The sequence below is a fragment of the Methylocella sp. genome (assembly GCA_037200525.1).
Classification (GTDB): domain Bacteria; phylum Pseudomonadota; class Alphaproteobacteria; order Rhizobiales; family Beijerinckiaceae; genus Methylocapsa.
Genome location: JBBCGG010000001.1, coordinates 3,436,494 through 3,492,455, shown reverse-complemented (window position 1 = coordinate 3,492,455; position 55,962 = coordinate 3,436,494). Strand labels below are relative to the sequence as shown.

59 protein-coding genes and 4 pseudogenes (2 of these 63 running past the window's edge) are annotated in these 55,962 nt (G+C 59.1%); 48 read left to right on the top strand and 15 right to left on the bottom strand.

Going from position 1 to position 55,962, the window contains the following annotated elements:
• The 3 genes from WDN46_17205 to WDN46_17195 form a co-directional block, all read right to left on the bottom strand.
• Positions 1-43: the start of a nucleotide disphospho-sugar-binding domain-containing protein gene (locus tag WDN46_17205; protein MEJ0095086.1), read on the bottom strand. It extends 626 nt beyond the left edge of the window; only the first 43 of its 669 coding nucleotides appear in the window; it begins with the start codon at positions 41-43; its stop codon lies beyond the left edge, outside the window.
• A gap of 38 nt (positions 44-81) precedes the next feature.
• On the bottom strand, positions 82-645 hold the full coding sequence (locus WDN46_17200; protein ID MEJ0095085.1) for a hypothetical protein: 564 nt from the start codon (positions 643-645) through the stop codon (positions 82-84).
• A 251-nt stretch (positions 646-896) separates the two neighbouring features.
• Positions 897-1,661: a response regulator gene (locus WDN46_17195; GenBank protein MEJ0095084.1), complete on the bottom strand. Its 765-nt coding sequence runs from the start codon at positions 1,659-1,661 to the stop codon at positions 897-899.
• 333 nt (positions 1,662-1,994) lie between these two features.
• Here WDN46_17195 and WDN46_17190 point away from each other — a divergent pair, with 333 nt between their 5' ends.
• Positions 1,995-2,936, top strand: a complete 942-nt coding sequence (locus tag WDN46_17190; protein MEJ0095083.1) for a LysR family transcriptional regulator — start codon at positions 1,995-1,997, stop codon at positions 2,934-2,936.
• Positions 2,937-3,082: 146 nt separating this feature from the next.
• Here WDN46_17190 and WDN46_17185 read toward each other — a convergent pair whose 3' ends face one another.
• From WDN46_17185 to WDN46_17155, 7 genes and pseudogenes are all read right to left on the bottom strand, one after another.
• The gene (locus WDN46_17185; GenBank protein ID MEJ0095082.1) at positions 3,083-3,628 is read right to left on the bottom strand and encodes a hypothetical protein; all 546 of its coding nucleotides are present in this window, start codon (positions 3,626-3,628) and stop codon (positions 3,083-3,085) included.
• A gap of 264 nt (positions 3,629-3,892) precedes the next feature.
• Entirely contained in the window at positions 3,893-4,279 is a 387-nt protein-coding gene (locus tag WDN46_17180; GenBank protein MEJ0095081.1) for a response regulator, read from the bottom strand.
• Positions 4,279-4,926 carry a response regulator gene (locus WDN46_17175; protein ID MEJ0095080.1) on the bottom strand — a complete coding sequence of 216 codons (648 nt, stop codon included), beginning with the start codon at positions 4,924-4,926 and terminating at the stop codon, positions 4,279-4,281. The genes WDN46_17180 and WDN46_17175 overlap by 1 nt, the downstream gene beginning before the upstream one ends.
• Entirely contained in the window at positions 4,923-6,674 is a 1,752-nt protein-coding gene (locus tag WDN46_17170) for a PAS domain-containing protein (protein MEJ0095079.1), read from the bottom strand. The genes WDN46_17175 and WDN46_17170 overlap by 4 nt, the downstream gene beginning before the upstream one ends.
• A gap of 603 nt (positions 6,675-7,277) precedes the next feature.
• Positions 7,278-7,906: pseudogene (locus WDN46_17165) on the bottom strand (NAD(P)H-dependent oxidoreductase).
• A gap of 253 nt (positions 7,907-8,159) precedes the next feature.
• Positions 8,160-8,555 (bottom strand): hypothetical protein, encoded by a 396-nt coding sequence (locus WDN46_17160; protein MEJ0095078.1) that lies wholly within the window; start codon positions 8,553-8,555, stop codon positions 8,160-8,162.
• Between the two features lie 327 nt (positions 8,556-8,882).
• Positions 8,883-9,333: pseudogene (locus tag WDN46_17155) on the bottom strand (alpha/beta hydrolase).
• A 106-nt stretch (positions 9,334-9,439) separates the two neighbouring features.
• Here WDN46_17155 and WDN46_17150 point away from each other — a divergent pair.
• The 3 genes from WDN46_17150 to WDN46_17140 all read left to right on the top strand — a co-directional run bounded on the left by WDN46_17150 (position 9,440) and on the right by WDN46_17140 (position 13,389).
• Positions 9,440-9,709 carry a hypothetical protein gene (locus WDN46_17150; protein ID MEJ0095077.1) on the top strand — a complete coding sequence of 90 codons (270 nt, stop codon included), beginning with the start codon at positions 9,440-9,442 and terminating at the stop codon, positions 9,707-9,709.
• Between the two features lie 511 nt (positions 9,710-10,220).
• Positions 10,221-11,867: an alkaline phosphatase family protein gene (locus tag WDN46_17145; GenBank protein MEJ0095076.1), complete on the top strand. Its 1,647-nt coding sequence runs from the start codon at positions 10,221-10,223 to the stop codon at positions 11,865-11,867.
• A gap of 106 nt (positions 11,868-11,973) precedes the next feature.
• Positions 11,974-13,389, top strand: coding sequence for a cytochrome c peroxidase (locus WDN46_17140; protein MEJ0095075.1), 1,416 nt, complete (start codon positions 11,974-11,976; stop codon positions 13,387-13,389).
• Positions 13,390-13,586: 197 nt separating this feature from the next.
• On the opposite strand, the gene WDN46_17135 is transcribed toward WDN46_17140, so the two are convergent.
• Together WDN46_17135 and WDN46_17130 are read right to left on the bottom strand one after the other, a co-directional pair.
• The gene (locus WDN46_17135; GenBank protein ID MEJ0095074.1) at positions 13,587-14,222 is read right to left on the bottom strand and encodes a response regulator transcription factor; all 636 of its coding nucleotides are present in this window, start codon (positions 14,220-14,222) and stop codon (positions 13,587-13,589) included.
• Positions 14,219-15,625, bottom strand: coding sequence for an ATP-binding protein (locus WDN46_17130; GenBank protein ID MEJ0095073.1), 1,407 nt, complete (start codon positions 15,623-15,625; stop codon positions 14,219-14,221). Before WDN46_17130 ends, WDN46_17135 begins: the two co-directional genes overlap by 4 nt.
• A 617-nt stretch (positions 15,626-16,242) precedes the next feature.
• On the opposite strand from WDN46_17130, the gene WDN46_17125 reads away from it, so the two are divergent.
• The 13 genes from WDN46_17125 (at position 16,243) to lipA (ending at position 34,060) form a co-directional block, all read left to right on the top strand.
• On the top strand, positions 16,243-17,802 hold the full coding sequence (locus tag WDN46_17125) for a tetratricopeptide repeat protein (GenBank protein ID MEJ0095072.1): 1,560 nt from the start codon (positions 16,243-16,245) through the stop codon (positions 17,800-17,802).
• 26 nt (positions 17,803-17,828) lie between these two features.
• Positions 17,829-18,586 (top strand): IS5 family transposase gene (locus tag WDN46_17120; GenBank protein ID MEJ0095071.1). Its coding sequence is split into 2 segments (ribosomal slippage): positions 17,829-18,168 and positions 18,168-18,586, totalling 759 coding nucleotides; the frame shifts between segments, so codons are not numbered across the junction.
• An 864-nt stretch (positions 18,587-19,450) separates the two neighbouring features.
• Positions 19,451-19,855, top strand: coding sequence for a FixH family protein (locus WDN46_17115; protein ID MEJ0095070.1), 405 nt, complete (start codon positions 19,451-19,453; stop codon positions 19,853-19,855).
• On the top strand, positions 19,852-21,156 hold the full coding sequence (locus WDN46_17110; GenBank protein MEJ0095069.1) for a TolC family protein: 1,305 nt from the start codon (positions 19,852-19,854) through the stop codon (positions 21,154-21,156). The genes WDN46_17115 and WDN46_17110 overlap by 4 nt, the downstream gene beginning before the upstream one ends.
• The gene (locus tag WDN46_17105) at positions 21,153-22,607 is read left to right on the top strand and encodes an efflux RND transporter periplasmic adaptor subunit (GenBank protein MEJ0095068.1); all 1,455 of its coding nucleotides are present in this window, start codon (positions 21,153-21,155) and stop codon (positions 22,605-22,607) included. The genes WDN46_17110 and WDN46_17105 overlap by 4 nt, the downstream gene beginning before the upstream one ends.
• Positions 22,604-25,777, top strand: coding sequence for an efflux RND transporter permease subunit (locus WDN46_17100; GenBank protein ID MEJ0095067.1), 3,174 nt, complete (start codon positions 22,604-22,606; stop codon positions 25,775-25,777). Before WDN46_17105 ends, WDN46_17100 begins: the two co-directional genes overlap by 4 nt.
• A gap of 145 nt (positions 25,778-25,922) precedes the next feature.
• Positions 25,923-27,149, top strand: coding sequence for an anion transporter (locus WDN46_17095; GenBank protein MEJ0095066.1), 1,227 nt, complete (start codon positions 25,923-25,925; stop codon positions 27,147-27,149).
• The gene (locus WDN46_17090; GenBank protein ID MEJ0095065.1) at positions 27,131-27,520 is read left to right on the top strand and encodes a septum formation initiator family protein; all 390 of its coding nucleotides are present in this window, start codon (positions 27,131-27,133) and stop codon (positions 27,518-27,520) included. The genes WDN46_17095 and WDN46_17090 overlap by 19 nt, the downstream gene beginning before the upstream one ends.
• Positions 27,521-27,669: 149 nt before the next feature.
• Entirely contained in the window at positions 27,670-28,704 is a 1,035-nt protein-coding gene (gene pdhA, locus WDN46_17085) for a pyruvate dehydrogenase (acetyl-transferring) E1 component subunit alpha (GenBank protein MEJ0095064.1), read from the top strand.
• Positions 28,705-28,745: 41 nt separating this feature from the next.
• Positions 28,746-30,143: a pyruvate dehydrogenase complex E1 component subunit beta gene (locus WDN46_17080; GenBank protein ID MEJ0095063.1), complete on the top strand. Its 1,398-nt coding sequence runs from the start codon at positions 28,746-28,748 to the stop codon at positions 30,141-30,143.
• A 55-nt stretch (positions 30,144-30,198) separates the two neighbouring features.
• Complete coding sequence (locus tag WDN46_17075; GenBank protein ID MEJ0095062.1) at positions 30,199-31,521, top strand: pyruvate dehydrogenase complex dihydrolipoamide acetyltransferase; 1,323 nt, start codon at positions 30,199-30,201, stop codon at positions 31,519-31,521.
• Between the two features lie 54 nt (positions 31,522-31,575).
• A complete protein-coding gene (gene lpdA, locus WDN46_17070; protein MEJ0095061.1) occupies positions 31,576-33,018 on the top strand; it encodes a dihydrolipoyl dehydrogenase in 1,443 nt (480 codons plus the stop codon).
• A 73-nt stretch (positions 33,019-33,091) separates the two neighbouring features.
• Positions 33,092-34,060 carry a lipoyl synthase gene (lipA, locus tag WDN46_17065; GenBank protein ID MEJ0095060.1) on the top strand — a complete coding sequence of 323 codons (969 nt, stop codon included), beginning with the start codon at positions 33,092-33,094 and terminating at the stop codon, positions 34,058-34,060.
• Between the two features lie 213 nt (positions 34,061-34,273).
• Here the strand turns inward: lipA and WDN46_17060 are convergent, their stop codons facing one another.
• A complete protein-coding gene (locus tag WDN46_17060; protein MEJ0095059.1) occupies positions 34,274-34,498 on the bottom strand; it encodes a hypothetical protein in 225 nt (74 codons plus the stop codon).
• Between the two features lie 300 nt (positions 34,499-34,798).
• Between WDN46_17060 and WDN46_17055 the strand changes: the two genes are divergently transcribed.
• Positions 34,799-36,061, top strand: coding sequence for an FAD-dependent oxidoreductase (locus tag WDN46_17055; protein MEJ0095058.1), 1,263 nt, complete (start codon positions 34,799-34,801; stop codon positions 36,059-36,061).
• A gap of 130 nt (positions 36,062-36,191) precedes the next feature.
• Here the strand turns inward: WDN46_17055 and WDN46_17050 are convergent.
• Both WDN46_17050 and WDN46_17045 read right to left on the bottom strand, forming a co-directional pair.
• A pseudogene (locus WDN46_17050) lies at positions 36,192-36,692 on the bottom strand (adenylate/guanylate cyclase domain-containing protein).
• A 129-nt stretch (positions 36,693-36,821) separates the two neighbouring features.
• A pseudogene (locus WDN46_17045) lies at positions 36,822-37,034 on the bottom strand (response regulator).
• Positions 37,035-37,251: 217 nt separating this feature from the next.
• On the opposite strand from WDN46_17045, the gene WDN46_17040 reads away from it, so the two are divergent.
• The 30 genes from WDN46_17040 to secY all read left to right on the top strand — a co-directional run.
• Positions 37,252-37,500 (top strand): twin-arginine translocase TatA/TatE family subunit, encoded by a 249-nt coding sequence (locus tag WDN46_17040; GenBank protein ID MEJ0095057.1) that lies wholly within the window; start codon positions 37,252-37,254, stop codon positions 37,498-37,500.
• 37 nt (positions 37,501-37,537) lie between these two features.
• On the top strand, positions 37,538-38,197 hold the full coding sequence (locus WDN46_17035) for a twin-arginine translocase TatA/TatE family subunit (protein ID MEJ0095056.1): 660 nt from the start codon (positions 37,538-37,540) through the stop codon (positions 38,195-38,197).
• Between the two features lie 112 nt (positions 38,198-38,309).
• The gene (gene tatC / locus WDN46_17030) at positions 38,310-39,086 is read left to right on the top strand and encodes a twin-arginine translocase subunit TatC (protein ID MEJ0095055.1); all 777 of its coding nucleotides are present in this window, start codon (positions 38,310-38,312) and stop codon (positions 39,084-39,086) included.
• A 57-nt stretch (positions 39,087-39,143) separates the two neighbouring features.
• Entirely contained in the window at positions 39,144-40,529 is a 1,386-nt protein-coding gene (gene serS, locus WDN46_17025; GenBank protein MEJ0095054.1) for a serine--tRNA ligase, read from the top strand.
• A 381-nt stretch (positions 40,530-40,910) separates the two neighbouring features.
• Positions 40,911-41,282, top strand: coding sequence for a 30S ribosomal protein S12 (gene rpsL / locus WDN46_17020; GenBank protein ID MEJ0095053.1), 372 nt, complete (start codon positions 40,911-40,913; stop codon positions 41,280-41,282).
• Between the two features lie 78 nt (positions 41,283-41,360).
• Positions 41,361-41,831: a 30S ribosomal protein S7 gene (gene rpsG, locus WDN46_17015; protein MEJ0095052.1), complete on the top strand. Its 471-nt coding sequence runs from the start codon at positions 41,361-41,363 to the stop codon at positions 41,829-41,831.
• 38 nt (positions 41,832-41,869) lie between these two features.
• Positions 41,870-43,945 (top strand): elongation factor G, encoded by a 2,076-nt coding sequence (fusA, locus tag WDN46_17010; GenBank protein ID MEJ0095051.1) that lies wholly within the window; start codon positions 41,870-41,872, stop codon positions 43,943-43,945.
• A gap of 39 nt (positions 43,946-43,984) precedes the next feature.
• Positions 43,985-45,175, top strand: a complete 1,191-nt coding sequence (tuf, locus tag WDN46_17005; protein MEJ0095050.1) for an elongation factor Tu — start codon at positions 43,985-43,987, stop codon at positions 45,173-45,175.
• A gap of 129 nt (positions 45,176-45,304) precedes the next feature.
• A complete protein-coding gene (gene rpsJ / locus WDN46_17000; protein MEJ0095049.1) occupies positions 45,305-45,613 on the top strand; it encodes a 30S ribosomal protein S10 in 309 nt (102 codons plus the stop codon).
• Between the two features lie 73 nt (positions 45,614-45,686).
• Positions 45,687-46,412, top strand: a complete 726-nt coding sequence (gene rplC, locus WDN46_16995; protein ID MEJ0095048.1) for a 50S ribosomal protein L3 — start codon at positions 45,687-45,689, stop codon at positions 46,410-46,412.
• A complete protein-coding gene (gene rplD / locus WDN46_16990; GenBank protein ID MEJ0095047.1) occupies positions 46,409-47,029 on the top strand; it encodes a 50S ribosomal protein L4 in 621 nt (206 codons plus the stop codon). Before rplC ends, rplD begins: the two co-directional genes overlap by 4 nt.
• Entirely contained in the window at positions 47,026-47,337 is a 312-nt protein-coding gene (locus WDN46_16985) for a 50S ribosomal protein L23 (protein ID MEJ0095046.1), read from the top strand. Before rplD ends, WDN46_16985 begins: the two co-directional genes overlap by 4 nt.
• Positions 47,338-47,357: 20 nt before the next feature.
• Positions 47,358-48,197, top strand: a complete 840-nt coding sequence (rplB, locus tag WDN46_16980; protein MEJ0095045.1) for a 50S ribosomal protein L2 — start codon at positions 47,358-47,360, stop codon at positions 48,195-48,197.
• Between the two features lie 2 nt (positions 48,198-48,199).
• Positions 48,200-48,478, top strand: a complete 279-nt coding sequence (gene rpsS, locus WDN46_16975) for a 30S ribosomal protein S19 (protein ID MEJ0095044.1) — start codon at positions 48,200-48,202, stop codon at positions 48,476-48,478.
• 2 nt (positions 48,479-48,480) lie between these two features.
• Positions 48,481-48,870: a 50S ribosomal protein L22 gene (rplV, locus tag WDN46_16970; GenBank protein ID MEJ0095043.1), complete on the top strand. Its 390-nt coding sequence runs from the start codon at positions 48,481-48,483 to the stop codon at positions 48,868-48,870.
• Positions 48,871-48,879: 9 nt separating this feature from the next.
• Positions 48,880-49,599, top strand: coding sequence for a 30S ribosomal protein S3 (rpsC, locus tag WDN46_16965; GenBank protein ID MEJ0095042.1), 720 nt, complete (start codon positions 48,880-48,882; stop codon positions 49,597-49,599).
• Positions 49,600-49,631: 32 nt separating this feature from the next.
• Positions 49,632-50,045, top strand: a complete 414-nt coding sequence (gene rplP, locus WDN46_16960; protein MEJ0095041.1) for a 50S ribosomal protein L16 — start codon at positions 49,632-49,634, stop codon at positions 50,043-50,045.
• A 13-nt stretch (positions 50,046-50,058) separates the two neighbouring features.
• A complete protein-coding gene (gene rpmC, locus WDN46_16955) occupies positions 50,059-50,271 on the top strand; it encodes a 50S ribosomal protein L29 (protein ID MEJ0095040.1) in 213 nt (70 codons plus the stop codon).
• Positions 50,272-50,311: 40 nt separating this feature from the next.
• Positions 50,312-50,557, top strand: coding sequence for a 30S ribosomal protein S17 (gene rpsQ / locus WDN46_16950; GenBank protein MEJ0095039.1), 246 nt, complete (start codon positions 50,312-50,314; stop codon positions 50,555-50,557).
• Between the two features lie 98 nt (positions 50,558-50,655).
• Entirely contained in the window at positions 50,656-51,024 is a 369-nt protein-coding gene (gene rplN, locus WDN46_16945; GenBank protein ID MEJ0095038.1) for a 50S ribosomal protein L14, read from the top strand.
• Positions 51,024-51,341, top strand: a complete 318-nt coding sequence (gene rplX / locus WDN46_16940; GenBank protein ID MEJ0095037.1) for a 50S ribosomal protein L24 — start codon at positions 51,024-51,026, stop codon at positions 51,339-51,341. Before rplN ends, rplX begins: the two co-directional genes overlap by 1 nt.
• Positions 51,334-52,047: a 50S ribosomal protein L5 gene (gene rplE, locus WDN46_16935; GenBank protein MEJ0095036.1), complete on the top strand. Its 714-nt coding sequence runs from the start codon at positions 51,334-51,336 to the stop codon at positions 52,045-52,047. The genes rplX and rplE overlap by 8 nt, the downstream gene beginning before the upstream one ends.
• A gap of 41 nt (positions 52,048-52,088) precedes the next feature.
• Positions 52,089-52,394 carry a 30S ribosomal protein S14 gene (gene rpsN, locus WDN46_16930; protein MEJ0095035.1) on the top strand — a complete coding sequence of 102 codons (306 nt, stop codon included), beginning with the start codon at positions 52,089-52,091 and terminating at the stop codon, positions 52,392-52,394.
• 12 nt (positions 52,395-52,406) lie between these two features.
• Positions 52,407-52,805, top strand: coding sequence for a 30S ribosomal protein S8 (gene rpsH / locus WDN46_16925; protein MEJ0095034.1), 399 nt, complete (start codon positions 52,407-52,409; stop codon positions 52,803-52,805).
• A gap of 24 nt (positions 52,806-52,829) precedes the next feature.
• Positions 52,830-53,363 (top strand): 50S ribosomal protein L6, encoded by a 534-nt coding sequence (gene rplF, locus WDN46_16920; protein MEJ0095033.1) that lies wholly within the window; start codon positions 52,830-52,832, stop codon positions 53,361-53,363.
• 27 nt (positions 53,364-53,390) lie between these two features.
• The gene (gene rplR / locus WDN46_16915) at positions 53,391-53,753 is read left to right on the top strand and encodes a 50S ribosomal protein L18 (GenBank protein ID MEJ0095032.1); all 363 of its coding nucleotides are present in this window, start codon (positions 53,391-53,393) and stop codon (positions 53,751-53,753) included.
• A gap of 51 nt (positions 53,754-53,804) precedes the next feature.
• On the top strand, positions 53,805-54,377 hold the full coding sequence (gene rpsE, locus WDN46_16910; GenBank protein ID MEJ0095031.1) for a 30S ribosomal protein S5: 573 nt from the start codon (positions 53,805-53,807) through the stop codon (positions 54,375-54,377).
• A 12-nt stretch (positions 54,378-54,389) separates the two neighbouring features.
• Positions 54,390-54,584 (top strand): 50S ribosomal protein L30, encoded by a 195-nt coding sequence (rpmD, locus tag WDN46_16905; protein ID MEJ0095030.1) that lies wholly within the window; start codon positions 54,390-54,392, stop codon positions 54,582-54,584.
• A gap of 26 nt (positions 54,585-54,610) precedes the next feature.
• Complete coding sequence (gene rplO, locus WDN46_16900) at positions 54,611-55,093, top strand: 50S ribosomal protein L15 (protein ID MEJ0095029.1); 483 nt, start codon at positions 54,611-54,613, stop codon at positions 55,091-55,093.
• Positions 55,094-55,353: 260 nt separating this feature from the next.
• Positions 55,354-55,962 carry the beginning of a preprotein translocase subunit SecY gene (gene secY, locus WDN46_16895; protein MEJ0095028.1) on the top strand. Its footprint extends 720 nt past the window's final position, so 609 of the gene's 1,329 nt are visible here — the first part of the coding sequence; the start codon lies at positions 55,354-55,356; its stop codon lies off the right edge, out of view.

The following is a 55,962-nucleotide window of genomic DNA, read 5'->3' as shown; positions in this document are numbered from 1 at the left end:
AAAATGCGTCCGGAAGAGCTTCGATGGCGTCGAGAATGTCCATCGACAAGGGTTTGACGCCGAGGGCCGCCAGGCGCTCATTTAGATAATGCCTGGTGGGGTCAAAGACAGCGTCTTTATGTCTTTAAAGAGTGCAGCGTATTCCTTGCGCTCGGCTTCGCTGGTTGCAGGCGGCAAGCCAGCGCCGGCCGGCGCTCCATCGTCGCGATGCCAAAACAGAAGCGTGGTGCCGCAAAGGACTATGGGCGGACGCTCCGACCGCGGTCCAAGCAACATTGGCAGAGCCCCGAGAAACAGACTGTCCCCGATGATGACGTCGGCCGGAAAATCGCGCAGAACCTGTTTCAACCCCTCGTGCTGAGCCGGGATCGGGTCGATGAACATGCGTTCAATGTAAAAGCGCGACATCTCCGGTCCCGGCGATAGGATCTTGAGTTCGGGAAACGCTGCTGTGATATCGCGCAGATCGATGTCCGCTTTGCCAGGAAAGGGGTGGAACGCCGCGCCCATTCCTTCTATGCGGTCGCGCAAGACGTTGGCGGATAAACCTACGACCTCGTGACCTTCCTCGATCAAGTTGCGACCGATCGCGAGCAATGGATTGAGGTGGCCCATCAAAGGCACCGAGGTAATGAGAACTTTCATGAGGTCCTGTCGCTCTGATTGTTGAAAAAGCGCAGTGATCACCATGGCGCGTCCCGGTGTCGGCATAATTTCAATGCGATGCAAAGTTATTGCGTCTGTAACCTAGGACACGACGAACCTCGCGACCTTTGTCAGATCATGCGAACCTTCGTTGTGGAATTGCTCGGGATAATGGCCTTGTCCGGGTCCTTCACTTTCCGCAGCTTGCTCGAATTGCTAAACGTCCTGCCATGAAACGGCAGGTTCCTTTTTTAGAGACGCTTAACCTCCAGAGCAAACGCATAGCCGAATCCGTGATGTGTCTGGATGATCCGCGGCGCGTCCGGATCGGTCTCCAATTTCCGCCGCAGACGCAGGACTTGCACATCGATGCTTCGACCGGCGATGTCCTCATGCCGGCGAGTCGTTTGAATAAGGTACTCGCGAGAGAGCGTCCGCTGCGGCGCCTCAACGAACGCAATCAGGAGCGCGCGCTCGTTCTTCGTCAGAGTGATCGCAATTTCACTGGAGTTAGTTAGACGACCAAAGCGTCGATTGAACTGCCACCCACCAAATGTGTAAATGCCTAGATCCGAATCTCGCCGAGGCGCGATGCACGTAGTTTCCCGTCGCCGCAATACTGCCCGGATGCGCGCCAGCAGCTCTCGGAGGCTGAAAGGTTTGGTGACGTAATCATCGGCGCCGAGTTCCAATCCGACCACCCGGTCGGTCTCTTCGCACCGATCGCCAGTGACAATGATCACCGGGACGTCTGAGCGCGACCGGATCTCTCGCAGCACGTCCAGCCCGTCGTCTCGGCCAAGCCGCAGATCGAGGATTACGAGGCCGGGCTCATTCTTTGTAAGAAGACCGATGGCGTCTCGCGCTCCGAATGCGGAGAAAGCGTGTAGATTTTCTCCGTCGAGATAGTTGACCATCATTTGCTGCATGGAGCGATCGTCGTCGACAATCAGGATGCGCGTCAGTTGAGCGGCGGCATTGTTGATGCCTCCATGGAGGTCCACTTCCTTATTCATGCTACGCCGCTTAAAGAGTTGATGACGCCTTTCAGGCATCGGTGGCCTACCGAATCGGCGACCTGGCTCGAACTGCCAATTTGCGAGGCCAGAAGCGCGATCGCCGCACCATCTCCATTAGTCGATAAGGCCCTGTCGAAGCGGCCGGCGATCTGGCGGTCGGCTAATAGGTCTCAACGAGGCGCGGCACAACGCAGAATATCTTTGGAGAAGATCCTCGCATCGGAACTTCAGAAGCCCTATAAAAGAAAGCCAATAGTGACTATCGGGCGGCATTGTTAGGTTGATGTCCCACCTGGAGATAGCGAGATTAAATTTCGGGGCAGGCGCAACATGGATATCCGTGACCTCGACCTCAATCTGCTGGTTGTCCTCGACACATTATTCGAGGAGGGCACGCTAACGCGCACCGCGCAGCGGCTGCGATTAAGCCAGCCGACGATGAGCGCGTCTCTGTCGAAACTACGTCTCGCTCTTGGCGACGAGCTCTTTGTGCGCGCCAATGGCGTGATGCAGCCGACGGCCCGCGCGCAGTTGCTGAGGCCCGCCGTGTCTTCGGTGCTCAAAACGATTCGTCTGGATATCCTGTCTCAGGCCGCTTTCGATCCGGTAAGCGAGACCGGCGCGTTGACGTTAAGCCTATCTGATATCGGCGAACTCGAATTCCTACCCAAGCTGCTTGAACGGTTTGCCCGCGAGGCGCCGCATGCGGCATTGCGTGCCGTGGTCAGACGGCCGCACGAACTGTCGTTGGCCATGGATCTCGGTGAAGTCGACCTCGCGATAGGCTACTTTCCGGATCTCGTTTCGTCATCGTTCAAGCAGCAGTCTCTGTTCAAACACCGCTCGGCCTGTCTGGTGCGCCGGAATCATCCAACCATTGGTCCCGACATGAGCCTTTCCGACTACCTGGGCGCGCAGCATATAGCGATCGCTCAAGAGGGTCGGTTCCGAGACGTGGTTGAGCTCGGGCTATCGGCCGAAGGATTGCAACGGAGCATCGCTCTGCAGATCTCACATTTCGTCACCGTTCCCTTTATCGTGGCTCAGTCGGACCTTGTGGCGACGATCCCCCGGCCGCTCGCGGTGCAATTCGCGAGCATCTGCGATCTCATCATCGCGGAGCCTCCCTTCAGCATCCCTCCGATCGAGGTCAAACAGCTGTGGCACAAACGATTTGACGGGCATCCGCGGCTGCGCTGGCTCCGGCAGCTTGTCGCGGAGATCAGCCAAAATCGACCGTCCTTAGGCAAGGAGGTTGCTGTCGATTGCTAGGGCCGCTACTGCAATCTCTATCGAGCTCCGCCAATTATCGACATCGAGACGCGTCGCTTCGTCTTGAAGCGCTAGAAGAGCCTCTATCGGGCAATGCCTCCGATATCTTCGGATGTCCCGACGGCGTAGGCCGTCCGATGCGGCATTTATATCTTGCTTGAATCCTCAAATAACCGGCGCGCCTTTTCGGCGTCGTAAGGTTCCTCTCGCAGTGTCTCGGGGTTCCACTCGCTCCGCTCCTGGTTAAGGAGATCCCCGCCATAGATATGGATTGCCCCAGTCAGGCGCGGGATCGGATTGGTCACGGAGTGAATGATGTCGGAGCCCAACTTAGTGCAATCGCCGCGGCTGAGCGAGCGCGCGCCTGCTGCCTCGATCGCGCGATCCGAATCCAGCGGCAAACGACGCCAGAAGATATTGTCCTCGCGCCCCGAATAGATTCCAATCACCGCCCACATGCGGTGTTCGTGCGGCATGATCGTCATGCATGGCCCCCAGACTAGGTTCAGGATAGTCAGGCCGGGCGACGCGTGGAGGAGGTTAATGCCCGCCCGCTGTGGTTCTCCCAGCGCCGCAACTATATCTTCGGGGCGGCTCACCGCGCGGGCGACGACTTCAGATACCGCTCTGTGGCTGGGGTCCTGGGCCACGGCGTCTTGGCAATCGGCGAAAAATCGGTCGAGATCGAGCATTGGAGGCTCCACGTGAGGACCGTCGGAACTCACGGCGCATCTCTGCGTTTTTTGCAGCAGAATTCCGACAGCTTCGCCCACAATGGCGCCGCGGCATTACCGCAGCATTCCAAATGTCTGCGAATGAGTTACATCCGCAACGCCCCGAACCAAGAACTCTGAAATACTCGCGCGTCGCGGAATTCGATGGCTCGACCTAAGTCTGACGAAAGCTGTTGCAACCATCGCCGATGTAGCAGAGGCAGGTAAGATCATCCGCCATGATCACTTGCCATGTGAGGAAGCTAGGAGAGCCTGAGTGACCGCGGCAAGCAATGCCGGACCATCGAAGGGCTTTCGAAAGAAGCCTTGATGGCCTTGGGCGGCAGCGCGCTTTTGGGTTGCGGCTTCGTGGCGGGCCGTAATGAAAATGACAGGCAAGTCAGGCCGCACATCTCGCGCCAATCGATGCAGCTCGAAGCCGTTGATGAGCGGCATTCCGATATCGGCGATCAGGCAATCGATCTCGGGCAGAATGTCGCCTTCGAGGAGAGACTGAGCGGAGGAAAACGGGCAAACCGAATGTCCCGCCGACTCCAAGAGATCCTGGATCGACTCGAGAACTCGAACGTCATCGTCAACAACGGCGATTTTGGACTTATGAGAAGCCATCATGTCGGAATTGTTCCTGCACGCCGAGAATGAATTATTGGTATTTCTAGCTTTTCAGCAATTCTTACGAGGTCGGCCAGCGACGCTGCCTCCATCTTTTGCATGACCTTGCTGCGATGGATCTGAAGCGTCACTTCGCTGATTCCAAGTTCGGCGGCGGCCTGCTTGTTGAGCAGGCCACTAGCAACTAACGGCAGAACTTGGCGTTCTCGCGGCGTCAGGCAGGAAAGGCGTCGCTGCAGCTTGACCAACTCCGCCCTCTCCAAGCGGGAGACGCGATCCTGACCCACCGCCGCGTTAATCGCCTCAATCAACTCCGACTCGCTGAATGGCTTTGCTAGAAAATCGACAGCCCCGCCCTTGATCGCTCGCACCGACGACGGAATGTCGCCATGTCCAGTAATGAACACGATGGGAGGATGATCTCCATCGGCAATTTGCTCCTGAAACTCCAGGCCGTTGATGTCCGGCAGCTTCACGTCCAGAACCAAGCAGGCGGGCTGGTCAGGCCTCGGAAAGGCGATATACTCCGCCGCAGACCCAAACCCGAGAGCGCGCAAACCCAAAGACGTCAGGAGTTCGCAGAGCGCTTCGCGTATCCGATGATCATCATCCACGATGAACACGATAGGCTCTTCCGTGGTCATTGCAGCTCACTCGAATAGGCAGGAAGAGTAAACGTGAGCGTCGCCCCGCGGGGTTCGTTTTTGGTCGCCCGCAGGCGACCGTCGTGCGCCTCGATGATCGAACGGCAGATCGCCAGGCCCATGCCCATGCCGTTTTCTTTCGTGGTGAAGAACGGCTCGAAGATTCGCTCAACGTCCTCCACTCCGCCGCCGTGATCCCGAACCTCGATTAGCACCTCGTTCATCTCGCCCCGTCGCGATCGGATCAATAGAGACTTTGGATAGTCGGCGCTCGACTCCATTGCGTCGACTCCATTCCGAGTGAGGTTAACAAGAACTTGTTGCATCTGCACGCGGTCGGCCAAAGTCGACGGCAAGTTCGCATCCAAGTCAGTTTCGATGCTGATGTTTTTCTTTGTGACGTCATCGCTGATTAGCTTGCACACTTCGGCGATCACGTCGTTCAGGTTGATGGAGACTCTCGTTGAGGCAGTCTGCTTGAACAGAGCGCGGATTCTGCTCACCACCGCGGCTGCGCCGTTCGCGTCGCGAATGATCCGTTCGACTGTAACTTGCGCCCGTTGCAGATTAGGAGGTTCGCTCGACAGCCAGCGTTGGCAGGCATGACTGTTAGCGATCACGGCAGCCAGCGGTTGATTGACCTCATGTGCGATCGAGGCAGATAACTCCGCGAGGCTTGCGGCTTGCGACGCGCGCGACAGTTTGTCCTGCGTCGCGCGAAGCGCGTCCTGCATTTGGGTTTCGTCTTCAATATCGACGCACACGCCATACCACTGCGCGATATCGCCATCGTCATTGCGCAACGGCTCAACACGTAAATCGACCCAACGGTACGCGCCATCGATCCGGCGAAGGCGATGCCTCATGCTAAGCGCTGCTCCAGTTTGGACGGACCGAGACCACAGTCGCTCTAGGTCAGCAAGTTCATCCGGATGGACAATAGCTTGCCTCGCGCGGGATCCTAGGCTTCCGCCTTGCAAATGCTCGAGACTGTTCAATGTGATGCCGGTAAAATCGACCATGCGCTTGTTCAAATAGGATGGCTCTCCGTCGGGGGTCGCGCACCAGACGAGAGCAGGAATGGCGTCGATGAGCAGACGGAACTGTCGTTCGCTGTCGCGCAGAACCTCCTCCGTCTGGTGGCCGTCATGGATATCGACATCTACGCCGTACCAATGAACGATGCGTCCATCGCTATCATGCAACGGCTTCGCGCGTGCGTCGACCCAGCGGTACACGCCGTCAGCTCGGAGAAGTCGATGCCTCATGCTAAATGGTTCGCCGGTTCGAACGGAGTGGGCCCAAAGTCGCTCTAGCTCAGCAAGTTCATCCGGATGGATAATAGCTTGTCGCGTAAGGGACGGCCGGCTTCCGCCGTCAAAAAGGTCAGAACTGTCCAACGTCATGCCCGTATAGTCGACCATGCGCTTGTTCAAATAGGATGGCGCTCCGTTGGGGGTCGCACACCAAACGAGAGCCGGAATAGTGTCGATGAGTAGACGGAGCTGTTGTTCGCTGCGCGGGGCTTCTCCGGCCGCTTTTTGATCGCCTATCCCAATCGTGGCGCCGTACCAGCCTGTCGCCCGGCCGGTCGGGTCGTTCGTCGGTCGATCTAGGCGGCGACGCCAACGATAGGTTCTGTCGGATCGACGCATCCGCTGTTCCACCTCGTAAGGTTCGCTGGTTTCAAGGCTGTGCGATAGGCATTTTACCATATGATCGCGGTCGTCGGGATAGACGATTTGCACACATTCTAAAATATCCCGACTTTCGATCGGAGCCAGTTTCGTGCTGGGCGAGGACCGAAATCCACCGCCGACGATATCAGAGCAGAGTGTCGCAAGACATAATAGCAAAGCGTTATGGACAGGCGTCGCCGGCTCGTCGCCGCCGGATCGGCGCTCAAAGGGAACAGCTCTCGAATGTCGGCGCCGTCGTTGCCGAGATGGCGACCCAAATCGCCGACCGCCCGTTGAATTTAGGTCGTCTAATAGAGACGCATAATCGGCGACGGCGCAATCGAAGACTGCGTTTGCCGATGCTGATCTCGGGCAATCGCTTCAAGGTCGAGCTTCCGCCGCAGAGCTTGGCCCCGGCCATCGAAATGGCGGCAGCATGACCGCGGCAGTTACGGGACGATGATGCGAAGGCCTCATCCTGCGTGATCCGCTTGGTCCCTTGCCGCCGCTTGTCGGAGGCAAAGCCCCGGATCCCAGCGATAGTTAGTGGATGAACATACCGACAAACAGATTGGCTTCGAAGTTTATGTTTCAGTTCATGGACTTTGAGGCCGGCCGCGGTGTTTGCTTCATCGCTCACTTTAAAATATCGCTACGCCCGCTCCATGGCTTTCAAAATTGTTTTGCCAACTTTGCCGCTTGCTTCTTCCCTTCCTCGATCATGTCTTGCGCCCGCCCATCCCACGTGTGCTCGACGGTCATGGCTGTGACATCGCGTACGCCGATAAAGCGCAGCCAGAATTCTACGTAGTTGGTTACATATTCAAAACCAGGCGGTTGGACTGTCTCAAAGCCGGCCTCTTTGCTCTGCCCTCGGACATACACGACAAAAGCCTTGTCGATATTCAACGCCGGGCCATATTGTTTCCCGTCAACGTGAAAAGCATGTTCCGCTGACAAGCAAGATCGATCAGTTGCTTGAGCTTATATGGAAAGGAAAAATTCCACATCGGAATAGCAAGCACGATGCGATCCGCATTTTGAAATCGTGACGCCAGTTCTTTAATCTTTTCCCATGCAGCTCCTTCCGATGGCGTCATTGGCTCTCCGGAGACGCCCTTGTATTTGGCGCCTATCGCTTCGGCGTTAAAATCCGGAAGCGAATCGGACCAAACATCCAATGTGTCGACAACCCCAAGTCCGTTGATCTTCTTCTGGTATTCAAAGAGAAATGCATCGACCATAGCAGTGGATACGGATCGATCTCCTCTTGGTGAGGTTACGATCTTCAAGATGCGCATTCCCAGTTCCTTTCTGCTATAAGTCGCGCCAGCGTTCTCTCGGTCATCCCGGCGGATGGCGCGCCGCTGAAAGCGATGCAACGCGGCCGCGAGAGGGGAGTCTCGGGATGCCAGCAACGTCGTCGGCTCTATTCGGAGGTTACGTCCCTCATCGCTCATTGCGCTGCGACCCAGTCGCGCAGGCCGTTGATGCTGTGAAATGCATCGGTGGCGGAGCTGCGCACGCGATGTCGGCATTGCACAGATCAGCGGCTCAGTTCATCTTGAGGACGACTCTGAACCGCGCCTTGCCGCTGATCATCCGATCGTAGGCCGCCTGGACCTCCTCAAGAGGAAAGATCTCGTTCGTCGAATTGATGCCGTGAAGCTTGCTGAAGGCGAGGGTGTCCTCTGAGTCGACGGCGATGCCAGAATACCAGCCTTTCACGGCGGCGCGCTTCATAAGCAGGGCAAACGTGTCAATGTCGAACGCGCCGACCGCGCCGATCACCATCAGCGTCCCATTCGGCCCGAGGCCTCCCACACCCGAGGCCTCCCACGTCGCCTTCATCGCGTCGGCGTTCAATACTGTCGCGATGATCGCCTTGGGCGCCTCCTCGCGCCAGCAAAGCCTCGGCGACATCGCCGTCTTCGCTGTCGATGTAGTCATGGGCGCCGAGAGAGCGGACGAGCGCTTCCTTCTCCCGGCCGCGATTGACCGCGATCGTCCGAAAGCCGAGGCGTGCGGAAAATTGAATGCCAAGATGGCCGAGACCGCCCACGCCATGGATCACGACGAGATCGCCTGGGCCGGCCCCGCTGTTGCGAAGAGCGTTGAAGGTGCCGCCGTCCCGCGTCACCCCGGTCGCTCCCGAGCCATTTTCGCAAGCGAACTGTTCGCCCCGGCGGCAACGCCGGCAGTGTCCGCACGACCCTCCGAACCAACCGACGCCTGCGCGATTGCCGACGGCCCAACCCTGGACGTTTGGCCCGACGGCGGCTGCGTGATCGCGCGCAGAATGGCATGCTCGGGATCGGGCGTGGCGCACCAAGTGATCAGCGCGTTGGCTTGTGGATCGGTCACGGCGCTGCCGCTCTCGGCGTCGCGATCTTCTGTGCGGGCCTTCGGCCGCTTCAAGAAGGCGAGACCCGCCGCTTGGCTGGCGGACGACGGCGTGAAGAACAGCGGCAGCCGGATATCCGGCGCCTCGGCGTGGGACAAGGCGTCCTTAAGAACCGTCAGCAGGTGCTCTTCGCCGCCCCGGGGGGGGGGTGCCGACGAGGATCACCTTGCGGACCAGTTGTCCGTGCTGAGCCGCAATCAATTGGGCCAGGAAACCGCCGAGGGAGAAGCCCGGCAGGTCGACTTTGGAGAGGCCGAGCAGATTGATAAAGGTGACTGCATCGCGGGCCATCGCGGCGACATTGTCAGGGGTTTGGCCTGAGGTGTGGTCATGTAATCCTCCAGACGCTCCCATCGCGGGCCGGAGTTTGCTCACGCCGTCAAAACAGTTTCCGTCACACATTCACATGATAGCCGGCTCCCGGCGCGCGATGGTACAAATCGAACCGATCAACATCGACCGCCATGACGATGCGGCGGACGAACAAGAGGCGGCCATGATCGACAGCTTTATCGTTCAGCACTGCGAGCATGTCAGCCAGCGTTCCTTCGAGGCCGTCGTCGCCGCCTTTGAGGCCGAACTGGGCAGCGTCACAGGGTTGCCGATGATGCCCGTCGGCCTCAACGTTCCGATCAGGGTTCTGATTACCAAACGGCATCCGGCGAGGTTCGTCTGGCCTATGACCTGCCTTCGTCTTTGAAGAGCCGGTTGCACAACGACGAGGTGTCCGCCGCGGCTCTCAATCTCGACGCCAAGCTCTGCGCTCTGGCGGGGCTCGCTACCGGCGCAACAGCCTGACGCCAAAAGCGGACAAAACCGATCCCAACCGCGTCCCGTGACGATTGCGCGCCGTCAGCCTGAAGTCGGCAGGTCCGCCCGGGGGAGGGCGGCGTGCTGCGGGGAGCAGCCAGCCGAATCCTGGAGCCAACGCCGCGCGCCGATTTGCGCAAATGGGCGTCGTGATAATTGTCATATTTCTCCGACACTTCTCCATTTTCCTTATTGCTTTTGTCATGTACAGCCTTGCATCTTGATGTCGATTGTCATTTTAGTGTGTTATAATTGTCTTTCTTGTGTCGTGTCTCTTCCCTATTAAAGGGCCGCCTGCAACGGATTTTTCGTCCTTCAGTCAGCGGCGCTTAGCCCTTTTCTGCACCATTCAAAGAGAGTTTCATGCAACGACATAGTTACAAGGCGGCACCCGCCTTTTTTTGTCTGCGCTGATCGCCGCCAATGGCATCAGCCCGGCCGTCAGCGCCGAACTCAGGAAGTCGCCTGAGAGCAAGCAGGGCGCGGTTCGCACCGCGACCCCCATCAAGCACCTCGTCGTCATTTTCGGCGAGAATGAATCATTCGATCATTATTTCGGCACCTATCCGAAGGCGACGAATCCGACTGGGGAGCCAGTTTTCAAGGCCCGCGCGAACACGCCGAAAATCGACGGATTGAATGAGGCTTTGCTGATCCGCAATCCGAACCTCAACCCGGCCAACGGCGCTGGCGCCGCAAACCCGTTCCGTCTCGATCGCTCTCAGGCCCACACGGCCGATCAGAACCATGCCTATGGACCCGAGCAGGCGGCTTTCGACGACGGCAAGATGGATCTGTTCCCGAAGAACACCGGCACGGCCGGCACCGGCGGGACCGGCGTCTTCGACACCAAGGGCCTCGTAATGGGTTATTACGACGGCAACACGGTCACTGCGCTGTGGAATTATGGTCAGCACTTCGCGATGAACGATAATTCATACAGCTCGCAATTTGGTCCGTCCACGCCGGGCGCCATCAATCTGATTTCCGGACAAACCAACGGCGCGTTGGGCTTCACCACTGCCGGGATGCAGATCACCAGCGCCAGCCAGGGCAACAACCTCGTTGACGACGGTCAGGGCGGCTTCACGATGTTCGGCGACAGCGATCCATTCTTGGACGTCTGCTCCTCCAAAACCAACCCCACCAGCGAAATGGTTGGCAGAAACATCGGCGACCTCTTGAATGAGCAGAATATCACCTGGGGCTGGTTCCAGGGCGGCTTCGACCTGACCACGGTCAACGCCAACGGCACCACCGGCTGCGCCCGCAGCACGTTCTCGTCGGTCACCGGCGCGAATGAGGGTGACTATGTGCAGCATCATCAGCCGTTCCAATATTACGCGTCGACGCGTAATCCCAACCATACGCGGCCGAAATCAATCAAGGTCATTGGCAAGTCGAACGACGGCGGAGCCAATCACCAGTATGACATCAACGACTTCACCGCGGCTGTGGAATCGGGCAACTTCCCCTCGGTTAGCTTCCTGAAGGCGGCGTCCTTCCAAGACGCTCACCCGGGCAATTCGGATCCGCTCGACGAGCAGAACTTCGTCGTGAGCATCATCAATACGCTGGAGCAAAGCCCCGACTGGGATAGCACGGCGGTGATCATCGCCTATGACGACTCGGATGGCTGGTACGACCACGAAAATCACGTCTTCAATCCCTCGACCAGCGCTCAGGATGCGTTCCTGACTGCGCAGGAATGCGGCCCCATCGGCGACGAGAAGCTGACGCCCGGCAAACCCCCGCGCAATGCGTTGCATGGCGTCAACGGCAGACCCGTCAACGGCCGCTGCGGCTACGGCACGCGTCAGCCTCTGCTGGTCATTTCGCCCTTCGCGAAGCCGAATTTCGTCGATCATTCCTTGACGGACCAAGCATCGATCCTTCGCTTTATCGAAGACAACTGGCTCAAGGGCGAGCGGACCGGTGAAGGTTCCTACGACAACGTCGCCGGATCGATCGAAGGCATGTTTGACTTTAATCAGAAGCCGAACAAGGTGCTGATCCTCGACGCGATCGACGGCACGCCAATTAACTAAGTAACTAAGCGCGAGCGTCCATAGACGCGAGCTTTTGGGGCGGACAGAGATGATTGGTCCGCCCCAATTTGTGACTTTCTCGTTCTCCAATTGACGATCATTTTCAATGAAGCATTTCTTCGAAGGCGCATCGATTTTCAAACGGGCCCCGTCTATGCGGATGTCCGCCTTGCTGTCCGTGGCGCTGGTCATGCCTCTGGCCCTCGGCATCCTGCTGACCGACGGCGAAGGTCATGCGACTCGAGCTACCGGCGTCTCCACCAAGCCGAAGGGGCTTTCCGCGGTTGCGGAATTGGGCCGCAAGATGTTCTTCGATCCTTCATTGTCGGGCTCTGGGCAGCTTGCTTGCGCCTCGTGCCATAGTCCCGCGAATGCATATGCGCCGCCCAACGATCTCGCAGTGCAACTGGGCGGCCCAGAGATGAAAAGCGCGGGCGTGCGAGCGACGCCGTCGCTGCGCTATCTGGAGCACAATCCAAACTTCACGATTGGCCCTAACCCGGCGATACCGGATATGGAAGCCCCCGCGGCGGCGGTCAAGCCAGCCGCTGGTGTCAAGGTTGCTGCGGTCGCCAAGGCCGACAAGGGCAACGCTTTGCTTGCCGCAGCCGAGGCGAACGTTCCGCAGGGCGGCCTAGATTGGGATGGCCGGGCGGACACCATGCAAAGTCAGGCGCTTGGGCCGTTGCTCGACCCGAATGAAATGAACAACAGCAACGCCGATGAGGCGCTCGACCGCCTCAAGCACGCCGCCTACGCGGACGATATGAAGCAATTGTTCGGAGAGCATGTGTTCGAGCAGCCAGACCTCGCTCTGAACGAAGCTCTATTCGCATTGGTTCGCTTCCAGATAGAAGATCCAAGTTTCCATCCTTACGACAGCAAATTTGATGCGTTTCTCGCCGGCAAGACTCAGCTCAGCAAGGCTGAAATGCGGGGCATGAAGCTGTTCGAGGATCCCCTCAAGGGCAATTGTTCGTCGTGCCATATCGACAAGCCGTCACGCGATGGAATGTTCCAGCCGGCGTTCACCGATTATCAGTTTGAGGCGCTCGCCGGGCCGCGCAATCGCGATATTCCGGCCAACAGCGATCCGCATTATTACGATCTTGGGCTCTGCGGTCCGTTCCGTAAAGATTACGCCCAGGCGGCTTCCTATTGCGGCTTGTTCAAGACCCCCACATTGCGCAATGTGGCGACGCGCAAAGTGTTCTTCCACAATGGCTTCTTCCATTCGCTCGACGCCGTCATGCATTTTTATGTCGAGCGTGAAATAGATGCCGCCAAATGGTATCCGAAGCTCGCAAACGGCGAAATCGATGCTTATGACGACCTTCCGCCAGAATATAAAGGCAATGTCGATGTGGCGGACGCGCCGTTTGACCGCGTGAAAGGCGATAAGCCCGCATTGAACGATAAGGAAATCGCGGACGTGATCGCGTTCCTCCAGACCTTGACGGATGGCTATCAGATTGATCGACCGCACGCGGAAGCGGGATCAAAAACCCGGCAGCTAAAATAGCCCCGCGGGGATCGCCGCTTACCCCTTGGGGATGCTCAGTTGGAGGGGCGTATGAGCTCAGCCAACTGAGAGCGGCAGATCGGCGCAAGACAATCCTCGCCTTTAGAACCCCTTACACCGTCGAGTTGCGAGGGCGCTAGGATCCGGCGCGTATCAAAGGCCGGCCAGCCGGCTACGCCGCCGCGGGCGCCCAAACGTCATGACCCCGATTTCAGCTCCACAGCGAATTTAATCAGCGCCGAACTCGTTGGAATTCTCAACTTCTGTTTGATGACGGTGACGGCGTTGGCGACGGTCTTGTAGCCAAGGACGAGCTGAACCGAAATCTCCGTTAAACTTTTGCCCTCGCCCAGAAGGGCTATGATCTGTCGTTCCCTGTCGTTCAATTCGCGCAGAGGACCGTTGGTCCGCGCCAGACTATTCATCGCAAGGTTCTGAGCAACCGCTTGGCCGAGGTAGATGGACCCAGCGCGAACCTTGTCAATTGCCTGGAGGATCGTGTTCGGATCATCGTTCTTGGTGGTATAGCCTGCCGCGCCCTTTTCCAGCGCTAAGGTCACAAAACTGGTTGCTTCATACATCGTGAAGATGACGACCTTGACTTGCTCATTGTCAGCCATAAGCTCCGATATAATGTCGAAGCCGCTTGCGTCGGGCAGCCCCACATCCAGCAGAATCACATCGGGAAGAAATTCCCGGTTCAGGGCAATTCCGATCGCGGCGGACATCGCTTCTTTGACGATAAAATCGGCGCGGCGACTGAGAATGCGCTGACAGCCATCCCATACGATCGGGTGATCTTCGATCACCAGCACTTTCACCTGATCGCTCATGCCTCAAGATCCTCAGGATTCGAATAAACCGGCCATATTGTTTGAGTTGGTGATCCAGCCAGGGGGATGATTGCTTCTATCAAGGTTCCCGCATGCGGTCCGTTGCCGATAGTGAGCCGCCCGCCGAGCTTGCGCACGCGTTCGCTCATTCCAAGAAGACCAAATCCGAATCGCAAATCTGGCGGAAGCCCGATCCCATCGTCCTCAATCGAGACTTGGATGCAATGGATATCGTGTTCGGCTGCCGCGCCCTCTTTGGGACCAAGCCATTGCACGGCGACTCGAACGAATTGTGCTTTTGCATGACGCGCCACATTCGTCAGGCATTCCTGCACTATGCGGTACGTCGCCAAACTGACGTCCTCGCTCAAAGCGAGCCGGTCTTCCGGCAGATCAACATCGCACTCGACATCGCGGTGAGCGGCGCGCCACTGATTGACAAGATCGCCGATGGCGTTGACGAGCCCGATCTGATGAAGGATCAGGGGGCGAATGCGCTCGAGAATGCGGTAGTTCTGCTTTTGGATGGTATCGACCAGCGACGAGATGGCCGCAGCGCGAGTTACGATTTCCTGCATTCGTTCTTCATTCGCCTCCGATGAGGCGTCTTCGATAATGCAGGCGGCGCCGGCCCTAATGCCAAAAAGCGAAGCGCCGAATTCGTCGTGCAGTTCGCGCGCGAGCTCTTTGCGTTCAGCCTCCTGAATGGACATCAAGCGATCGATCAGCAGATGATTGTCGGCTTCCGTGCGGGCGAGGCTACGGGCAAGCCGGTTGAACTGCTCGCCGATGTCGCGCAGTTCAACAATTCGGATTTCGCCGAGATCGTCGAATTGTCCGCGTTGCAAACGGCCCAAACCGTCCATCAGATCATTCAATGGCTTCAGGGTTTGTCGCGCAGTTAGCGCAATCAAGCTCACGATCGATATTGAAACCGCGCCAAGCAATCCGGTCAGAAAGACGAGGCTTCCCCAAATTTCGGCTACTTCATCGGATGGGCGCGTCCACATGACGAGCTGGCCGGCTCTCCGGCCGTTGACAAAGACAGGATAGGATTTGACCAATTTTGGCGCTTGGAACAAATCCAAGAACCACTTTGGAGCCTCGGAATTTTGGGCGCTTGTCGGCGGCGCATCCAGCGCTTCGCCGGGGCTCGGCAGATAGCTGACGGAGATATGGCGGACCTTCGACAATTCGAGTTGCAGTTGCTTTAGCGCTTCTTCCGGATCTGGTGAAACGCTGACGTTGTCGAGCGCATATTCGATAAGCAGACTGCCAAGATTGACGCCCGAGGCGATTTCCGAATCGATGCGGCTTTTTGAATCATAAAGCGTGACGAAAATTGCAATGGCTATACCAAGGCCAAGAAGCGCCGTTGGAATAAGAATGAGCCGCGTTCGCATAGAGGCGCGGGTTCGGAGGAAATTCGACATCTACAATTACAATCTCTTTTGCCGGAGCCGCTCACTACGCAGCAATGGGCATCCTGCGGCATCTAGCCTAGATCGCACAAGAAAGAAAAACTCCCGAAATATCAGGATAAAATCCATGAGTGTATGGAGTAATTGCCGAGTATTATAGAATAGGTACTATATATCGGCCGGTTCCTTGTGATCGATATTGACGGCAAGCCTGATGTTCTTCGTCAGCGCTGCCAAAAATTGTCCAGGCGCTCGACCTGATAGACCCCGACAATACAGTGCAGGTCTGGTCTTACGATAAAGGCGCCGATCGCGATCTCGAAATCGGTCCGACCGAAAGCCCGGAAATGGGCGCGAGATTGTCTCTTGACGGTTTTTGTCATATCGCCAACCGGAGCGCGCGGCGACGGCTTCACGCTACTTCCCAAAGGCCTACGCCCCGAACTTTCGCTGTAAGGGAGCGGCATCGTACGTCATTGCAATCGCCGCGTGGATTGAGCGAAATCTTTGCGTGAAAGGCTCTTCGTTTGGTTTTATTTGAAGCGGCCCGATAAGCATTCCTTATGAAAACGCCGGACAATCACAGAAGGAGTATTGGCATGTCTCTCAGGTTTGGCTTGGCGCTGCTCTGGACCATGGCGATCTGGTTCCCGGTGCCAGCCTTGGCGGATGACGCAAGCGTCTGCGGCTCCAACGCCTTGCCCGCTGATGCGACATTGGCCGCCTGCACGAATCTGATTGCATCGGGGAAGATTTCCGGCAAGGGCCTTGCAGTCGTGTTCGGCAATCGCGGCGCCGTCTACGAGAGCAAGGGTGATCATGACCGCGCCATCGCGGATTTCGGCGAAGCGATCCGCCTCGATCCGAATAATGCCGCCGCATTCATCAACCGCGGCGTCACATTCAGAGCCAAAGGCGACCACGACCGCTCTATCGCCGACTTCGGCGAGGCGATCCGAATTAATCCAAGCAATCCTGCCGCATTCATCAACCGCGGCGTCGCATTCGAAGCCAAGGGCGACCACGATCGCGCCATCGCTGATTACAGCGAAGCGATCCGTCTCAACCCGAGCGACGCCATCGCATTCGAGAACCGCGGCATCGCCTATAAAGCAAAAAATGATCTCGATCACGCCGTCGCCGACTACAGTGAAGCCATCCGTCTCAAACCGAATTACGCAATTGCGCTGAAGAACCGCGCCATTGCTTACAAGGCGAAAGGCGATCTTGATCGCGCCATCGCCGACTACGGCGAAGCGATCCGCCTCAATCCCAATGACCCCTTTGCGCTGAAGAACCGCGGCGTCGCCTACAAGGCAAAGGGCGATCTTGATCGCGCCATCGCCGACTACAGCGAAACGATCCGCCTTGACCCTAAAGACGTCATCGCGTTCGAAAATCGCGGCGTCGCCTACAAGGCAAAGGGCGATCTTGATCGCGCCATCGCCGATTACAACGAAGCTCTCCGCCTTGATCCCAGGGCGACCGTCGCATTTGATAACCGCGGCCTCGCCTACAAGGCAAAGGGCGATTTAGATCGCGCCGTCGCCGACTTCAGCGAGGCGATTCGCCTCGATCCGAAGGACGCCGTGGCGTTTGATAACCGCGGCGCCGCTTATGAAGCCAAAGGCGACTATGACCACGCCATCGCCGACTTCAGCGACGCGATTCGCCTCAACCCGAATTATGCGACCGCATTCATCGGTCGCGGCATAGCATACGCGGCCGGCGGCGATCACGACCGCGCCATCTCCGATTACAGCGAGGCTATCCGCCTGGATCCGAAGGAGGCCATAGCGTTCGATAACCGCGGCGTCGCCTATGAGGCCAAGGGCGATCATGACCACGCCATCGCCGACTTCAACGATGCGATCCGTCTCAATCCGAATAACGCGGTCGCATTCATCAGTCGCGGCGTCGCCTACGCAGCGAATGGCGATCACGACCGCGCCATAGCCGATTATAACGAAGCTATCCGCCTCAATCCGAATGACGGCGATGCATTCCTCAACCGCGGCGTCGCCTATAAGGCAAAAGGCGATATCGATAGAAGCGCAAGCGATTTTCTCGAGGCGAAGCGCCTAAATCCGAAAGACCGCGCCAGCGGCGTCCCTAGGGCCCAGACCCATAAAATGGTTGGCGTGACAGGCGGATTGTGATTCACAGCTTCCGAAAGGAAGCGACTATGAATCGGGATCAATTCTGGCTGACGGACGCGCAGTTCGCGAAGATCGCGCCGCATCTTCCCACGGACACGCGCGGCAAGGCGCGCGTCGATGATCGCCGGGTGATCAGCGGGATCATTCATGTGCTGAAATCTGGCGGACGCTGGATTGACGCGCCGCTGGAGTACGGGCCAAAGAAGACTCTCTACAATCGCTACGTTCGCTGGGCTGCTAAGGGCGTTTGGATCGATCTGTTCCACGCGCTTGCGCAAGCAGGCGGGCCGCCGGCGCAGGTCCTCATCGACTCCTCGGCGGTCAAGGCGCATCGCTCGGCCAGTGGCGGCAAAGGGGGGAGAAGAATCAGGCCATCGGCCGTTCGCGCGGCGGGCGCACAACCAAAATCCACGCATTGACCGATGCGGACTGCCGCCCGCTGTCTTTCATGCTCACCGGCGGCCAAATCGCCGATTGCTCGGCGGGCGCGGAGCTTATCGCGCGACTTCCTCCTTGCGAAATCCTCCATGGCGACAAGGGCTACGACGCAAATGCGATCCGTCGGCAGGTCGAGGAGCGCGGAGCTATGCCGAATATCCCGCCCAAGGCCAATCGCAGGTGGAAGAACTGCTTCTCGCCCTTCCTCTATCGAAACCGCAACGCCATCGAACGCATGTTCTGCCGCCTGAAAGACTTCAGGCGCGTGGCTACCCGCTACGACCGAAACGCCATAAACTTCCTCGCGACAGTCTGCATCGCCGCTACCGTTTGCTACTGGTTGTGAGTCTGGACCCTAATCCTGCTGTGACTGCGCCAGCGCAATAATGCGTTTGCTGTCTTGATGCGCCAAGAACGCTCAAGGCGTCATCGCCAGCCGCTGGCTTGAAATGGCCATACTTGGCGGCGCGCGGACGAAGAACTTTTCGTCATAAGGAAATATAGACAATACAGCGCTGCCCCAAAGGCGACGGTCGCGGCGCAGCGCCAATGGATGGCGAGCATCAGCATTGAATTAGCTGCCTGCGCCACCATCTCATTTGCGGATGCCCGCGCCTGTCCATAACCGTGGCGCGGTGGCGACGCCATTCTTCTGGCGGAGCGGCCAGAGCTATCTTGCATAACCGGGACAAATCTGGGATTGGTTGAGCTATGAAGATCTGGATATGTCTGCGTCTTGCAGCGACAGCCTTGGTGATGATCGGCTTTTTAGCTGGTCCATTTGCTCGCCCGTCAATGGCGGCAGGGGGTGCTGTCCACTGCATGGCGGGCATGGCATCGAGCGCGGCGTCTGTTTTGATCCATGAAGGCTCGTCGTCGAAGACGACGCCCGATTGCTGCGGAAAGAGTTGCCCTCTCCAGGCTCTATGTGTTTCCGCGTTCTGGATCGCCGAACCGGCCTTAGATGCGGCGGCGGTGACTCGCATGCCGGCGAAGTTGGCGGCTTTGGAATTCGAAGCCATTTTGAAGGACGGCCGGTCGCTGCCGCCGTCGCCTCCTCCTCCTCGATCCTGATTCCATTGACCGGCGTTTAGCCGGTCGGGGCTGACGCATGGCTCGCGCCGGCGCACGGCCCTGATTCCGTCGATGCTTGCGACGGAAGCGCTGCCCATTGGGCAATCTGGAATCAAGGATTTAAGGAAACAACATCATGTCGGCTTCCATGTTGAAGCGCGTCGCTGTGGCGGCGTCGAGTGCGCTTGTCTTGATCGGGTCGACAGCCCTCAGCCGCGCAGACATCAAGGATTACGAATTTCAACTCGTGAATAAGGACATCAAGAAAGGAGAGGCGATCCTGTCGGTGCGGCTCGTCCACAAGCCTGATGGGAAGGCCGTTCCCGACGCAGTCATCTTCGCAACCCGGCTCGATATGGCCCCCGAGGGCATGCAGGAAATGACGACGAAGGTGACGCCGGCGCCAAGCGCGGAGCCGGGGATCTACCAGTTCAAGGCGGATGTCAGCATGGCCGGCAGCTGGCAGCTTTCGCTGGGAGCCAAAGTCCAGGGCGAGACTGGAACGGTCGAGAGCAAGCTCGTTCTCGAGGCCGCGCCGTGATCCTCCGCGCGAGTCGCCCGAGCCTGCTCGTATGGTCGGCCCCGGCCATCGGGCGCCTTTTCGTCGGAGCCATGCTGTCGATCGGATCGGCGGAGGGAGCCTCCGCCCAATCCAAACCGGTTTCCCTCGGCGCGGACGTCAAGGGGCTGCTGGCGGCGGCTCACAGGCTCAGCCCGCAATTGCGGGCGGCCTCCCTCGAAACCGCCGCCGCTTCGGCGAAGGCGGAGGGCGCGGGAGCGCTGGACGATCCGACCATCACCGACAGCTATCAATATTACAAAAATCCAGGCGTGTTCAGCGCCCATACGGTGATGGTGACCCAGTTCCTCCCGCTGTGGGGCAAGCTCGACCTGCGCCGGGAGGCGGCGTTCGCGGACGTCGACGCCGCGCGCGGACGCGAACGGGCGGCGCAAGATGCGCTCGATGAGCGCATCAAGGTCGCCTACGCCCAATACTATTTGGCGACCCGCGACATCGCCGTGAACCGCGAGGTCGCGGGTCTTGCGGAGCAAATGAGCGCCGCCGCCAGCGCACGCTACAGCCAGCCCAGCGGAGACCAAGCCGGCGGAGACCAGGCGGGGGTGATCCGGGCGCTTGGGGAAGCAACGACCGCCAAGATCGAGGCGGCGCGGCTCGAGGGCGAAGTCAACGCAGCTCGCGCCCGTCTCAACGCATTGGTGGCGCAGCCCGCGGATTCGCCGCTCGCGGAGCCGCGGCTTCTGCGATCGATGCCGTCGCCGGAGCCGCGGCCTGGTGCGCTGCTCGATCGCGCGCGCGCCGCCAATCCCATGCTGTCGGCCGGCGCCGCCGATATCGCCGCGGCGCGCACGCGCAGCGCGCTCGCGGATAAAGCCTGGTATCCGGACTTGACCGTCGGCGCAGGCCCCTTGATTCAAACCAACAATCGGCCGGTCGGGGGCGCCGCCACGGTCGGGCTCAACATTCCGCTGCCCTGGGGACGCGAGGCGTCTGGACAGCAGGAAGCCGCGGCAAAGCTCGGAGCTACCCAGCAGGCCTATGACGCGACGCGGCTCGAGATCGAAGGCGCTCTGGGTGAGGCGCTCGCAAAGCTGCACGCGGCGCGAAGCGCCGAAGCGCTGATCCGTCGGGAGGCGCTGCCCCAGGCGCATGCAACCTTTCAGACCGTTCTTGCGAACTATAGTCAGGGCAAGGGCGAACTCGAAGCCGCCATTGCCGCCGAGCATCGGATTCACGAGGCGGAGCTCACGCTTCTGCAGACCCAATTGGAGGAGCAAGTGGAGCTTGCCGCGATTGAACGGCTGATCGGGGGCGAGCTGTGACCCGCTCAAGCGTCTTGGCGCTGCTCGCCGCGCTTGCGGGGGCGGGAGCTTGGGTTGGCTGGCAAAAGCCGAGCGCGATGGCGACAGACGCCGCCGCCGCCGAGCCCATGCGGGCGCCGCTCTTCTATCAAGACCCGGATGGCAAACCGTTCTATGCCGCCGAGCCGAAGAAGACCGGCGACGGGCGCGATTACGCGCCGGCGTTCGAGGACAAGGCCGCGTCGGACGACGCCGTCCCGCCGGCGTCGCCCGCCAAGGCGTCCGGCGAGGGTCACCGCATTCGCTATTATCGCAACCCGATGGGCCTGCCCGACACCTCTCCGGGGCCGAAGAAAGACTCCATGGGGATGGATTACATCCCGGTCTACGCCGATGAAGGCGCGCAAGGCGACGCGCCCGGGACGGTTCGCATCACGCCGGGCCGCATGCAGACCCTCGGCGTGCGCACAGAACTCGTCGAGCTCAGTCCCGCCTTGGTTAGCACGGTGCAGGCAACCGGCTATCTGCAATTCGATGAACGTCATCTCGCGATGGTCACGACGAAAGTTTCCGGCTGGCTCGAACATCTCGATGTCGCCGCGACCGGCGACTCCGTCAGGCGTGGCGTGGCGATGGCCGAGATCTACTCGCCGGAGCTGGTGGCGTCCGAACAGGAATATATCGCCGCCGCCCAAATGGGCCGCGCGATGGGCCACGGCGATCCGGGCGCCTTAGCCGCCGCAGCCATCCAGCGCCTGCGCGCGCTCGATGTTCCCGAGAACGAGATCGCCAGGCTGCGCCGCACCGGCGTCGCCGCTCGCCGAATAACGATCCGCGCCGCGGAGGACGGGATCGTCATCGACAAGCCGGCGCAGGAGGGCATGCGCGTCGAACCCGGCGAGGCGCTCTATAAAACCGCCAGCCTCGCGTCCCTGTGGCTGATCGCCGAGGTGCAGGAACAGGATATCGGCGCCATCAAGCCTGGAGAGAAGGCGCGCGCGAATTTCGTCTCCTTTCCGGGCCGGACGTTCGAGGGAACGGTGGACTTCATCTACCCATCCCTGACGCCGGAGACGCGGACCGGGCGGGTGCGCATCGCGATGCCGAACGCTGACCTCGCCTTGCGCGCTTCCATGTACGCCAGCGTGCAGATTGACTCGCCGGCCGGCGGCGAGCCGATGCCGACCGTGCCCGATTCCGCCGTGCTCGATACCGGGGCCAAGCAAATCGTGCTGGTCGATCGAGGCGAGGGTCGCTTCGAGCCGCGCGCGGTGAAGCTCGGCGCGCGCTCCAGCGACCGCGTGCAGGCGCTCGAAGGCGTCAAGGTCGGCGAGCGCGTGGTGGTCGGCGCTAACTTCCTGATCGACGCCGAGAGCAACTTGCGAGCCGCCCTGCAGGGTTTTTCCACCGGCAACGACTCCGAGCAAGGGTCGCCCAAATCAGAGATGCAAAAACCAGGAGCCGCGCAATGATCGGTCGCCTCATTGAACTTTGCGCCCGCAACAAAATGCTGGTGCTGCTCGCCACGCTGATCCTGGTCGGCGTCGGGGTGTGGTCGGTCGCCAACACGCCGCTCGATGCGCTGCCGGACCTCTCCGATACGCAGGTCATCGTCTATACCGAGTATCCGGGTCAGGCGCCGCAGGTCGTCGAGGATCAGGTCACCTATCCGCTGACCACCGCGCTGCTTGCCGTGCCGCACGCCAAAGTGGTGCGCGGCTTCTCCGATTTCGGCCTGTCCTTCGTCTATGTGGTGTTCGACGACGGGACCGATCTTTATTGGGCGCGCTCGCGCGTCCTCGAGTATCTCAACTTCGCGGCCAAGCGTCTGCCGGAGGGCGTGACGCCGGCGTTGGGTCCGGACGCAAGCGGCGTCGGCTGGGTTTACGAATATGTCGTGCTCGGGGCGCAGCGGACCCTCGCCGAACTGCGCAGCATAGAGGACTGGATCGTTCGCTATCAGCTCGTGACCGCCAAAGGCGTCGCCGAGGTTGCGAGCGTCGGCGGGTTCGAGAAGCAATATCAGGTTGTCGTCGATCCCCGCAAGCTGCAAGCCTATGGCGTCTCGCTCGATGGCGTGTCCGACGCTGTTCGCGCAAGCAACCGCGACGTCGGCGGCCGCACGATTGAAATGAGCGAAACCGAATACATGATTCGCGGCCGCGGTTATCTGCGAGGCTTGCAAGATCTCGAAAACGTGGTGCTGAAAGCCGACCCGAACGGGTCCGGCGCGCCGGTCATGCTGAAGGATGTGGCGAGAATCCAGATTGGCCCCGACGAGCGGCGCGGCATCGCCGAGATGGACGGGACGGGAGAGGTCGTGGGCGGCATAGCCCTGAAGCGCGACGGCGCGGATGCGCTGACGACGATCGACAACATCAAAAGCAAGCTTGACGAGTTGAAGCCGGGTTTGCCCGAGGGCGTGTCAATCCAGCCGGTGTATGACCGCTCGCAGCTCATCGACGGCGCGATCCACACGCTCAAGCACACTCTGGTTGAGGAAAGTCTGATCGTCGCCGCAGTGTGCGTCATCTTCCTATTGCACTTCCGCAGCGCGCTGGTGGCGATCCTGACGCTGCCGATCGGCATCCTCATCGCCTTCACGGGCATGCATGCGCTCGGCATCGGCTCCAACATCATGAGCCTTGGCGGCATCGCAATTGCGCTCGGCGCCATGGTGGACGCCGCGATCGTGATGATCGAGAACGCCCACAAGCATGTGGAGCGGCTGAAGCCCGGCGAGCCGCGCGGCCCGGCTCTGATCGCCGCGGCGAAGGAGGTCGGCCCCTCGCTGTTTTTTAGCCTGCTGGTGATCGTCGCCGCCTTCCTGCCGGTCTTTGCGCTCGAGGATCAGGAAGGCCGGCTGTTCAAACCGCTCGCCTATACCAAGACGTTCGCGATGGCGGGCGGCGCCATCCTGTCGATCACCTTGGTGCCTGTGCTGATGCTCTACTTCGTGCGCGGCCGCATCATCCCCGAGGCGAAGAACCCCATTAATCGGGCGCTGATCTGGATCTATCGCCCGGTGATCCGCCTCGTGCTCCGCGTTCCAGTCCTCACCGTGATCGCCGCCATCGCCGTGCTCGCGGTCACGGTCCAGCCGGCTTCGCAGCTCGGCAGCGAGTTCATGCCGAGTCTCAACGAAGGCACGTTGATGTTCATGCCGGTGACGCTGCCGGGGCTCTCGGTGACGAAGGCGGCGGAGCTCCTGCAAACGCAGGATCGCATCATCAAATCGTTCCCGGAAGTCGCATCGGTGTTCGGCAAAGCCGGTCGCGCGATGACCGCGACCGACCCGGCGCCGGTCGAGATGAGCGAGACAATCGTCAACCTCAAGCCCGAGAGCGAGTGGCCGGCCGGAATGACGATTGACAAACTCATCGCCCAGATGAATGCGGCCTTGCAGCTTCCCGGCGTCAGCAACGCCTGGACCATGCCGATCAAGGCCCGCATCGATATGCTGTCCACCGGCATCCGCACGCCAGTCGGGGTGAAGGTGTTTGGCCCGGACTTGCGTGAGTTGGACCGGCTTGCGGCCGAAATCGTGCAGGTGGTTCACGCCGTGCCGGGCACGACGAGCGCTTTCGCCGAAAAGCAGCAAGGCGGCCACTATGTGGAGATCGAGCCGAACCGCGAAGGCGCCGCGCGCTACGGCCTATCGGTGGATGACATACAGAAGGTGGTCGCCGCGGCGCTCGGCGGCGAGACGGTGACGACCACAGTTGAAGGACGCGAGCGTTATGGCGTGAATGTTCGCTATCCGCGCGCGCTCCGCGACGATCCAGAGGCGATCGCGAACCAGGTGCTCGTGCCCACGAAGAGCGGCGCGATGATTCCGTTGGGTCAGATCGCCAAGGTGCGGGTCACCATGGGTCCTCCCAGCATCCGCACCGAGAACGCCCAGCCCGTGGCCTACATCTACGTGGATTTGCAAGGCCGCGATCTCGGCGGATACGTCTCTGAGGCGTCTCGAAAGGTGGCGTCGCAGGTTAAAATGCCGCCCGGTTATCATGTCGAATGGAGCGGCCAGTTCGAATATCTGCAGCGCGCCGCGGCCAAGCTGCGAGTTGTGATCCCGGCGACGCTCGTCGTCATCCTGGTTCTGCTCTACCTCAACTTCGGACGCATTGCCGAGACGCTGATCGTGATGCTCTCCGTGCCCTTCGCGCTCGTTGGCGGCATCTGGCTGATGTGGTGGCTGGACTACAACTTTAGCGTCGCGGTCGCGGTCGGGTTCATCGCGCTGGCGGGCGTGGCGGCGGAAACAGGCGTGGTGATGCTGATCTACCTCGACCATGCGCTGAGCGAAATCCGGCAACAACGGCTGCTGCAAGGCGCGGCGCTCACCCGCGCCGATCTTCAGGCTGCGATCATGGAAGGCGCCGTCGAGCGCGTGCGGCCGAAAATGATGACCGTCGTGGCGATCATGGCCGGACTGCTGCCGATCCTCTGGAGCACGGGTACGGGCTCCGAAGTCATGCGGCGCATCGCCGTTCCTATGGCCGGGGGGATGATATCGTCCACCCTCCTCACCCTGCTCGTCATTCCGGCGATCTTCGCGATCGTCAAGGGATGGCGGCTGCCTCACGCCGCGAAAGCGGTCGTCCCCTCGCGCGAACAGGCGCCGTTGCCGGCCGAGTGAAAAAGCGCGCCATCCTGTTGCCGGTACTTGTCCCGTGAGCTGTGGCGGCCTGCGGATTTCTCCTCTATCTTCGGGGGATGTCTGAAACGCTCGATCTCGATCGGCGCCAGGCCGGCAAAGCCGTGGCGCCGGCGCGGTGAATTTTATGCCGCTCGATTGGCGGATGATCGCGACCATCGCGAGCTTCCTGGCGACTTTAGCGGGCATCGCCGCCGGGCGGGCGCCGTTGCTGCGGACCGACCGGGCGGGGATTGCGCTCATCGGCGCCGCCCTCATGGTCGCAGTCGGGCCGCTTAGCTTCGAAGATGCGCTGAAGTCGGTCAATCTCGACACGATCACTCTGCTTTTGGGTATGATGATTATTGTCGCTCATCTGCGCGTCTCGGGTTTCTTCGAGCTTGCCGGCAGGTTCGCCATCAAGCGCGCGCGCGGGCCGCTGGCATTGCTGGCGGCGATCATCGCCGTAACCGGCTTTTTCTCCGCCTTCCTCGTCAATGATGCGATATGCCTCGTGATGGCGCCGCTCGTCATTGAGGTCACGCGCATCTTGCGGCGCGACCCCGTCCCTTATCTGCTTGCCGTCGCAATGGCGTCGAATGCGGGCAGCGTCGCCACCTTTACCGGCAACCCGCAGAATATGATCATCGGCGTTGCGTCGCATATCCCCTATGCGCAATTTGCGATGCAGCTCGCGCCGACGGCCGCCGTCGCCCTTGCGCTGGCATTTTGCCTCATTGCGCTTGCGCATCGCGGAGAGTTCTCGAGGGCCTTTGAAGCCAATGTCGGGATGCCGCGGCCACGCGTCCATCCTTGGCAGATCGGCAAATCCGCCCTAGTGGCCGTTGGCGTCGTCGTTGGCTTTTTCGCCGGCGTTCCGGTCGCCGAGGCGGCAATTATTGGGGGCTCGCTGCTCCTTGCGTCGCGTACGATCAAGCCGCAAAAAATCTACGCCGGAATTGACGGCGGCCTCCTGCTGATGTTCGCCGGCCTATTCATTGTCGTCGCCGAAGCGGAAAAAGCCATTTTGACGCCGGAAGCGATGGCGGCGGTAGGGCGGCTGCATCTGGACAATGCCTGGATCCTCGCCGGCGTGACCGGCGTTCTGTCAAATCTCGTCAGTAACGTTCCAGCCGTCTTGGTCCTGCAACCCTTGGTTAACGGCTTGTCGGATTCGACCCAAGCTTGGTTGGTCGTCGCCATGAGCTCGACGCTCGCCGGAAATCTCACCCTGCTTGGGTCCATCGCCAATCTTATCGTGGCTGAACGGGCGAGGCGGGCTGGCGTGGCGATTTCCTTCTTTGCCTATTTGAAGGTTGGGCTGCCTCTGACTTTGCTCAGTCTCGCTTTCGGAGCTTGGCGCCTCGCGCACTGAAGCTCTGCTTTAATTCATTGCTAACCTCGATCGGCGACCATCGCCGGATGGTCATTCGTAGGCGCGCGCGTGCAATTCTGTTTCCTCTTTGTCTCTACTGCGTCTCGGGCGCGGCTGGCGGCTATTTCGTTTGGCACGCCATGAACGGCGAGCGCGGTTTGAAGACGCAGGACGAATATCAGCTGAAAATCGCCGGATTGAGCAAGGAATTGGATGGCCTCAAGGCGGACCGCGCCTTGTGGCAACACAGGATTGAATTGATGAGGGGTGCGGTGCTTGACCGCGACCTGCTCGACGAGCAAGCCCGCAGCCTTCTCGGACGGGCCGACAAGAATGATCTCATCGTATTTCTGCCAAAAACCGCTCAGTAAGGCTGTCGGGGCGCCGGTCGTAGCCAGCTAAACCTTTGCATTATTGCCTGTTTCGCTACCGCTCCGTTTAGGGCTCGCTTTTGGTCGACAGCTGCGCTAATTCTTCGGCGACTCTTCTGACCGCTGCGCCGATCGCAAAGAGGCTCTTCATGACCGATGCATCCCCCTCCATCCGCGGCGAGACCGCGCCGCGGAAAGCGTCCAGCGCGCCTGCGACCCCTGCGCCTTTCACCAAAGAGGAGGAGTTGAAGGCCTATCGCAACATGCTTTTAATTCGGCGCTTCGAGGAAAAGGCCGGGCAGCTGTATGGCATGGGCCTCATCGGCGGATTTTGCCATCTTTATATCGGCCAGGAGGCTGTGGTCGTCGGCGTCATGATGATCGCCAAAGGGGGCGATCAGACCATTACCGGTTATCGCGACCATGGTCATATGCTCGCCTGCGGAATGGATCCCAAAGGCGTCATGGCTGAACTGACCGGGCGCAGAGGCGGCTTGTCGAAAGGCAAGGGCGGCTCGATGCATATGTTCTCGAAAAGCAGAAACTTTTACGGCGGACACGGCATCGTCGGGGCGCAGGTTCCGCTCGGCACGGGGCTTGCATTCGCCGATCGCTATCGCAACAATGGAAATGTCTCCTTCACCTATTTCGGCGATGGCGCCGCCAATCAAGGCCAAGTCTACGAGAGCTTCAACATGGCCGAACTCTGGAAGCTCCCGGCGGTCTATATTATTGAAAATAACCGCTATGCGATGGGCACTTCCGTGTCCCGGTCGTCAGCGCTGACGGATTTTTCCAAACGCGGCCAAAGCTTCAATATTCCGGGCGAGCAGGTTGATGGCATGGATGTCCGCGCCGTGAAGGCCGCCGCCGAACGCGCCGCTGAATGGTGCCGCGCCGGCAAGGGCCCGATCATCCTCGAAATGCAAACCTATCGCTATCGTGGACATTCGATGTCGGATCCGGCGAAATATCGGTCGAAGGAAGAAGTGCAGAAAATGCGCGACGAGCATGATCCGATCGAGCAGGTGCGGCTGCGCCTGCTTGGCGCTCATCAGGCCAGCGAGGACGAGCTGAAGGGAATCGACGCCGAAATTCGCGCGGTCGTCGCGGAGGCGGTCGATTTCGCCACGCATGACCCGGAGCCCGATCCCGCCGAATTGTGGACCGACATTCTCGTCTAAGCGGCTCTGGCGGCTTCAAGAATCGATTTTCGAGGAACTCTATGGCGACCAATATTCTCATGCCCGCGCTTTCGCCGACGATGGAGCAAGGCAAGCTCGCAAAGTGGCTGAAAAAGGAAGGCGACGCCGTGCGTTCTGGCGATATCCTCGCCGAGATCGAAACCGACAAAGCGACGATGGAGGTAGAGGCTGTCGATGAGGGCACCCTCGCCAAAATCCTGGTGCCGGATGGAACCGACAATGTCGCGGTGAATACGCCAATCGCCGTCATCGCCAGCGCTGGCGAAGACGCCTCGGCGGCGGCATCGCCTCCGCCCCGCGCCGCGCCCCCCGCCGGCAATGGCGCTGCTCCCGCCGCCGAACAGCCGCAGCCCCTCGCCAAAATGGGGACGGAAGCGCTTGCTGCGCCCGCGTCCGCCAAGGTTGACCGCGCCCCCGAATTTCCCGCTGGAACAGCTATGGTCACAATGACCGTGCGCGAGGCGTTGCGCGAGGCCATGGCCGAGGAAATGCGCCGCGACGACAGCGTCTTCATCATGGGCGAGGAGGTCGCCGACTATCAGGGCGCTTATAAAATCACGCAGGGGCTGCTGCAGGAATTCGGCGACAAACGCGTGGTCGATACGCCGATCACCGAACATGGCTTCGCCGGGCTTGGCGTTGGCGCCGCCATGGCTGGCCTCCGCCCCATCGTCGAATTCATGACGTTCAACTTCGCCATGCAGGCGATGGATCAAATCATCAACTCGGCCGCGAAGACGCTCTATATGTCGGGCGGTCAGATGGGTTGTCCGATCGTCTTCCGCGGCCCAAATGGCGCGGCCGCGCGGGTGGCGGCGCAACACAGCCAAGATTACGCGGCCTGGTTTTCCCATGTCCCTGGCCTACAGGTGGTTGCGCCCTATAGCGCCGCCGACGCCAAAGGGCTGCTGAAGAGCGCGATCCGCGACCCCAATCCGGTAATTTTCCTCGAAAATGAAATTCTCTACGGCCACAATTTCGAGGTTCCGAAGATCGATGATTTTCTGGTTCCGATCGGCAAGGGGCGCATCGCGCGGGCGGGTCGAGACGTCACCATCGTCTCCTTCAGCATAGGCATGGTCTATGCTCTCAAGGCCGCTGAAGAACTCGCTCAGGAAGGAATTGAGGCGCAGGTCATTGATCTGCGCACAATTCGCCCGATGGACAGCGCCCTGATCATTGAATCGGTGAAGAAGACCGGCCGCTGCGTCACCGTTGAGGAGGGCTGGCCGCAGAGCGGCGTCGGAGCCGAAATCATTGCGCTGTTAATGGAGAGCGCCTTCGATTATCTCGACGCGCCGGTGCTGCGCATAACCGGCAAGAACGTCCCCATGCCTTATGCCGCAAATCTTGAGAAGCTCGCGCTTCCAAATGTTGGCGAAGTCATCGCCGCGGCGAAGGCCGTGCTCTACCGTTAAGCCCGTGGCATAAGCAGATTTAACGTTAGCGTCCTGCTCGAAATGTGAGCCCACCATGCCTATCAACATCCTCATGCCCGCGCTTTCGCCAACTATGGAAAAAGGCAATCTCAGCCGTTGGCTGAAGAAGGAAGGCGACAAGGTTAAGTCCGGCGATATTCTCGCCGAAATCGAGACCGACAAGGCGACCATGGAGGTCGAAGCGGTCGATGAAGGCGTTCTCGCCAAGATTGTCGTTCCCGACGGAACCGCCGACGTCGCCGTCAATGACGTCATAGGCGTTATTGCGGGCGAGGGAGAGGATGCCTCGGCGGCATCGACAAAAGCGCCGTCGCCATCGGCTGCGGCCGCCCCTCCCGCAGCGGCTCCCGTCGCCGCGCCTTCGAGCGCCGCTGCGTCTCTGCCCTCAGCCGCGCCCAATTCTCTCAATGGGGAGGCTCGCGTTTTCGCCTCGCCGCTCGCCCGGCGCATCGCCAAGACATCGGGTCTCGATCTTGCGGCGATTGATGGGTCTGGCCCACATGGGCGGATCATCGAGCGCGACGTGAAGGCGGCGTTGGAGCGCAAGCCCGCGCAGACGGCAAAGGCGCCGGCGCCTCTGTCGGCGCCGTCGGCAGGCTCCGCGCCTGTCTCTGCGCCTTCCGACGAAAGCATCAAGAAATATTTTGCGACGGGCTCGTTCGAGGAAATTCCGCATGATTCGATGCGGAAAACCATCGCTCGGCGGCTCGTCGAAGCCAGCCAGACGATCCCGCATTTCTATCTTTCCGTCGACTGCGGGCTTGATGCTTTGCTCGCCTTGCGCGAGACGATCAACGCCGCCGCGCCGCGCGACAAAGACGGTAAGCCGACCTACAAAATCTCGGTCAATGATTTCATCATCAAGGCTTTGGCCTTAGCTTTGATCAGGGTCCCGGACGCCAACGTCACCTGGACCGAAGGCGCTATGCTGAAACACAAGCATGCGGACGTCGGCGTCGCGGTCTCGATCCCGGGCGGATTGATCACGCCGGTCATCCGCGCGGCCGAGGCCAAAACCTTGTCGATGATCTCCAACGAGATGAAGGACTATGCCGCGCGAGCGCGCGTCCGCAAGCTGAAGCCCGAGGAATATCAGGGCGGCTCCTCCGCCGTCTCGAACCTCGGCATGTTGGGGGTCAAGAGCTTCTCCGCCATCATCAATCCGCCGCACGCCTCGATCCTCGCCGTCGGCGCGGGCGAACAGGGCGTAATCGTTAAGGATGGCGCGCCGGCCGTCGCAACGCTGATGAGCGCGACTCTCTCGACCGATCACCGCGCGATCGACGGAGCCCTAGGCGCCGAATTGCTGGCGGCGTTCAAGAATTTGATCGAGCACCCAATGGGGATGCTGGTTTGAGCCGCTCGATCGCTGACCCCTCGCCACAAGGCTAGGCGGAAACAAGAGGCCGCCATGGCTAATCCATACGACATCATCATCATCGGCGGCGGCCCGGGCGGCTATGTGGCGGCCATTCGCGCCGCGCAGCTTGGCTTCAAGACCGCGGTCGTCGAGCGCGAACACCTCGGCGGCATCTGCCTGAATTGGGGCTGCATTCCTACCAAGGCATTGCTGCGCACGGCTGAAATCTTCCACTATATGCACCACGCAAAGGATTTCGGGCTGGCGCTGGAAGGCAAGGCGGGATTCGATCTCAGCGCGGTGGTGAAACGCTCGCGCGCTATTTCAGCGCAGCTCAACGCCGGCGTCGGCTTTTTGATGAAGAAAAACAAGATCGATGTGATCTGGGGCGAAGCCAGGATTACAAAGCCGGGCGAAGTCGCGGTCGGCGCCTCCCAGAAGGCGGCGGTGCAGCCGCAAAACCCGATTCCGAAAGGCGTTTTGGGGGAGGGGGCATACCAAGCGAAGCATATTATCGTCGCGACGGGCGCGCGGCCCCGCGCGTTGCCCGGCATCGAGCCGGACGGCAAGCTCATCTGGACCTATTTCGAGGCGATGAAGCCCGACGCATTTCCCAAAAGCCTGATCGTCGTGGGTTCTGGCGCGATCGGAATTGAATTCGCCTCATTTTATCGGACCATGGGCGCGGACGTGACTGTGGTTGAGGTGTTGCCGCAGATTTTACCGGTCGAAGACGCGGAAATCTCGGCCCATGCGCGCAAACGATTTGAAAAACAGGGCATAAAGATCCTCACCTCGACCAAAGTAACCAAGGTCGAGAAGAAGTCCGATGGCCTCATCGCGACGATCGAGGACGCCAAGGGCGGGACGCAGACGCTTCAGGCTGAACGGATGATTTCCGCCGTCGGCGTCCTTGGCAATATAGAGAACCTCGGGCTTGAGGCGATTGGCGTCGCCATCGAGCGCGGCGTCATCAAGGCCGATGGTTTTGGGCGCACCAACGTCGCCAGCGTTTACGCAATAGGCGACGTCGCCGGCGCGCCGATGCTTGCACATAAGGCGGAGCATGAAGGCGTTATCTGTGTCGAGGCAATCAAGGGCCTCCATCCCCATGCGATGGATAAGACGATGATTCCGGGCTGCACCTATTGCAATCCGCAAGTTGCCTCTGTCGGCCTCACTGAGGCGAAAGCGAAGGAGGCAGGCTTCGAGCTGAAGGTTGGCCGTTTTCCTTTTATCGGAAATGGCAAGGCGATTGCGCTTGGCGAACCCGAGGGGTTGGTCAAAACCATATTCGACGCCAAGACCGGAAAGCTTCTCGGCGCCCATATGGTCGGAGCGGAAGTCACCGAGCTGATCCAGGGTTTTGTCGTCGCAATGAATTGCGAAACGACGGAAGAAGAGCTGATCAATTCGGTGTTCCCGCATCCGACGCTTTCAGAAATGATGCACGAAAGCGTGCTCGACGCTTATGGACGCGTGATTCACACGTAACCGGCGATTTGTTATCCGCTGGTTGGCGCCTTACCTTATGGCCGAGGCTAGGCGGCGACAAAGAGAGTGCGCAATGACGGATGCATCCGATCTCCTTGACCCGGCGCATGTAAAGGCGGCGATCCGGCATCCGGAAAAGGCGCATCGGCCCGATCAGCCGACGCTGCGCAAGCCGGACTGGATCAGGGTCAAGGCTCCCGGCTCGCCGGCATGGGCCGAGACGCAGAAGATCGTCAAGGACCACAAGCTCGTCACCGTATGCGAGGAAGCAGGCTGTCCAAACATCGGCGAGTGCTGGGCGAAAAAGCACGCGACCTTCATGATCATGGGCGACACCTGCACGCGCGCCTGCGCCTTCTGTAACGTCAAAACCGGCCTGCCGCGCGGTCTTGATGCGAGCGAGCCAGCTCGCGTCGCCGATGCGGTCGCAAAACTCGGGCTCGCCCATGTCGTTGTGACATCCGTCGATCGCGACGATCTTGCCGACGGCGGGGCTAGACATTTTGCGGATGTCATTGCCGCGATCCGCAAAGCCAGCAGCAAAACCACGATCGAAATTCTGACGCCGGATTTCCTGCGCAAGCAAGGCGCGCTGGAAGTTGTGATCACCGCCAAGCCCGATGTGTTCAATCATAATCTTGAAACGGTCGCGTCCAAATATCTGACGGTTCGCCCCGGCGCGCGCTATTTCCATTCGATCCGTTTGTTGCAAAGAGCAAAAGAACTCGATCCGACGATCTTCACCAAATCCGGAATCATGGTCGGCCTTGGCGAGGAGCGCCATGAGGTGCTGCAGCTGATGGATGATCTCCGCAGCGCTGAAGTGGATTTCATGACGATCGGGCAATATTTGCAGCCGACCAAAAAGCATCATGCTGTGGCGCGTTTCGTCACTCCAGACGAATTCGCTTCTTATGCGGACATCGCGCGCGCAAAAGGCTTTCTTCTGGTCTCCGCTTCGCCGTTGACGCGCTCCTCCCATCATGCCGGTGAGGACTTCGCCAAATTGAAGGCGCAACGCTTAGCGGTAGGGCGCGCCTAAGAGAGGGGCGTGCGAGGCTGGTGAAACTTGAGCGCAGGCCTAAGCAAAGGCCGCCCAAGTCGGCCGCCTCCTGCTTAAGCGGCGCAACACCAATCATCACGCGAGAAACGCCTAGGTTCGAATGCCGAGGCGCTTTCTGAGATGGCTAGCTTCAAGAAAGAGAACGCACGATGCGATCGGTTTGAGGGGGCCACCAAGCCGTACACAATCGCCTTAGAGCTTATCGTTGAGCTTTGCTTTGATCTCTTCCAGCAGAAACTGGAAGCGGTCCGATTGGCTTTGAACGGTTGGCACTTCAAACACCGTTCGCAGCTTATGGCCAAATTGGACGTGGACCGCGGACCGACCGCGCAATCCAGCGTCGGGCGTCTCGAACCTGCTTAGGCAAGGCGATACCTCCACAGGGAGAAGGTCGCCGTTTTTCAGCATCCTGTTCATTTTTGGTATTTTTCTACCTGCCCATTGTTGAAAGTCTTGCAAATGAGTTTGTCCAAACTACGGTTTTGGGAGGGCGAGATTCATTTTCCAACGCCGCAGCGCACACTGACGCCACAACTTAAAACGCCTTATTTTGTTCCATCTCTAGATTGCGTAAATAAGCTTACCCCAACCCGACGGTGACGGAGCTGGCTCGTCACGTCGGTCGAAAGATGATTTGACCTCTTCCGAAACTTGGCCTCTGTAGCTTCGCTCGTCGGCCAATATCCCTCTGGCCGATAGAAGGAGACATTGAGAATCGTGTCACAAGCAACAGAGCTCAGCGCTGCATCCACCGTCGTTATCATTGGCGCAGGCCAAGCTGGCGGGGAAGTCTCGACGCTGCTGCGACAAAATCGCTTCGAGGGCCGAATCGTTCTTTTTGGCGATGAACCGCATCTGCCTTACATGCGGCCGCCTCTGTCCAAGGCTTATCTCGCCGGCGACATAGGAGCCGACGCGCTGATCTACAAAGCGCCCATCGCTTATGAGACGGCCAATGTGGAGGTCCGGCTTGGTCTTCGCGTCGATAGGATTGATCGAAGCTCCAAACGGCTTCTGCTGGAGGGAGGCCAAACGCAGGCTTATGACAAGTTGGTCATAGCAACCGGCGGAAGGGCTCGCGAACTCGATGTCCCCGGCGCCCGTCTTGGCAATATTTTCTACCTCCGCAGCATTGCCGACGTCGAAGCCTTGCGACCGCAACTTCAGGCGGGGCGCCGCCTCGTCATTGTGGGCGGCGGCTATGTCGGTCTGGAGGTCGCCGCTGTCGCCGTCAAGCGCGGCCTCAAAACAACCGTGCTGGAAGGCGCGCCGCGCGTGCTCGCGAGGGTGACCGCGCCCGAGCTGTCAGCTTTCTACGAGCGATTCCATCGCGAAGCCGGCGTCGAAATCCGCACTGGCGTCGCCGTGAGCGGATTTAGCGCGGGTCCGGATGGCAAGCTGGTTGGCGCGGTGCGATGCGGCGACGATCTGTCCATCCCCGCCGACTTCGTTCTCGTCGGAATTGGCCTTTCTCCCAACACGCAACTTGCCGAACAAGCTGGCCTGATTGTCGATGGAGGAATCCTCGTCGATGATTGCTCCCGCACCAACGATCCCGATATTTTCGCCATCGGCGATTGTTCCGCCCATGGCCGGCATGGATTTTTGCAGCGAAAGGTGCGGCTCGAATCAGTTCCGAATGCGCTCGAACAGGCGCGCACTGTGGCTGCGGTCATGACAGGCAGGCCAAATCCTCCCGCGGTCGCCCCCTGGTTCTGGTCGGACCAATATGATCTCAAGCTGCAAATGGTCGGCCTTTCGGATGGCTATGACGAGTTGGCGATCCGCGGCTCGACGCAAGGGTCTTCCTTCATCGCCTTCTATCTCAAGAATGGCGAAGTCATTGCTGCCGACGCCGTCAATCGGCCGTCTGAGTTCATGGCTTCAAAACGCCTGGTCGGGGAAAGAATGAAGGCGAGCGCGCGAGATCTTGCGGACGAATCAGTTTCGCTGAAATCCCTTCTTGCGGCCGCGGCGTAAAATCTAGCGCTTGCTAAATCTTTGTCGCTTATCGCGTTCACACTCCCAGCGTCGCCTCGTCCGAGGCGACGCCGGCTGGAGTTCGCAGCTAAATTAGCTGTTGAGGACTGGCCGTCGAGCTAGACCAATCGACCACGAAGGCATGAACGGGAGTAGGTATGTTTTTGACCTCCTGTTGACCGATGTCGCGGAAGATCACCGAAACCTTATTGGCCACCGACTCGTGAACTGAGCGAGAGATGCAAATCCCGCCTGGCTCGGCCAAGCTTTCAAGCCGCGCCGCGAGATTGACGCCATCGCCGAGGAGCTCTCCACGGCGTTCGACCACATCCGCGATGGTAATTCCGATTCGGAACTGCAGCCACCGGTTCGGCGGATGAGCGAGATTGCGGGTTCGCAGAGCCTCTTGAATGTCGATCGCGGCGCGCATCGCCTCGACTGCCGAAGTGAACTCGGACATGACGGAGTCGCCTGCGGTATTGAAAATCCGGCCGCCATAGCGATCGACGAAATCCTCGAAAACTTCGCGATAGTCGGCGAGGACGTGCAGCGTCTCTTCCTCGTCCTCGGCGACGAGCCGCGAGTAGGAGGCGACGTCGGCCGCCATTATGGCGGCGATCTTGCGCGTTATCGCCTTTCTATCCTGAAAGACCCCGCGCGAATTCCAGCTTGCGACGCTGGGCCGCGGCCTGGGGCTGACTCGGGGGCTTGGATGCCTGAGAACCGTATGAACTTTGACGAATCCAATATCGCCCCGATCCCGCAACCAACGCGTGAGCGCCAGACCATCCTGGCCCGGCGCTGCGAGATCAAGCACGAGGAGATCGGTCGTCGGCTCAGCGGCGCTGGCGCGAACCCCGGAGCCAGTCTCGTCGGGCGCGACCCTGAAGCCATGCAGCTTCAAATATTCTTCGATGACTTCGCGGATCCCCGGCTCGTCATCAACGATTAGGATATTTACTTTGTCTACCATCCTCGTCGATAGCTCCCACGGCTGACCGCCATTTTGCAGACAAATATCTTAATCCACAATTATACGGAATGAGCATTATTTTCCACGTTCATTAGAGTTTATGCCTTACGGTCTCAAAAATACTGCGGCCTTGCTTGTTTTTGCGCTGGTGGGGGCATAAGTTCATGCCCTTGCGCGCCCAGGCGGCGCAGGTTGGCTTAATTACGGAGTTTGCCCAATGGGCGGTCTTTCGATCTGGCACTGGCTTATGGTGGGCGCAGTCGTCCTTCTCGTGTTCGGCGGCAAGGGTAAGATTTCAGATATCATGGGCGATGTCGCCAAAGGTATAAAATCGTTCAAAAAAGGCATGGCTGAAGACGATGAAAAAACCGAGTCTTTGCGTCCGAGCGAGCCGGCCATTCGGGGCATCGACCATCAAATTGTCAGTGATCCGGCCAAGGTTTCTGAGACTCGCAAGGTAGGCTAATCCTTAGCGCGCAGCTGACATAACGACAAGGGCAGAGTTGTCAGCGATTCTTAGGATCGCGAGCACGCTCGGGCGACGTCTCTTCATGTTCGATTTCGACGCCGGCAAACTCATCATCATCGGGATCGTGGCGTTGATCGTCATTGGTCCCAAGGAACTTCCACGCGTCCTGCGCCAGCTCGGTCAGGCGGTAGGTAAGATGCGGCGCATGGCGGCCGAATTTCAGGGCCAGTTTATGGAGGCCGTGCGGGAGGCCGACCTTGCCGATATTAAGGCCGATGTCGCAAAGCTCGCCGAAGGCGCCAAGACGGATTTGGCTTTCAACCCTGTTTCGGATGTGAAGCGCCAGCTCACGGACGCCATAGACGGAATCGCCGCGGCGAGCCCTTCGGCGGCCGTGAGCGCGCCGGAATTGGCGGCCCCCCATGCCGATTCGTCCCTGAATTCCGTCGCTCTGCCGCACTTTCCTGAAGCATCGGTAGAAGAATCCGACTCGCCGCTTGCCCTGGGCGTCGCGCCGTCAGTTGCCGAATCGGACGCTAGCGCTACGCCGCATCGGGAGGAGCCGGCTGCGAACGCAATTGACGCCGAAATGGAAGCTTTGGCGAGCGCCCTTGAAGCCGAGATGCGGACGGCGCCTCCACTCAACGCCGATGTCGCGAAGGCGAAAAAAACAATATCGCAAGACAACGGGTGACTTTCCTGCTGCGCCGGGTTTGTTATTCTGCGGGCGGGGGCACGGTTTGCGGCGCCCGCCACGAAAGCGCCGATAGGAATTCCGCCATTATGCGTACGCCGACGTGCCCTCGATGACTGACGCCGATATCGAGGCGACCAAAGCCCCTTTGATGGACCACCTGATCGAGCTGCGCGCGCGGCTCATCAAGGCGGTCGTCGCTTTTCTGGCGATGTTCGTCATCTGCTTCTTTTTCGCCAAAGACATTTATAATATTCTTCTGGTGCCCTTTCAGCATGTGGCGGGTCCAGACGCCCGCTTGATCTATACCGCGCCGCAGGAATATTTCTTCACGCAGATCAGGGTCGCGATTTTTGCTGCGGCCTTCCTCGCCTGTCCAATCATCTTCGCGCAGATCTACGCCTTTGTAGCGCCGGGGCTCTACAAGCACGAACGCAAAGCTTTCGCTCCTTATCTCTATGCGACGCCGGTTTTTTTCGCCCTTGGCGCGCTGCTGGTCTACTTCGTAGTGATGCCGAATCTACTTCATTTTTTCATCGGCATGCAGCAGGCCAAGGAGCCCGGCCGCGCTCAGATCGAGCTTTTGCCGCGCGTCAGCGAATATCTGTCCTTGATCATGACCTTGATCTTTGCGTTTGGCGTAACCTTCCAATTGCCGGTGGTGCTAACACTTTTGGGGCAGGTCGGAATCATCGATTCGGCTTTTCTGCGCGACAAGCGCCGCTATGCCGTCGTGCTCGTCTTTGTGGTGGCGGCGGTTCTGACGCCGCCGGACATTTTTTCGATGTTGGCGCTTGCCGCTCCTGCCTTGCTTCTCTACGAGCTCTCCATTTTGACCGTCGCCGTGATGGAAAAGAAGCGCAGCGCAGCGCAGACGCCGGGAACGTGAGGCATTTTTGGAGCGCCCTTCCGATTTGTGGGGCGCGCCAGAAGTTGGATAAATTTAATGTATGATATCAAATGGATTCGCGATAATCCCGATGTTTTTGATGAGGGACGGCGGAGGCGGGGGCTTGAGCCTCTGGCCGAAAAGCTGCTGACCCTTGATGACCTGCGCCGCGCCGCGATCCTCAAATCGCAGGCTGGACAGGAACGTCGCAACGCGGCGTCGAAGGAAATCGGCCAAGCCATGGCCGCGAAGGATGCAACCAGGGCCGACGCTTTGAAGGCGGAGGTCGCCGAACTGAAGACGCGCCTACCAGCGTTCGAAGCCGAGGAGCGGCGCGCGAGCGAGGCGCTCGACAAAGCTTTGTCGGAGATTCCTAATCTTCCCCTCGAGGATGCGCCCTATGGCAAGGATGAAAACGACAACCCCGAGCTTCGGCGAGTCGGCGAGCCGCCGAAGTTTGCATTCAAGCCAAAAGAACATTTTGAGCTTGGCGAGGCTCTGGGCCTTATGGATTTCGGGACTGCGGCCAAACTGTCCGGCGCCCGCTTCGTCGTGAACAAGGGGCCGCTGGCGCGTCTGGAGCGGGCGCTAGGGGCCTTCATGCTCGATCTGCACACGGGGGAGCATGATTTTACGGAGGTCAATCCGCCGATCATCGTGAAGGACGAGGCGATGTTCGGCACCGCGCAACTGCCGAAGTTTCGGGATGATCAGTTTCTCGCAACAAGAAATGAAGCGATCAACGAAGCGATCCATCGAACTGTGGCGGAGCGTTACGAGACGAACGACGAGCCGGCGGAGATTGGCGCCCTTGACGTCAAGTTGGCAGAAAAATACTGGCTCATTCCCACCGCCGAGGTCCCGCTCACAAACCTCGTCCGCGAGTCGATTCTAGACGAAAAAGAGCTTCCGCTGCGCTTTACCGCCTGCACGCCGTGCTTTCGCGCCGAGGCGGGATCGGCCGGGCGCGACACGCGCGGCATGATTCGCCAGCATCAGTTCGCCAAAGTCGAGCTGGTGTCGATTACAACGCCGGAGCAGTCGCTGGTGGAGCATGAGCGGATGCTGGTTTGTGCGGAGGAGGTGCTCAAACGTCTGGGCCTTGCCTACCGCGTCGTCACGCTGTGCACCGGCGACATGGGTTTCGCCTCGCAAAAAACCTATGATATCGAGGTCTGGCTGCCAGGGCAGGATCGCTATCGCGAAATTTCGTCGGTCTCCGTCTGCGGTGATTTCCAGGCAAGGCGCATGAACGCCCGCTATCGCCCGGACGGCGCTAAAAACACCCGATTCGTACACACGCTCAACGGATCCGGGGTCGCCGTTGGCCGTGCGCTGGTCGCGATTCTTGAGAATTATCAGTGCGAGGATGGCTCGATTGTCGTGCCAGAGGCGCTGCGACCCTATATGGGCGGTATGCAACGCATTGAAAAACCAAATTAAAAGCCGAAAGCATATTTTGGCGCCAAAAGGGGTTGACGTGTTATCGTGACGTCACTAAGTTCCGCCCACCTCAGACAGGCAGTAGGTCTTTCGTTTCGGGGCGTCACGTCCTGAACCTTTAAAAACCTAAACGCTGTCGGATCCAGCGACTGAAATGTCACATTACGATTCAAGGCTTGCCTTGGATCAAAGAGAGTCAAGACCGTGGTTTTCTGCGGTCCTCTGCACAAGTCCACAGCGCCGAAAGCCAGAATAGGCTATTGGCGCTGACCGTTCTGCGTTTTTGCACGTCGGTCGGTCTTAGTGGGGCCGAATTTGGCGACGCCGCGTTCAGGCAAGGGCAAACGCGCCCTCGTCTTCAATCGTTTGAGAAAGACTAAGATGCCGACGATCAGTCAATTGATCCGCAAGCCGCGAGTAGACTCAGTTTACCGCGAAAAAGCCCGCCATCTCCAAGCTTGCCCGCAAAAGCGCGGCGTCTGCACGCGCGTCTATACAACGACCCCGAAAAAGCCGAACTCGGCTTTGCGGAAAGTCGCCAAGGTGCGTCTGACCAATGGCTTTGAGGTCATTGGTTATATTCCTGGCGAGGGGCATAATTTGCAGGAGCACTCGGTGGTCATGATCCGCGGCGGCCGCGTCAAGGATCTGCCCGGCGTCCGCTATCACATTCTGCGCGGCGTGCTCGATGCGCAGGGCGTCAAGAACCGCAAGCAGCGCCGTTCGAAATACGGCACCAAGCGGCCGAAGTAACGCGCGCCGAAGCGCCTTTTGGAAGACAAGCGGCTATTCTCAACCGCGATTTGAAGTGAATTTGGACGGAGCCAAACGATGTCTCGCCGCCACAGCGCTGAAAAGCGGGAAGTGATTCCGGATGCGAAATTCGGAGATATCATTCTCACGAAGTTCATGAACTCGATCATGTATGATGGCAAGAAGTCGGTCGCCGAAGCGATTGTGTACGACGCCTTCGACATCATCGGGCAGAAAACCCGCACGGAGCCGCTTGGCGTGTTCAAGCAGGCGCTCGAAAACGTGGCACCGGCGATTGAAGTTCGCTCTCGCCGCGTCGGCGGCGCGACCTATCAGGTTCCGGTTGAGGTTCGCATGGAGAGGCGCCAGGCGCTCGCCATTCGCTGGATCATCACCGCAGCCAGAGGACGCAACGACAAGACGATGGTTGATCGCCTTTCGGCCGAATTGATGGATGCCGCCAACAATCGCGGCAACGCAGTTAAGAAGCGGGAAGACACGCATCGTATGGCGGAAGCCAACCGCGCTTTCTCGCATTATCGGTGGTAGAAAAGGCTTAAGCGTTTCGCGCTTGAAGGGATTTATTCATGCCTCGCACTCACGCTATCGAGGATTACCGTAACTTCGGCATCATGGCCCATATTGACGCGGGCAAGACGACGACGACGGAGCGGATTCTCTATTATTCCGGCAAATCGCATAAAATCGGCGAAGTGCACGACGGCGCTGCGACCATGGACTGGATGGAGCAGGAGCAGGAGCGTGGCATTACGATCACCTCCGCCGCGACGACGACCTTCTGGAACGGCAAGCGTCTGAACATTATCGATACGCCCGGCCACGTCGATTTCACCATCGAAGTCGAGCGTTCGCTGCGCGTGCTTGACGGCGCGGTATGCGTGCTCGACGGCAATCAGGGGGTTGAGCCGCAAACCGAGACCGTATGGCGTCAAGCCGACAAATATCACGTTCCTCGCATCGTTTTCGTCAATAAAATGGACAAGATCGGCGCGGATTTTTTTATCTGCGTCGACGACATCAAGACCAAAGTCGGCGGCCGTCCGATCTGCATTCAATTGCCGATTGGCTCAGAGTCCGATTTCAAAGGCATTATCGATCTTGTCCGCATGAAAGCGGTTGTCTGGGAAGATGAAGCGCTTGGCGCCAAATATTCCGACGCCGAGATTCCGGAAAACCTCAAGGAACAAGCCGCCGAATACCGCCATATTCTATTGGAAGCCGCAGTCGAGCTCGACGATGACGTAATGGCTTCGTATTTGGATGGCGTCGAGCCGGATGAGGCGACCTTGAAGCGCCTTCTGCGCAAGGCGGTTCGTTATATTACTTTCATTCCAGTTCTCTGCGGTTCCGCCTTCAAAAATAAGGGCGTTCAGCCCTTGCTGGATGCTGTCGTCGATTACTTGCCATCGCCCGTCGATCGTGAGGCGATCAAGGGCGTCGACGTCGACACAGGCGCAGAGATTTTGCGCCTGCCGAGGGACGAAGAAGCGTTCTCCATGCTCGCCTTCAAGATCATGGATGATCCTTTTGTCGGCACGCTCACCTTCGCGCGCGTCTATTCGGGTCATATCGATACGGGCACGACTGTCCTCAATTCGACCAAAGACAAGAAGGAACGGGTCGGGCGCATGCTTCTTATGCATGCGAACAATCGCGAAGACATCAAGGAAGCCTATTCGGGCGACATCGTTGCGCTCGCTGGTTTGAAGGACACTCGCACGGGAGATACTTTGTGCGATGTTAACAAGCCGGTCATTCTCGAGCGCATGGAGTTCCCGGAGCCGGTCATCGAGATCGCGATCGAGCCGAAATCCAAGGGCGATCAGGAAAAGCTAGGCCTCGCCTTGGCGAAGCTGGCGGCCGAGGATCCTTCCTTCCGCGTCTCGACCGACCAGGAATCTGGCCAGACCATTCTAAAGGGAATGGGAGAGCTTCATCTCGACATTAAAGTCGATATTTTGCGCCGCACCTATAAGGTCGATGCTAATATTGGTGCGCCGCAAGTCGCCTATCGCGAGCGTCTGACCAAGCGCGTTGAGATCGACTATACGCATAAGAAGCAGACCGGCGGCACGGGCCAATTCGCTCGCGTCATTATTGTGTTCGAGCCGAACGCAGCGGGGCAGGGCAATAGCTTCGAGTCCAAAGTTGTTGGCGGTTCAGTGCCGAAGGAATTTGTTCCCGGCGTTGAAAAAGGCATCAACAGCGTGATGGGGTCGGGCATTCTCGCCGGCTTCCCGGTGGTGGACGTCAAGGCGACGCTGATGGACGGCGGCTTCCATGACGTCGATTCCTCGGTGCTCGCCTTCGAAATCGCCGCGCGCGCAGCATTCCGCGAAGCTTTGCAAAAAGGCGGTTCCGTGCTGCTGGAGCCGATCATGAAAGTTGAAGTGACCACGCCGGAAGACTACACCGGTTCGGTCATGGGCGATCTGCTCGGACGGCGCGGCCAGGTGCAAGGTCAGGATATGCGCGGCAATGCGGTGATCATCAATGCGATGGTGCCGCTGGCCAACATGTTTGGTTACGTCAATCAATTGCGGTCCTTCAGTCAGGGCCGTGCGAACTACACGATGCAATTCGATCATTATGAGCAGGTCCCCGCGGGCGAAGCCGCAAAGGTACAGGCCAAATACGCCTAGCTGCGAGCCACGCGCTAAAGATTCTAGAGGAGCCGGACTATGGGCAAGGAAAAGTTTCAGCGGAATAAGCCGCATTGCAACATTGGCACGATTGGCCATGTCGATCATGGCAAGACGTCGCTGACCGCTGCTATTACAAAAGTCTTGGCCGAATCCGGCGGGGCGGTTTACACGGCTTATGATCAGATCGATAGGGCGCCCGAAGAAAAGGCGCGCGGCATTACGATCTCGACCGCTCACGTCGAATACGAGACCAAGAAGCGCCATTACGCGCATGTCGACTGCCCTGGCCACGCCGACTATGTGAAGAACATGATCACCGGCGCGGCGCAGATGGATGGCGCTATTCTCGTCGTCTCGGCGGCTGACGGTCCGATGCCGCAGACTCGCGAGCATATCCTGCTCGCTCGTCAGGTCGGCGTGCCGGCGCTTGTCGTGTTCATGAATAAGGTCGACATGGTCGACGACGCCGAGCTGCTCGAACTTGTCGAGCTCGAGGTTCGCGAGTTGCTGTCGAAGTATGACTTCCCTGGAGACGATATTCCGATCACCAAGGGATCGGCGCTCTGCACGCTGGAAGGTCGCAGCCCCGAGATCGGACATGATGCTGTTCTGGCGTTGATGGATACGGTTGACGCCTATATTCCGCAGCCTGATCGCCCGGTTGATCTGCCCTTCCTGATGCCGGTTGAAGACGTGTTCTCGATCTCTGGTCGCGGCACGGTTGTGACTGGCCGCGTCGAGCGCGGCATCGTCAAGGTCGGCGAGGAAATTGAAATCGTCGGATTGAAGCCCACCGTGAAGACGGTTGTGACCGGCGTTGAAATGTTCCGCAAGCTGCTCGATCAGGGCCAGGCTGGCGACAACATCGGCGCTCTGTTGCGCGGCACCAAGCGCGAAGACGTTGAGCGCGGTCAGGTCTTGTGCAAGCCGGGTTCAGTGAAGCCGCACACCAAGTTCAAGGCGGAAGCCTATATTTTGACCAAGGACGAAGGTGGACGGCATACGCCGTTCTTCACGAACTACCGTCCGCAGTTTTATTTCCGCACCACGGACGTGACTGGCGTCGTGACCCTTCCTGAGGGCACGGAAATGGTGATGCCGGGCGATAACGTGACAATGGATGTCGAGCTCATTGTGCCGATCGCGATGGAAGAAAAGCTGCGCTTTGCTATTCGCGAAGGCGGTCGCACGGTGGGCGCAGGGGTCGTTGCGTCGATTACTGACTGACGCCGAGGCGTTGAAGTTGATGTGAGCGCCGAGGCTGGCGCGTAGCCGCGCCAGCCTACGGAAGCGTCGAGGAACAGCGTTAAGCCAGCGAGCCGGATTATCGGACGCCGGCCTAAAGGGAACGAATTGATGAACGGCCAGAATATCCGCATTCGCCTCAAAGCATTCGATCATCGAATCCTTGATTCTTCGACGAAAGAGATTGTCTCGACGGCCAAGCGGACGGGCGCCCAGGTTCGTGGCCCTATTCCGCTGCCGACGAAGATCGAGAAGTTCACGGTGAACCGGTCGCCGCATGTCGATAAGAAGTCGCGTGAGCAGTTCGAAATCCGCACCCATAAAAGAGTGCTCGATATCGTCGATCCGACGCCGCAAACGGTGGATGCGTTGATGAAACTCGATCTTGCCGCGGGCGTCGATGTGGAGATCAAGCTTTAGCGCGAGCGGGCTTTTTTAGTTGATGAAACCCACAACTGGCTGTGCCGGCGATCGGGTCTTTAAGGATTGAACAATGCGGTCAGGTGTCATCGCACAAAAGGTCGGCATGACCCGCGTCTTCAGCGACGTCGGCGAGCATGTTCCGGTTACGGTTTTGAAGCTCGATGGCTGTCAAGTTGTCGCGCATCGGACCAAGGAACAGAACGGCTATACGGCGCTTCAGCTCGGCATCGGCCGCGCTAAGGTCAAGAACGTCTCGAAGGCGGAGCGCACTCGCTTTGCTGTCGCCAAGGTCGAGCCGAAAATGAAGCTTGCCGAGTTCCGCGTCGAGGAAGAAGCGTTGCTTCCCGTGGGCGCAGAGATCACGGCGGATCATTTCGTCGTCGGTCAATTCGTCGATGTGACGGGAAACAGCATCGGTAAGGGCTTTGCCGGCGCAATGAAGCGCTGGAACTTTGGCGGCCTTCGCGCAACACATGGCGTGTCGGTGTCGCATCGGTCGCACGGTTCTACCGGCGGCCGGCAGGATCCTGGCAGGGTCTTCAAAAACAAGAAGATGGCCGGGCATATGGGAACCGCGAGAGTGACGACGCAAAATCTGCGCGTTGTTCAACTCGATATCGAACGCGGCTTGATTTTGGTTGAAGGCGCGGTGCCTGGCGTTGCGGGTGGTTGGATCTTCATTTGCGACGCCGTCAAGAAGGCGTTGCCGAAAGATGCGCCGAAGCCTGGCAAGTATCGTTTGCCCAGCGTTGAGTCTGGCGATGTCGCCGAAGCCGGGACGGAGGCTCGCTCGTGAAGATCGATATTACTTCTCTCGAGGGCGACGCCACTGGGTCGATCGAACTCGACGATGCAATTTTTGGGCTTGCCCCACGCCAAGACTTGATTGCGCGCATGGTGCGCTATCAGCTCGCAAAGCGGCGCGCCGGCACGCATAAGGTTAAGGGACGCGGAGAGATTTCGCGAACCGGCAAGAAAATGTACAAGCAGAAGGGCACCGGCAACGCGCGGCATGGTTCTGCGCGGGTTCCGCAGTTTCGCGGCGGTGGCCGCGCCTTCGGTCCGCTTGTGCGTTCGCATGCCCATGATCTGCCGAAGAAGGTGCGCGCGCTGGCTCTGAAGCATGCGCTTTCGGCCAAGGCTCAGGATGGCGGCATTATCGTCTGGTCCGATGCGAAGGTTGAGGACGCAAAGACCAAGGGACTGAAGGCGAGCTTCGCCAAGCTTGGGCTGACCAACGCTCTGATCATCGACGGCGCGGAGCCGGAAGTGAATTTTTGCCTGGCTGCTCGGAACATTCCGCAAATTGACGTGCTGCCGGTGCAGGGCATCAATGTTTACGACATTCTTCGCCGGAAAAAGCTCGTTCTCACCAGGGCGGCGATCGATGCACTGGAGGCTCGCTTCAAATGAGCGGATCGAAACTTGCGCTGAATGCGCATCATTACGATGTCATCATAGCCCCGGTGATCACCGAAAAGGCAACGTTGGCGTCGGAAGCAAATCAAGTCGTCTTCAAAGTTCGGAAGAACTCGACGAAGGCGGAGATCAAGGCGGCCGTGGAGCGTCTGTTTGACGTCAAGGTTGCCGGCGTCAACACGTTGATTCGCAAAGGCAAGAGAAAAACCTTCAAAGGTGTGCGCGGCGTTCAATCGGACGTGAAAAAAGCGGTTGTGACCCTCGCCGATGGTCACAAGATCGACGTCACGACTGGTCTTTGAGAGAATTAGGGATTGCGGCAATGGCACTGAAGACGTTCAAACCGACCACGCCGAGCCTTCGCGAGCTCGTGATCGTCGATCGCAGCGCGCTGTACAAGGGTAAGCCGGTGAAGCGGCTTACCGAGGGTAAGCCGTCGACGGGCGGGCGCAACAACACTGGCAGGATCACCGTGCGCTTTCACGGCGGCGGTCATAAGCAAAGCTATCGGATTATCGATTTCAAGCGGCGGAAGCTCGACATTCCGGCGAAGGTCGAGCGGATTGAATATGATCCGAACCGGACATCTTTCATTGCGCTGATTCGTTATGCGGATGATGAGCTGGCTTACATCATTGCCCCGCAGCGGCTCGCTGTTGGAGATGAGGTGATCTCGTCGATGCAGGCGGACGTGAAGCCTGGCAATGCGATGGCGCTCGCCAACATGCCGGTCGGCACGATCGTGCATAATATCGAAATGAAGATCGGCAAAGGCGGCGCGATGGTGCGCACGGCCGGAAACTACGCGCAGGTCGTCGGTCGCGATCAGGGCTATGTCGTTATTCGCCTTAACTCCGGGGAGCAGCGGCTAATTCACGGACAATGCTTCGCAACCGTCGGCGCAGTGTCCAACCCCGATCATATGAATACGAACATCGGTAAGGCCGGACGTAGTCGTTGGCTTGGCCGCATGCCGCACAACCGCGGCATTTCCATGAACCCGATCGACCACCCGCATGGCGGCGGCGAAGGCCGCACTTCAGCTGGGCGGCATCCTGTGACGCCATGGGGCAAGCATACAAAGGGCATGAAGACGCGCTCGAATAAGACCACTGGGAAATTCATCGTGACCTCGCGTCACAAAAGCAAGAAGAAGGGCTGATCATGGCTCGGTCGATCTGGAAAGGTCCGTTCGTCGACGGCTATATGCTGAAGAAAGCAGATGCCTCGCGGAGTACTGGACGTTCCGAAATTATCAAAATCTGGAGCCGGCGCTCTACTATTTTGCCGCAATTCGTTGGGCTGACGTTTGGCGTCTACAATGGCCACAAGCATATTCCGGTGAATGTGACCGAGGAAATGATTGGGCATAAATTCGGTGAGTTTTCCCCGACGCGGACCTTCCATGGCCACGCGGCCGACAAGAAAGCCAGGAGAGGCTAATCATGTCCAAGGAGAAAACGCCGCGGGCGCTCAAAGACAACGAAGCCAAAGCCGTAGCTCGGATGTTGCGGATCAGCCCGCAAAAGCTGAACCTTCTGGCGCAGCTTATTCGCGGCAAGAAGGTCGATAAGGCTTTGGCTGATCTCGAGTTTTCGCGCAAGCGAATAGCTTTCGAAGTGAGAAAGACGTTGGAGAGCGCGATCGCCAATGCTGAAAACAATCACAGCCTTGATGTCGATGACCTTGTCGTCGCCGAGGCTTATGTCGGCAGAGGCTTGGTGATGAAGCGTTTCAGCGCGCATGCGCGTGGTCGGTCTGGCCGCGTCCAGAAGCCGTTTTCGCATTTGACGATTGTTTTGCGCGAAGTCAGCGCCGCTGCAGCAGGGGCCTGAGGAGAGAAGATGGGACAGAAAGTCAACCCAATCGGCCTTAGGCTCGGCATCAACCGGACTTGGGATTCACGTTGGTTCGCAGGCAAAGGCGAGTACGGCAAGCTGTTGCATGAGGACATTGCGATCCGCGCGGCGCTGATGAAGACCCTTAAGCAAGCCGCGGTGTCGAAGATCATTATTGAACGTCCGCACAAGAAGTGCCGCGTGACGATTCATTCGGCGCGTCCTGGCGTCGTTATCGGCAAAAAAGGCGCCGATATCGACAAGATTCGCAAGCTTGTCGCGAAGATGACGGACTCTGAAGTTTTGATCAACATCGTCGAGGTGCGCAAGCCCGAGATCGATGCGGTTCTGGTCGCGGATTCGATTGCGCAGCAGCTGGAGCGACGCGTCGCTTTCCGGCGCGCGATGAAGCGGGCCGTTCAGTCCGCCATGCGGCTTGGAGCAGAGGGCATTCGGATCAACTGCGGCGGCCGTCTTGGCGGCGCGGAGATCGCCCGCGTCGAATGGTACCGCGAGGGGCGCGTTCCGCTGCACACTCTGCGTGCGGATATCGACTACGGCACCGCCACGGCGCATACGGCGTACGGAACATGCGGCATCAAGGTGTGGATCTTCAAGGGCGAGATTCTTGAGCATGATCCGATGGCGCAAGACAAAAAGATGAGCGAACAGGATCATTCGGGCGGCGGCGGCGAAAGACGTCGACGCGACCGCGATGCCGCCTGAGCGCGATTGAATCACCTGAGAGTTTTTGAATTATGCTGCAACCCAAGCGCACCAAATTCCGGAAAGCCTTTAAGGGCCGCATTCACGGCGCCTCGAAGGCTGGATTCGAACTGAACTTCGGGCAATTCGGCCTGAAGGCGCTCGAACCCGAGCGGATCACCGCGCGCCAGATCGAGGCCGCTCGTCGCGCCATGACGCGTCATATGAAGCGGGCCGGTCGCGTCTGGATTCGCATTTTCCCAGATGTGCCAGTGTCGAAGAAGCCGACCGAAGTGCGTATGGGTAAGGGCAAGGGCGCTCCGGAATTGTGGATTGTTCGCGTTGCGCCTGGCCGCATCATGTTCGAACTCGATGGCGTGCCCGTTGAGTTGGCGCGCGAGGCTCTGCTGCTTGCTTCGGCCAAATTGCCGATCAAGACGCGATTCGTGCAGCGCATTCAGGAATAGGAGAGGATCGGTCATGAAAGCCAAGCAGCGTTTGTCCGACCTTAAGGTGATGTCTGGCGATCAAATGGAGCAGGAGATTTTGAACCTCAAGAAAGAGCAGTTCAATCTTCGCTTCCAGCGCGCCACCGGGCAGCTCGAGAACACGGCGCGGGTGCGGTTGGTTCGCCGCGACATTGCTCGATTGAAAACAATCGCCGCGCAATTGCGCACAGGGTCCGTGAAATAAAGGTTCGACCACAGGGTTCGAAAGATAGGTTTGAGAGACTATGCCGAAGCGAATTCTCCAAGGCGTCGTTGTGAGCGACAAGCAGGAAAAGACTGTTGTCGTGAAGGTGGAGCGCCGTTTCACACACCCGCTCTTGAAGAAGACGGTGCGGCGCACGAAGAACTATCACGCGCATGACGAGACCAAAGCTTTCAAGGTCGGCGATATGGTGTCCATTGAGGAGACGAAGCCGATTTCGAAGTTGAAGCGGTGGATCGTGATGTCTGCCGGAACGGCCCGAGGTTGAATATTGCTCTTTGACGCTCAGTAGGCGAGCCTCCTTCAGACGAAGTCCAGCGCGGGTGCGGCGCTCGGAAACCGCTCTGGCAAGAAAGGTATTATGCGATGATACAGGTGCAGACCAACCTCGAGGTCGCCGATAATTCCGGCGCGCGCCGCGTGATGTGCATCAAGGTGCTTGGCGGCTCCAAGCGGCGATATGCTGGGGTTGGCGACATCATTGTCGTCTCGATTAAAGAGGCGATTCCGCGCGGGCGCGTCAAGAAAGGCGATGTCATGAAGGCGGTTGTCGTTCGCACCGCCAAGGATATCAAGCGCGCGGATGGTTCGGTAATCCGTTTTGATTCGAATGCTGCGGTCTTGATCAATAATCAGTCGGAGCCGATCGGCACCCGCATTTTCGGGCCGGTGCCGCGTGAATTGCGCGCCCGCAACCAGATGAAAATCATTTCGCTCGCGCCGGAGGTGCTGTAATGGCCGCCAAGATCAAGAAAGGCGACAAAGTGGTCGTGCTGGTCGGGCGCGACAAAGGTCGTTCGGGTGAAGTGTTGCAGGTCCTTCCGAAGGAAGACCGCGCGATCGTTCGCGGGATCAATCTCGTGAAGAAGCATCAGCGGCAAACGCCGCAACAGGAAGCGGGCATCGTCTCGAAAGAGGCGGCGATTCGATTGTCCAATTTGGCGGTCGCTGATCCCAAGGATGGGCAGCCGACGCGAGTTGGCTTCAAGATTCTCGATGATGGCCGTAAGGTCCGCTTCGCTAAACGTTCTGGAGACGTGATCGATGGCTGATTCCAAAGCAGGGAAGGGCGGCAAGGGAGCCGGGCCCAAGGACGGCAAGGGCGCGCCCAAACCCGCGACCAAAGCAAAAAAGTCTGGTGGAGAAGGGTCTTCGCGCAGCGAGGGCGCGTCGTTCGCGACTGCGTCGGCAGGAGAACTCGGTTCGCCGAAAGATTATGCTCCGCGGCTCAAGAAGCACTATGAAGAGGTCATCCGCGCCCAGCTGATCGAAGAGTTTGGCTACAAGAATCTGTTTGAAGTGCCGACCATCGAGAAGATCGTGCTGAATATGGGCGTCGGAGAGGCCGTCAACGACACCAAGAAAGTGACGTTGGCTGCTGCCGATCTCGGGCTGATCGCGGGCCAAAAGCCTGTCATCACCCGCGCTCGCAACGCGATCGCGACATTCAAGGTTCGCGAGAACATGCCGATCGGCGCCAAGGTGACTTTGCGCGCAACTCGCATGTACGAATTTCTCGACCGTCTCGTGACGATCGCTCTGCCGCGGATCAGGGATTTCCGTGGTTTGAATCCGAAGAGCTTTGATGGCCGAGGCAATTTCGCGATGGGCATCAAGGAGCATATCATCTTCCCAGAGATCAACTATGATCAGACGGAAAGCGTCGTAGGCATGGATATTATTGTTTGCACCACGGCAAAATCGGACGACGAGGCGCGCGCCCTATTGCGCGCATTTAACTTCCCGTTCCGGCAGTGAAACGGAATCGTTTCAGACGCGGCGACCAGAGGTAGAGGTTTATGGCGAAGACAAGCTCGATCGAGAAAAACAAGCACCGGATCAAATTGGTCAAGCAATATGCTGCGCGGCGCGCTCGCCTGAAGGCGATTGCCGCCGATTTGACCTTGAACGTGGAGGAGCGTTTTGCGGCTCGGCTCAAATTATCCGAGTTGCCGCGTAATTCGTCTCCCGGACGCATTCGCAACCGGTGCGAGGTCACGGGTCGGCCGCGGGCCTTCACGCGCAAGATGAAAATGTCGCGCATTGCGTTGCGGGAATTGGGCTCGCAGGGCCTCATCCCCGGTCTTGTCAAGTCGAGCTGGTAGGAGGGACGGATCATGGCGATCAACGATCCGTTGGGCGATATGCTTACGCGCATCCGCAATGCGCAGATGCGGCGCAAAGGCAAGGTGCAAACGCCGGGTTCGCGGCTTCGGGCCCATGTCCTCGATGTTCTGCAATCTGAGGGCTATATCCGGGGTTATGCGACTACGGAATATGGCAATGGCCGGACCGAGTTCGAAATCGAACTGAAATACTTCGACGGTTTCCCGGTCATTCGGGAGATACAGCGGGTTTCGAAACCCGGGCGACGGGTTTATGCCGCCGTCGACGCGATGCCGCGCGTTGCGAACGGGCTTGGCATCACGATCGTCTCCACTCCAAAAGGCGTCATGGCTGATCATGCCGCTCGCGAAGCCAATGTTGGCGGCGAAGTTCTTTGCAAGGTCTTCTGACCGAAAGACCGAGGAAGTTTAATCATGTCTCGTATCGGAAAGAAGCCGGTTGTCATTCCGGCCGGCGTCACGGCCAAGGTCGAGGGCCAGTTAGTCTCGGTGAAGGGCGGCAAGGGCTCGCTGTCGTTTACTGCGCCTAGCGACGTGAGCGTTGCGTTGGGCGAGACCGGAATTGCGGTGACCCCAAGGAACGACACCAAGCAGGCGCGAGCCTTATGGGGTATGACGCGCGCTATGGTCAACAATCTCGTGATCGGCGTTTCGAAGGGTTTCGAGCGGAAGCTTGAGATCACTGGCGTCGGCTACAAGGCGGCCGTATCTGGAAAGAATCTGCAGCTGTCGCTCGGCTATAGCCATGACGTGAATTTCCCGATTCCGGAGGGAATAGCGATCGTCGCTGCCAAGCCCACAGAAGTGTCGGTGAGCGGGATCGATAAGCGCCAGGTCGGGCAGACAGCCGCTGAAATCCGCGCGCTGCGCCCCCCGGAGCCCTATAAGGGCAAGGGCGTCAAATACGCCGGCGAATTTATCTTCCGCAAGGAAGGCAAGAAGAAGTAATTGAATTAAGGATTAGGAGCCAAGCCTATGGCAAAGGACAATGTAGCCACAGCCCGTCGCCAGGCGCGCGTTAGGCGTTCTCTGCGCGCCCGAGCCTATGGCAAGCCGAGGCTTTCGGTTTTCCGTTCGTCAAAGCAGATTTATTGTCAGATTATCGACGATGCCGCAGGGCGCACGCTGGCGGCCGCATCAACGCTTGAGAAAGTCAATCGGGAAAGCCTGAAGACGGGCGCTGACGTCGAAGCGGCCAAAGTGGTCGGCAAGCTGATAGCAGAGCGAGCGGCGCAGGCTGGCATCAAGGAAGTTGTGTTCGACCGCGGAGCCTATATGTATCATGGCCGCGTCAAGGCGCTGGCGGAAGGCGCTCGCGAAGGCGGACTGAGTTTCTGACGCTGAGCTGAGCGGATGGAATGGAAATTGGATTTAAGATGGAACAGAAACATGGCGCGTGAAGGTGAAGGCGGCGGCCGGGGCCGCGACCGCGAAGAGCGCGACAGCGAATTCGTGGACCGTTTGGTCCATATTAATCGCGTCGCCAAAGTGGTGAAGGGAGGTCGCAGGTTCGGCTTCGCCGCTCTCGTTGTCGTGGGCGATCAGAAAGGCCGCGTTGGCTTTGGTCACGGCAAAGCGCGCGAAGTGCCTGAGGCTATCCGCAAGGCGACCGAGGCGGCGAAACGCTCGCTGATCCGCGTGCCTTTGCGCGAAGGCCGCACATTGCACCACGACATCAGAGGGCGGCACGGTGCGGGACGCGTGGTGTTGCGAGCCGCGGCGCCGGGCGTCGGCATTATCGCTGGCGGTCCGATGCGCGCCATTTTGGAGTCGCTCGGCATGCATGACGTCGTCGCCAAATCTCAGGGTTCGTCGAACCCATACAACATGATTCGCGCGACGTTCAACGCCTTGCAGAAGGAAGATTCTCCGCGGTCGGTTGCGGCGCGGCGCGGCATCAAAGTGTCCACTCTTCAGGCCCGTCGCCAAGGCGGCGAAGCCGAAGTCGTCAGCGAAGGGTAGGGAGCGGATTCCATGACTATCATCCAATCCAAGCTTACGATAGAACAGGTTAAAAGTCCGATTGGCCGGCCGCCGGCGCAACGCGCTACTCTGATTGGGCTGGGACTGAATAAGATCGGTCGCCGGTCTTCGCTGAATGATACCCCGGCCATACGCGGAATGATTGCGAAAGTCGCTCATCTCGTGCGCATCGTCGAGAGCGCGTAAGCGCGCCGGTGAGTGAGGACACAACAATGAAACTTAATGATATTGTCGATAATGCCGGTTCATCCAAGGTTCGTATGCGCGTCGGGCGCGGGATTGGCTCCGGCAAGGGCAAGACCTGCGGACGCGGGGTCAAGGGTCAAAAGTCGCGAACCGGCGTTCGGATCAAGGGATTTGAAGGCGGTCAGATGCCGTTGCATCGGCGTCTGCCGAAACGCGGCTTCTGGAATCCTTTTTCGACCGATTACAACCAGGTCAATATTGGCCGCATTCAAGAAGCGGTGGACGCCGGCAAGCTTGATGCTGCGGCGGTCATTACCAATGAAGCGCTGACGGCGAGCGGCGTATGCGCAAAAGCGCGCGGCGGCGTCAAGATTCTCGGCGTCGGCCAGCTCAGTGCGAAGCTGACGTTCGAAGTCGCCGCAGCGTCAAAAAGCGCCGTGGCTGCGATCGAGGCGGCCGGCGGTTCCATCAGGCTGTTGACGGTTGCGCCTGAGGCTGACGCTGTTTAAAGCTTTCTGTCGCGCGTTCGGTTCGCAGTCATTGCGTGACGTTGCGCAATGAGGAATGTCAAAAGAGAAGCTGTGAACATTGGTTCGATCGGCAAGCGGCCTTTCAGTACTCTTTCCGTTGGCCTATAAGGGTGTTGTTGAGCTGCTCCGACAAGCGCCCGCGGCGTCCGCGGGCTTTTTGTCAAGCTCCTGCAAATCGCTGGGCGAGACTTTGGCTGAAAATAAGCATTCTGGCGCTTGCGGCGCCTGAGGAGCGATGAATGGTATCGGCGGCAGAACAGCTTGCGGCAAACGTAAACTGGGGCGCGTTCGGCAAGGCCGAAGAACTAAAAAAGCGCATCTGGTTTACGCTCGGTGCGCTAATTATTTATCGATTTGGCACCTACATCCCGCTGCCGGGCATAGATCCCGCCGCCTTTGAGGCGAATTTCACCGGCAATAAGCAGGGCGTGCTCGAATTATTTAATATGTTCTCGGGCGGAGCCGTGCAGCGCATGGCCATCTTCGCGCTGAACATCATGCCTTATATCTCCGCCTCGATCATCATTCAGCTTTTGACTTCTGTCTTTCCGACGCTGGAAACGTTGAAGAGGGAAGGCGAGTCGGGGCGCAAGGTCATCAATCAATACACCCGCTATCTGACGGTCGTTCTTGCGGCATTCCAGGCTTATGGAATATCGGTCGGGCTCGAGAGCCAGGCGGGCGTCGTGACAGAACCGGGATTTTTCTTCCGCCTGTCTACAGTGCTGACGCTGATGGGCGGCACGATGTTTTTGATGTGGCTCGGCGAGCAGATTACGTCGCGCGGCATCGGCAACGGCTCGTCGCTGATTATTTTCGCCGGCATTGTCGCGGCTTTCCCTGCCGCC

Bases quoted from the DNA above. Each gene is read 5' to 3' on its own strand.
- rpsG (MEJ0095052.1), top strand. From the start codon at position 41,361: ATGTCTCGCCGCCACAGCGCTGAAAAGCGGGAAGTGATTCCGGATGCG.
- WDN46_17195 (MEJ0095084.1), bottom strand. From the start codon at position 1,661: ATGAATAAGGAAGTGGACCTCCATGGAGGCATCAACAATGCCGCCGCT.
- rplP (MEJ0095041.1), top strand. From the start codon at position 49,632: ATGCTGCAACCCAAGCGCACCAAATTCCGGAAAGCCTTTAAGGGCCGC.
- WDN46_17185 (MEJ0095082.1), bottom strand. From the start codon at position 3,628: ATGCTCGATCTCGACCGATTTTTCGCCGATTGCCAAGACGCCGTGGCC.
- WDN46_17130 (MEJ0095073.1), bottom strand. From the start codon at position 15,625: ATGCGAACGCGGCTCATTCTTATTCCAACGGCGCTTCTTGGCCTTGGT.
- rpsH (MEJ0095034.1), top strand. From the start codon at position 52,407: ATGGCGATCAACGATCCGTTGGGCGATATGCTTACGCGCATCCGCAAT.
- WDN46_17180 (MEJ0095081.1), bottom strand. From the start codon at position 4,279: ATGGCTTCTCATAAGTCCAAAATCGCCGTTGTTGACGATGACGTTCGA.
- rpmD (MEJ0095030.1), top strand. From the start codon at position 54,390: ATGACTATCATCCAATCCAAGCTTACGATAGAACAGGTTAAAAGTCCG.
- rplN (MEJ0095038.1), top strand. From the start codon at position 50,656: ATGATACAGGTGCAGACCAACCTCGAGGTCGCCGATAATTCCGGCGCG.
- rplF (MEJ0095033.1), top strand. From the start codon at position 52,830: ATGTCTCGTATCGGAAAGAAGCCGGTTGTCATTCCGGCCGGCGTCACG.
- WDN46_17190 (MEJ0095083.1), top strand. From the start codon at position 1,995: ATGGATATCCGTGACCTCGACCTCAATCTGCTGGTTGTCCTCGACACA.
- pdhA (MEJ0095064.1), top strand. From the start codon at position 27,670: ATGACCGATGCATCCCCCTCCATCCGCGGCGAGACCGCGCCGCGGAAA.
- WDN46_17095 (MEJ0095066.1), top strand. From the start codon at position 25,923: ATGCCGCTCGATTGGCGGATGATCGCGACCATCGCGAGCTTCCTGGCG.
- serS (MEJ0095054.1), top strand. From the start codon at position 39,144: ATGTATGATATCAAATGGATTCGCGATAATCCCGATGTTTTTGATGAG.
- rplB (MEJ0095045.1), top strand. From the start codon at position 47,358: ATGGCACTGAAGACGTTCAAACCGACCACGCCGAGCCTTCGCGAGCTC.
- WDN46_17080 (MEJ0095063.1), top strand. From the start codon at position 28,746: ATGGCGACCAATATTCTCATGCCCGCGCTTTCGCCGACGATGGAGCAA.
- WDN46_16985 (MEJ0095046.1), top strand. From the start codon at position 47,026: ATGAGCGGATCGAAACTTGCGCTGAATGCGCATCATTACGATGTCATC.
- WDN46_17150 (MEJ0095077.1), top strand. From the start codon at position 9,440: ATGGTACAAATCGAACCGATCAACATCGACCGCCATGACGATGCGGCG.
- rplE (MEJ0095036.1), top strand. From the start codon at position 51,334: ATGGCTGATTCCAAAGCAGGGAAGGGCGGCAAGGGAGCCGGGCCCAAG.
- lpdA (MEJ0095061.1), top strand. From the start codon at position 31,576: ATGGCTAATCCATACGACATCATCATCATCGGCGGCGGCCCGGGCGGC.
- rplV (MEJ0095043.1), top strand. From the start codon at position 48,481: ATGTCCAAGGAGAAAACGCCGCGGGCGCTCAAAGACAACGAAGCCAAA.
- rpsJ (MEJ0095049.1), top strand. From the start codon at position 45,305: ATGAACGGCCAGAATATCCGCATTCGCCTCAAAGCATTCGATCATCGA.
- WDN46_17140 (MEJ0095075.1), top strand. From the start codon at position 11,974: ATGAAGCATTTCTTCGAAGGCGCATCGATTTTCAAACGGGCCCCGTCT.
- rplX (MEJ0095037.1), top strand. From the start codon at position 51,024: ATGGCCGCCAAGATCAAGAAAGGCGACAAAGTGGTCGTGCTGGTCGGG.
- rplO (MEJ0095029.1), top strand. From the start codon at position 54,611: ATGAAACTTAATGATATTGTCGATAATGCCGGTTCATCCAAGGTTCGT.
- WDN46_17135 (MEJ0095074.1), bottom strand. From the start codon at position 14,222: ATGAGCGATCAGGTGAAAGTGCTGGTGATCGAAGATCACCCGATCGTA.
- WDN46_17160 (MEJ0095078.1), bottom strand. From the start codon at position 8,555: ATGACTACATCGACAGCGAAGACGGCGATGTCGCCGAGGCTTTGCTGG.
- WDN46_17200 (MEJ0095085.1), bottom strand. From the start codon at position 645: ATGAAAGTTCTCATTACCTCGGTGCCTTTGATGGGCCACCTCAATCCA.
- rpsN (MEJ0095035.1), top strand. From the start codon at position 52,089: ATGGCGAAGACAAGCTCGATCGAGAAAAACAAGCACCGGATCAAATTG.
- rpsS (MEJ0095044.1), top strand. From the start codon at position 48,200: ATGGCTCGGTCGATCTGGAAAGGTCCGTTCGTCGACGGCTATATGCTG.
- rpsL (MEJ0095053.1), top strand. From the start codon at position 40,911: ATGCCGACGATCAGTCAATTGATCCGCAAGCCGCGAGTAGACTCAGTT.
- lipA (MEJ0095060.1), top strand. From the start codon at position 33,092: ATGACGGATGCATCCGATCTCCTTGACCCGGCGCATGTAAAGGCGGCG.
- WDN46_17100 (MEJ0095067.1), top strand. From the start codon at position 22,604: ATGATCGGTCGCCTCATTGAACTTTGCGCCCGCAACAAAATGCTGGTG.
- rpsQ (MEJ0095039.1), top strand. From the start codon at position 50,312: ATGCCGAAGCGAATTCTCCAAGGCGTCGTTGTGAGCGACAAGCAGGAA.
- rpsE (MEJ0095031.1), top strand. From the start codon at position 53,805: ATGGCGCGTGAAGGTGAAGGCGGCGGCCGGGGCCGCGACCGCGAAGAG.
- rplR (MEJ0095032.1), top strand. From the start codon at position 53,391: ATGGCAAAGGACAATGTAGCCACAGCCCGTCGCCAGGCGCGCGTTAGG.
- rpsC (MEJ0095042.1), top strand. From the start codon at position 48,880: ATGGGACAGAAAGTCAACCCAATCGGCCTTAGGCTCGGCATCAACCGG.
- rplC (MEJ0095048.1), top strand. From the start codon at position 45,687: ATGCGGTCAGGTGTCATCGCACAAAAGGTCGGCATGACCCGCGTCTTC.
- rpmC (MEJ0095040.1), top strand. From the start codon at position 50,059: ATGAAAGCCAAGCAGCGTTTGTCCGACCTTAAGGTGATGTCTGGCGAT.
- WDN46_17060 (MEJ0095059.1), bottom strand. From the start codon at position 34,498: ATGAACAGGATGCTGAAAAACGGCGACCTTCTCCCTGTGGAGGTATCG.
- tatC (MEJ0095055.1), top strand. From the start codon at position 38,310: ATGACTGACGCCGATATCGAGGCGACCAAAGCCCCTTTGATGGACCAC.
- WDN46_17175 (MEJ0095080.1), bottom strand. From the start codon at position 4,926: ATGACCACGGAAGAGCCTATCGTGTTCATCGTGGATGATGATCATCGG.
- tuf (MEJ0095050.1), top strand. From the start codon at position 43,985: ATGGGCAAGGAAAAGTTTCAGCGGAATAAGCCGCATTGCAACATTGGC.
- WDN46_17115 (MEJ0095070.1), top strand. From the start codon at position 19,451: ATGTCGGCTTCCATGTTGAAGCGCGTCGCTGTGGCGGCGTCGAGTGCG.
- WDN46_17040 (MEJ0095057.1), top strand. From the start codon at position 37,252: ATGGGCGGTCTTTCGATCTGGCACTGGCTTATGGTGGGCGCAGTCGTC.
- fusA (MEJ0095051.1), top strand. From the start codon at position 41,870: ATGCCTCGCACTCACGCTATCGAGGATTACCGTAACTTCGGCATCATG.
- WDN46_17125 (MEJ0095072.1), top strand. From the start codon at position 16,243: ATGTCTCTCAGGTTTGGCTTGGCGCTGCTCTGGACCATGGCGATCTGG.
- WDN46_17075 (MEJ0095062.1), top strand. From the start codon at position 30,199: ATGCCTATCAACATCCTCATGCCCGCGCTTTCGCCAACTATGGAAAAA.